54 protein-coding genes (1 of these 54 running past the window's edge) are annotated in these 56,996 nt (G+C 64.5%); 26 read left to right on the top strand and 28 right to left on the bottom strand.

Annotated elements, in window-relative coordinates:
* Positions 1-661: 661 nt before the first annotated feature.
* Both XI08_RS16980 and XI08_RS16985 read right to left on the bottom strand, forming a co-directional pair.
* A complete protein-coding gene (locus tag XI08_RS16980) occupies positions 662-2,458 on the bottom strand; it encodes a flavin-containing monooxygenase (protein WP_271575269.1) in 1,797 nt (598 codons plus the stop codon).
* A 312-nt stretch (positions 2,459-2,770) separates the two neighbouring features.
* On the bottom strand, positions 2,771-3,688 hold the full coding sequence (locus tag XI08_RS16985) for an intradiol ring-cleavage dioxygenase (protein WP_271575270.1): 918 nt from the start codon (positions 3,686-3,688) through the stop codon (positions 2,771-2,773).
* 162 nt (positions 3,689-3,850) lie between these two features.
* Here XI08_RS16985 and XI08_RS16990 point away from each other — a divergent pair, with 162 nt between their 5' ends.
* Positions 3,851-5,125, top strand: a complete 1,275-nt coding sequence (locus tag XI08_RS16990; RefSeq protein WP_271575271.1) for a serine hydrolase domain-containing protein — start codon at positions 3,851-3,853, stop codon at positions 5,123-5,125.
* A 42-nt stretch (positions 5,126-5,167) separates the two neighbouring features.
* Here XI08_RS16990 and XI08_RS16995 read toward each other — a convergent pair whose 3' ends face one another.
* The 4 genes from XI08_RS16995 to XI08_RS17010 all read right to left on the bottom strand — a co-directional run bounded on the left by XI08_RS16995 (position 5,168) and on the right by XI08_RS17010 (position 8,685).
* The gene (locus XI08_RS16995) at positions 5,168-6,487 is read right to left on the bottom strand and encodes a TRAP transporter large permease (RefSeq protein WP_271575272.1); all 1,320 of its coding nucleotides are present in this window, start codon (positions 6,485-6,487) and stop codon (positions 5,168-5,170) included.
* Positions 6,484-6,999 carry a TRAP transporter small permease gene (locus tag XI08_RS17000; RefSeq protein WP_135178491.1) on the bottom strand — a complete coding sequence of 172 codons (516 nt, stop codon included), beginning with the start codon at positions 6,997-6,999 and terminating at the stop codon, positions 6,484-6,486. Before XI08_RS17000 ends, XI08_RS16995 begins: the two co-directional genes overlap by 4 nt.
* 82 nt (positions 7,000-7,081) lie before the next feature.
* Complete coding sequence (locus XI08_RS17005) at positions 7,082-8,080, bottom strand: TRAP transporter substrate-binding protein (protein ID WP_135178492.1); 999 nt, start codon at positions 8,078-8,080, stop codon at positions 7,082-7,084.
* Positions 8,081-8,451: 371 nt separating this feature from the next.
* Positions 8,452-8,685, bottom strand: coding sequence for a hypothetical protein (locus tag XI08_RS17010; RefSeq protein WP_271575273.1), 234 nt, complete (start codon positions 8,683-8,685; stop codon positions 8,452-8,454).
* Between the two features lie 175 nt (positions 8,686-8,860).
* Between XI08_RS17010 and XI08_RS17015 the strand changes: the two genes are divergently transcribed.
* The 7 genes from XI08_RS17015 to XI08_RS17045 all read left to right on the top strand — a co-directional run bounded on the left by XI08_RS17015 (position 8,861) and on the right by XI08_RS17045 (position 15,749).
* Positions 8,861-9,169, top strand: a complete 309-nt coding sequence (locus tag XI08_RS17015) for a DUF1236 domain-containing protein (protein WP_271575274.1) — start codon at positions 8,861-8,863, stop codon at positions 9,167-9,169.
* Positions 9,170-9,516: 347 nt separating this feature from the next.
* Complete coding sequence (locus XI08_RS17020; protein ID WP_271575318.1) at positions 9,517-10,974, top strand: sensor histidine kinase; 1,458 nt, start codon at positions 9,517-9,519, stop codon at positions 10,972-10,974.
* Between the two features lie 316 nt (positions 10,975-11,290).
* The gene (locus tag XI08_RS17025; RefSeq protein ID WP_027546536.1) at positions 11,291-12,229 is read left to right on the top strand and encodes a helix-turn-helix transcriptional regulator; all 939 of its coding nucleotides are present in this window, start codon (positions 11,291-11,293) and stop codon (positions 12,227-12,229) included.
* A 100-nt stretch (positions 12,230-12,329) separates the two neighbouring features.
* Positions 12,330-12,620 (top strand): hypothetical protein, encoded by a 291-nt coding sequence (locus XI08_RS17030; RefSeq protein WP_271575275.1) that lies wholly within the window; start codon positions 12,330-12,332, stop codon positions 12,618-12,620.
* A 108-nt stretch (positions 12,621-12,728) separates the two neighbouring features.
* The gene (locus XI08_RS17035; protein WP_271575276.1) at positions 12,729-13,934 is read left to right on the top strand and encodes an NAD(P)/FAD-dependent oxidoreductase; all 1,206 of its coding nucleotides are present in this window, start codon (positions 12,729-12,731) and stop codon (positions 13,932-13,934) included.
* 92 nt (positions 13,935-14,026) lie between these two features.
* Positions 14,027-14,944: an MBL fold metallo-hydrolase gene (locus XI08_RS17040; RefSeq protein WP_271575277.1), complete on the top strand. Its 918-nt coding sequence runs from the start codon at positions 14,027-14,029 to the stop codon at positions 14,942-14,944.
* Positions 14,945-15,092: 148 nt separating this feature from the next.
* Positions 15,093-15,749 carry an HAD family hydrolase gene (locus XI08_RS17045; protein ID WP_271575278.1) on the top strand — a complete coding sequence of 219 codons (657 nt, stop codon included), beginning with the start codon at positions 15,093-15,095 and terminating at the stop codon, positions 15,747-15,749.
* 25 nt (positions 15,750-15,774) lie between these two features.
* On the opposite strand, the gene XI08_RS17050 is transcribed toward XI08_RS17045, so the two are convergent.
* On the bottom strand, positions 15,775-16,506 hold the full coding sequence (locus tag XI08_RS17050) for a cytochrome c biogenesis CcdA family protein (protein ID WP_027546541.1): 732 nt from the start codon (positions 16,504-16,506) through the stop codon (positions 15,775-15,777).
* Positions 16,507-16,709: 203 nt separating this feature from the next.
* Positions 16,710-16,976, bottom strand: coding sequence for a hypothetical protein (locus XI08_RS17055; RefSeq protein ID WP_271575279.1), 267 nt, complete (start codon positions 16,974-16,976; stop codon positions 16,710-16,712).
* Positions 16,977-17,457: 481 nt separating this feature from the next.
* Here XI08_RS17055 and XI08_RS17060 point away from each other — a divergent pair, with 481 nt between their 5' ends.
* The 5 genes from XI08_RS17060 to XI08_RS17080 all read left to right on the top strand — a co-directional run bounded on the left by XI08_RS17060 (position 17,458) and on the right by XI08_RS17080 (position 21,992).
* On the top strand, positions 17,458-18,504 hold the full coding sequence (locus XI08_RS17060; RefSeq protein WP_027546543.1) for a LysR family transcriptional regulator: 1,047 nt from the start codon (positions 17,458-17,460) through the stop codon (positions 18,502-18,504).
* Between the two features lie 29 nt (positions 18,505-18,533).
* Positions 18,534-18,905, top strand: a complete 372-nt coding sequence (locus tag XI08_RS17065; protein WP_027546544.1) for a helix-turn-helix domain-containing protein — start codon at positions 18,534-18,536, stop codon at positions 18,903-18,905.
* A 404-nt stretch (positions 18,906-19,309) separates the two neighbouring features.
* Positions 19,310-20,659 (top strand): L,D-transpeptidase family protein, encoded by a 1,350-nt coding sequence (locus XI08_RS17070; RefSeq protein WP_271575280.1) that lies wholly within the window; start codon positions 19,310-19,312, stop codon positions 20,657-20,659.
* A gap of 127 nt (positions 20,660-20,786) precedes the next feature.
* Positions 20,787-21,602: an enoyl-CoA hydratase gene (locus XI08_RS17075; RefSeq protein ID WP_271575281.1), complete on the top strand. Its 816-nt coding sequence runs from the start codon at positions 20,787-20,789 to the stop codon at positions 21,600-21,602.
* A gap of 105 nt (positions 21,603-21,707) precedes the next feature.
* Positions 21,708-21,992 carry a hypothetical protein gene (locus tag XI08_RS17080; RefSeq protein WP_271575282.1) on the top strand — a complete coding sequence of 95 codons (285 nt, stop codon included), beginning with the start codon at positions 21,708-21,710 and terminating at the stop codon, positions 21,990-21,992.
* A 42-nt stretch (positions 21,993-22,034) separates the two neighbouring features.
* On the opposite strand, the gene XI08_RS17085 is transcribed toward XI08_RS17080, so the two are convergent.
* From XI08_RS17085 to XI08_RS17095, 3 genes are all read right to left on the bottom strand, one after another.
* On the bottom strand, positions 22,035-23,114 hold the full coding sequence (locus XI08_RS17085; RefSeq protein ID WP_271575283.1) for an isocitrate/isopropylmalate dehydrogenase family protein: 1,080 nt from the start codon (positions 23,112-23,114) through the stop codon (positions 22,035-22,037).
* Positions 23,115-23,221: 107 nt separating this feature from the next.
* Positions 23,222-24,289, bottom strand: coding sequence for an alcohol dehydrogenase (locus tag XI08_RS17090; protein WP_027546549.1), 1,068 nt, complete (start codon positions 24,287-24,289; stop codon positions 23,222-23,224).
* A gap of 148 nt (positions 24,290-24,437) precedes the next feature.
* Entirely contained in the window at positions 24,438-25,634 is a 1,197-nt protein-coding gene (locus XI08_RS17095; protein ID WP_271575284.1) for a CaiB/BaiF CoA transferase family protein, read from the bottom strand.
* 195 nt (positions 25,635-25,829) lie between these two features.
* On the opposite strand from XI08_RS17095, the gene glgA reads away from it, so the two are divergent.
* Complete coding sequence (gene glgA, locus XI08_RS17100; RefSeq protein WP_049823687.1) at positions 25,830-27,245, top strand: glycogen synthase GlgA; 1,416 nt, start codon at positions 25,830-25,832, stop codon at positions 27,243-27,245.
* A 204-nt stretch (positions 27,246-27,449) separates the two neighbouring features.
* On the opposite strand, the gene XI08_RS17105 is transcribed toward glgA, so the two are convergent.
* Positions 27,450-28,394 (bottom strand): oxygenase MpaB family protein, encoded by a 945-nt coding sequence (locus XI08_RS17105; RefSeq protein ID WP_271575285.1) that lies wholly within the window; start codon positions 28,392-28,394, stop codon positions 27,450-27,452.
* A 92-nt stretch (positions 28,395-28,486) separates the two neighbouring features.
* Positions 28,487-29,635 (bottom strand): patatin-like phospholipase family protein, encoded by a 1,149-nt coding sequence (locus XI08_RS17110; RefSeq protein WP_271575286.1) that lies wholly within the window; start codon positions 29,633-29,635, stop codon positions 28,487-28,489.
* A 198-nt stretch (positions 29,636-29,833) separates the two neighbouring features.
* On the opposite strand from XI08_RS17110, the gene XI08_RS17115 reads away from it, so the two are divergent.
* Positions 29,834-30,721 (top strand): LysR family transcriptional regulator, encoded by an 888-nt coding sequence (locus XI08_RS17115; RefSeq protein WP_271575287.1) that lies wholly within the window; start codon positions 29,834-29,836, stop codon positions 30,719-30,721.
* A 22-nt stretch (positions 30,722-30,743) separates the two neighbouring features.
* The gene (locus XI08_RS17120; protein WP_271575288.1) at positions 30,744-31,469 is read left to right on the top strand and encodes a CPBP family intramembrane glutamic endopeptidase; all 726 of its coding nucleotides are present in this window, start codon (positions 30,744-30,746) and stop codon (positions 31,467-31,469) included.
* Positions 31,470-31,494: 25 nt separating this feature from the next.
* Here the strand turns inward: XI08_RS17120 and XI08_RS17125 are convergent, their stop codons facing one another.
* A complete protein-coding gene (locus XI08_RS17125; protein WP_271575289.1) occupies positions 31,495-32,244 on the bottom strand; it encodes a peroxiredoxin-like family protein in 750 nt (249 codons plus the stop codon).
* Between the two features lie 259 nt (positions 32,245-32,503).
* On the opposite strand from XI08_RS17125, the gene XI08_RS17130 reads away from it, so the two are divergent.
* From XI08_RS17130 to XI08_RS46340, 5 genes are all read left to right on the top strand, one after another.
* A complete protein-coding gene (locus XI08_RS17130; protein ID WP_027546555.1) occupies positions 32,504-32,986 on the top strand; it encodes a cupin domain-containing protein in 483 nt (160 codons plus the stop codon).
* Positions 32,987-33,100: 114 nt separating this feature from the next.
* Positions 33,101-34,303 carry an MFS transporter gene (locus tag XI08_RS17135; protein WP_271575290.1) on the top strand — a complete coding sequence of 401 codons (1,203 nt, stop codon included), beginning with the start codon at positions 33,101-33,103 and terminating at the stop codon, positions 34,301-34,303.
* A gap of 337 nt (positions 34,304-34,640) precedes the next feature.
* Entirely contained in the window at positions 34,641-35,891 is a 1,251-nt protein-coding gene (locus tag XI08_RS17140) for a glycosyltransferase (protein ID WP_271575291.1), read from the top strand.
* 12 nt (positions 35,892-35,903) lie between these two features.
* Entirely contained in the window at positions 35,904-36,950 is a 1,047-nt protein-coding gene (locus XI08_RS17145) for an HlyD family secretion protein (RefSeq protein ID WP_271575292.1), read from the top strand.
* Between the two features lie 35 nt (positions 36,951-36,985).
* Positions 36,986-37,246, top strand: coding sequence for a hypothetical protein (locus XI08_RS46340; RefSeq protein WP_442869834.1), 261 nt, complete (start codon positions 36,986-36,988; stop codon positions 37,244-37,246).
* A gap of 41 nt (positions 37,247-37,287) precedes the next feature.
* Here the strand turns inward: XI08_RS46340 and ccoS are convergent, their stop codons facing one another.
* From ccoS to XI08_RS17195, 10 genes are all read right to left on the bottom strand, one after another.
* Positions 37,288-37,449, bottom strand: a complete 162-nt coding sequence (ccoS, locus tag XI08_RS17150) for a cbb3-type cytochrome oxidase assembly protein CcoS (RefSeq protein ID WP_271575293.1) — start codon at positions 37,447-37,449, stop codon at positions 37,288-37,290.
* Positions 37,449-39,638, bottom strand: a complete 2,190-nt coding sequence (locus tag XI08_RS17155) for a cation-translocating P-type ATPase (RefSeq protein WP_271575294.1) — start codon at positions 39,636-39,638, stop codon at positions 37,449-37,451. Before XI08_RS17155 ends, ccoS begins: the two co-directional genes overlap by 1 nt.
* A gap of 11 nt (positions 39,639-39,649) precedes the next feature.
* Positions 39,650-40,135, bottom strand: coding sequence for a FixH family protein (locus XI08_RS17160; RefSeq protein WP_271575295.1), 486 nt, complete (start codon positions 40,133-40,135; stop codon positions 39,650-39,652).
* A gap of 15 nt (positions 40,136-40,150) precedes the next feature.
* Complete coding sequence (ccoG, locus tag XI08_RS17165) at positions 40,151-41,617, bottom strand: cytochrome c oxidase accessory protein CcoG (RefSeq protein WP_271575296.1); 1,467 nt, start codon at positions 41,615-41,617, stop codon at positions 40,151-40,153.
* Positions 41,618-41,728: 111 nt separating this feature from the next.
* Positions 41,729-42,601 carry a cytochrome-c oxidase, cbb3-type subunit III gene (ccoP, locus tag XI08_RS17170; RefSeq protein ID WP_271575297.1) on the bottom strand — a complete coding sequence of 291 codons (873 nt, stop codon included), beginning with the start codon at positions 42,599-42,601 and terminating at the stop codon, positions 41,729-41,731.
* Positions 42,602-42,607: 6 nt separating this feature from the next.
* Positions 42,608-42,772 (bottom strand): cbb3-type cytochrome oxidase subunit 3, encoded by a 165-nt coding sequence (locus XI08_RS17175; protein WP_271575298.1) that lies wholly within the window; start codon positions 42,770-42,772, stop codon positions 42,608-42,610.
* Between the two features lie 13 nt (positions 42,773-42,785).
* On the bottom strand, positions 42,786-43,520 hold the full coding sequence (gene ccoO / locus XI08_RS17180) for a cytochrome-c oxidase, cbb3-type subunit II (protein ID WP_092185855.1): 735 nt from the start codon (positions 43,518-43,520) through the stop codon (positions 42,786-42,788).
* Between the two features lie 12 nt (positions 43,521-43,532).
* The gene (gene ccoN / locus XI08_RS17185; RefSeq protein WP_271575299.1) at positions 43,533-45,182 is read right to left on the bottom strand and encodes a cytochrome-c oxidase, cbb3-type subunit I; all 1,650 of its coding nucleotides are present in this window, start codon (positions 45,180-45,182) and stop codon (positions 43,533-43,535) included.
* 211 nt (positions 45,183-45,393) lie between these two features.
* Positions 45,394-45,819, bottom strand: coding sequence for a CBS domain-containing protein (locus XI08_RS17190; RefSeq protein ID WP_271575300.1), 426 nt, complete (start codon positions 45,817-45,819; stop codon positions 45,394-45,396).
* Between the two features lie 38 nt (positions 45,820-45,857).
* Entirely contained in the window at positions 45,858-46,691 is an 834-nt protein-coding gene (locus XI08_RS17195) for a universal stress protein (RefSeq protein ID WP_271575301.1), read from the bottom strand.
* Between the two features lie 209 nt (positions 46,692-46,900).
* On the opposite strand from XI08_RS17195, the gene fixL reads away from it, so the two are divergent.
* The 4 genes from fixL (at position 46,901) to XI08_RS17215 (ending at position 50,303) form a co-directional block, all read left to right on the top strand.
* A complete protein-coding gene (fixL, locus tag XI08_RS17200; protein ID WP_271575302.1) occupies positions 46,901-48,424 on the top strand; it encodes a sensor protein FixL in 1,524 nt (507 codons plus the stop codon).
* Positions 48,421-49,038, top strand: coding sequence for a response regulator FixJ (gene fixJ / locus XI08_RS17205; RefSeq protein WP_271575303.1), 618 nt, complete (start codon positions 48,421-48,423; stop codon positions 49,036-49,038). Before fixL ends, fixJ begins: the two co-directional genes overlap by 4 nt.
* A gap of 43 nt (positions 49,039-49,081) precedes the next feature.
* Positions 49,082-49,498, top strand: a complete 417-nt coding sequence (locus XI08_RS17210) for a response regulator transcription factor (RefSeq protein ID WP_271575304.1) — start codon at positions 49,082-49,084, stop codon at positions 49,496-49,498.
* Between the two features lie 103 nt (positions 49,499-49,601).
* Positions 49,602-50,303 (top strand): helix-turn-helix domain-containing protein, encoded by a 702-nt coding sequence (locus tag XI08_RS17215; protein WP_271575305.1) that lies wholly within the window; start codon positions 49,602-49,604, stop codon positions 50,301-50,303.
* A gap of 63 nt (positions 50,304-50,366) precedes the next feature.
* On the opposite strand, the gene XI08_RS17220 is transcribed toward XI08_RS17215, so the two are convergent.
* The 4 genes from XI08_RS17220 to XI08_RS17235 are packed head-to-tail and all read right to left on the bottom strand — an operon-like array spanning position 50,367 to position 56,263.
* A complete protein-coding gene (locus XI08_RS17220; RefSeq protein WP_271575306.1) occupies positions 50,367-51,659 on the bottom strand; it encodes an MFS transporter in 1,293 nt (430 codons plus the stop codon).
* Between the two features lie 23 nt (positions 51,660-51,682).
* Positions 51,683-52,216: a PRC-barrel domain-containing protein gene (locus XI08_RS17225; protein WP_271575307.1), complete on the bottom strand. Its 534-nt coding sequence runs from the start codon at positions 52,214-52,216 to the stop codon at positions 51,683-51,685.
* A gap of 22 nt (positions 52,217-52,238) precedes the next feature.
* On the bottom strand, positions 52,239-54,443 hold the full coding sequence (locus tag XI08_RS17230) for an amylo-alpha-1,6-glucosidase (RefSeq protein ID WP_271575308.1): 2,205 nt from the start codon (positions 54,441-54,443) through the stop codon (positions 52,239-52,241).
* Positions 54,444-54,499: 56 nt separating this feature from the next.
* The gene (locus XI08_RS17235; protein ID WP_271575309.1) at positions 54,500-56,263 is read right to left on the bottom strand and encodes an ABC transporter ATP-binding protein; all 1,764 of its coding nucleotides are present in this window, start codon (positions 56,261-56,263) and stop codon (positions 54,500-54,502) included.
* Between the two features lie 278 nt (positions 56,264-56,541).
* Here XI08_RS17235 and XI08_RS17240 point away from each other — a divergent pair, with 278 nt between their 5' ends.
* Positions 56,542-56,996: the beginning of a glycosyltransferase family 4 protein gene (locus XI08_RS17240; RefSeq protein ID WP_271575310.1), read on the top strand. 616 nt of this gene lie beyond the right edge of the window; the window shows 455 of its 1,071 coding nt (coding positions 1-455); its start codon is at positions 56,542-56,544; the stop codon falls past the right edge of the window.

The following is a 56,996-nucleotide window of genomic DNA, read 5'->3' on the forward strand; positions in this document are numbered from 1 at the left end:
TGAGACAGGGCGCGGTCCCTAGCTTCCGGACCGACGCCCATTAAAGCCGTTTTTACACGGCCAAGACCCTTAGCGGAAATTAACGTTGTGCAGTGAAGATGCCGAACATGCAACCCGAATGGCTTCGTCACCTGCCCTATTTGGTTCACACCAACAGAGAACTCGGCCTAATGCTGAGGGGCACAAAGCCCCTCGCATATTTCATGGATATCGTTGGTGATGAGCCAGACTTCTGTATTCGATATTGGCGGCTGTTCGATAGGCATGTTGCTGTAGGCCGACTGATAAGACACGAAGTGATTGAACCATGCCCTGAACTGCCGCAGCTCAAATACCGGAGGCTATTCTACGCCTTACCGGGCCACGAGTGGCGGGTTGATGCAATGCTAACGCTTCTGAGCGAGCCCGGAGCTTGGTCCGATAACCGCGAAAGGCGCTTTGGCGAGTTGCTTGGCTACGAGGGGTGGCAGAATGACTATTGGCTGACCCACCGCCGTTCGCTTGCGGACGCTTAGTCTGCTCTTGGCCCTCTTCTGGCCTGGCGGATCAAGTCAGCGATGTCGGCTCAGCGAGACAAGGCGGACATTGCGTTGGCAAGTGCGGGGACCCGGAAATAGCATGGGACTCGCAATTCGCGAGCCCCGCTGTGCACTCCGCAATTTCAGGCCTTGTGATGGACAGTCTGCAGGCCGTAGACCGGCGTCGGGATGCTCTCGTAGCGCGCCTTCAACTGCAGGGAAAGGAATTGCGAGTAATGTCGCGACTGATGCAGATTGCCGCCGTGGAACCATAGGCCTTCCTGCTGCGTCGGCTTCCACATATTGCGCTGCTCACCTTCCCACGGGCCGGGGTCCTTTGTCGTATTCGAGCCAAGGCCCCAGACCTTGCCGACTTTGCCGGCCATCTCCGTACTCACGAGATCGGCGACAAAGCCGTTCATCGAGCTGTAGCCGGTGGCATAGACGATCACGTCCGCTGGCAATTCCTTGCCGTTGTCGAGCCTGACGCTGTTGGGCGTGATTTCCTCGACCTGTCCAGAGAACAGTTTGATTTTGCCGTCAATGATAAGCTGTGAGGCGCCGACATCGATGTAATAGCCCGAGCCGCGACGCAGATATTTCATGAATAGCCCGGAATCGTCGTCACCGAAGTCGAGCTTGAATCCGGCCTTCTCCAGCCCGGCATAGAAAGCGGCGTCATCCTGACGGATCTTGTCGTAGACCGGCTTCTGAAACTGATTCAATATCCGGTATGGCAGTGAAGCGAAGATCAGATCGGCCTTTGCCGTCGTCGTTCCGCCGCGGACGGCGCGTTCGGAATAAAGATCTCCGATACTTTCCATCAGCGAATCCGAGCGCACGATGTGGGTCGTCGAGCGCTGCACCATCGTTACGTCGATGCCGGCCTCGTACAGCGCAGCGCAGATGTCATGGGCCGAATTGTTCGAGCCGATCACCACCACCTTCTTGCCTTTGTAGCCGCCGGAGCCGGGATGGCGTGAGGAATGGTGTTGCTCGCCCTTGAACGTTTCCGCGCCTTTGATTTTCGGCATGTTCGGCTTGGCCGACATGCCGGTCGCGAACACAAGCTGCCTGGGCCGCAGAGTAATCTCCTTACCATCGCGTTCGACGATGACGGTCCATTCCTTCTTGGTGTCGTCCCAACTGGCGCGTTTGGCCGTGGTGTTCGTCCAGTAGTTCAGCTCCATGACCTTGGTGTACATTTCCAGCCAATCGCCGATCTTGTCCTTGGGCGAGAACACAGGCCAGTTCTTGGGGAAATCGATGTAGGGCAAGTGGTCGTACCAGACGGGGTCGTGCAGGCAGAGCGACTTGTAGCGGTTGCGCCAGGAATCGCCGGCGCGTGCGTTCTTTTCGACGATGATCGTTGGCACACCGAGCTGGCGCAGCCGCGCCCCGAGCGCAATGCCGCCCTGTCCGCCGCCGATGACAAGCACGTAGGGCTGGGACTTGAAGCCGAGCTGTTCGACTTCCTCGTCACGCAGTTCCTTCCAGGTCTTGGCGCCGGGATTGACGCCGTGCCTGGCGCCGAGCGGTCGGCTGAAGCCGGCCTTTTCCTCGTGGGCCTTGAGTTCGGCCATGGTCGTCAAGAGCGTCCAGATCTGGCCATTCTGCAGGCGGATGAGTCCATATCCGCGCGCGACCTCGGTCTCGAACGTGATCCAAGATTCGGTCACGCCGCCGGCCTCGGTTGGCGTTTCACCCTCGGCGGTTTTCCAGTCGCGCGGCTTCACATGCGCGAGACAATGCGCGAGCATGTCGCGGACCTGATCGCGGCCTTCCATGGTCTTGATGTTCCAGGTGAAGGCAACGAGGTCGCGCCAGTAGCATTCCGGAGCGAACATTCCTACAGCGGCGTCGAGATCGCCCGCCGCAAGTGCGGCTTCAAACTTGTCGAGGAAAACCTGGACGCGCGCGCTGAGCGTGGTGTCGAGCATCACTTCCTCCCGGATGTCGATTGCAATTTTTTTCTGCGCAGGTCGCGTAACCTTATCCCAACTAGCGCGGGAATCCAGACTCGCGCGGCAGGGTTCCCGGTCGGCTTCAGCGCCTCTCAGCGCTCGCTTGCAACAACGCCGCTTGCCCACCGACGAGGGGAAGAGTTTTGCTGCGGTGCATGCGTCCGGAATTGGGCCCAACTCAGACATCGGTGACGTCCGCTGTTGCGCCGCCATCAAAAGCACAGCGGACGTCGTACGCGCCCAGACTGCCTGCCGCACGGCTTGAATTTGCGCCCCAGCAGGAAGCCATCACGCCGGCTCCGTCGCCTTCACCCCGAGCGGTTTCGGCGCCACGCCGCCGCCGGGCTTGAGGTGGAATTCGTAGGTCATCAGGTGCCACGGCCCGCTCGCCTTGGAGCCGTCGGGCATCTCAAGGTCGTTGCGCGGCTCGACCTTGGCGACGAGGTCGTCCTTGACGCCGAACACCACGTCGGAATCGAGGTATTTGTCGCCGTCCATGAAAACATGCGTGATCAGCGGCTCGTAGCCCTTGGCATTGACGAGGAAGTGCACATGCGCCGGACGCATCGGATGGCGATTGGTCTGCACGATCATCTCGCCGACGGGACCATCGGTCGGGATCGGGTAGCTGCACGGCAGGATGGTGCGGAAGAAGAAGCGGCCGTCGCTATCCGTGATGAAGCGCGCCCGCGCCGAGGCGCCGACCTCGTCATAATTCGGCTTCTGTGAATCGTAGAAGCCGTCGTCGTCGGCATGCCAGACGTCGACGGGAACGCCCGCAAGCGGCTTGCCCTTCAGGTCGGTGACGCGGCTCTGCACGAACATCCGCTCGCCGGCTTGATTGTTCGGCGAGATGTCGGTGCCGTGCGCGGTCACCTTGTGCTCGCCGACATAGAACGGGCCGAGCACCGTGGTCTGGGTGGCGCCCTCGCGATCCCTGTGGTTGACCGCGTCCACCAGCATGGAGACGCCGAGCACGTCGGAGAGCAGGATGAATTCCTGCCGGGTGTCGGTGCATTTGTGGCCGGTGCGGGTCAGGAAATCGATGGCGTATTCCCATTCCTCGAAGGTGAGCCCGGTCTTGCTCACGTAATCGTGCAGCGACTTCACCAGTTCCTGGAGCAGGAATTTTGCCCGCGGGGTCGGCGTCTGGTCGAAGCTCCGGACGACGGCTTCGGTGAGCTCGGTCTCGTTGAACTGGGTCATGGTGCGTTTGCCCTGAGTTTTCTCGTTGGCCCGGATGGGCGCCTTGGAGGCGTTCCAGAGTACAGCCTACACCAGTCGGCGGGGCCGCGTTAAGCGCAACCGGCTTGGAATGGGGCCGGCATTTCGCTATCAACTTTCCGACAAAACGCCCCGGAGGAACTGATGCTCGCCCCCACCCCCGCCTCGCCCGAATCCGTCGGCATGTCCAAGGCTGCGCTCGACCGCGTCGATGCGCATCTGAAACGCCGCTACATCGATGCCGGCCGTTTCCCGGGCACGCATCTCTTGGTCTATCGCCGCGGCAAGGTCGCCCACAGCTCGGTCCAGGGCCTTGCCGATGTCGAGCGCAAGGTGCCGGTCAAGGACGACACCATCTACCGCATCTATTCCATGACCAAGCCGCTCACCAGCGTCGCCTTCATGATGCTGGTCGAGGAAGGCCTCGTCGCGATCGACGAGCCTGTCGCCAAATACATTCCGGAATGGAAGGATCTCGGCGTGTTCGTCGCCGGCACCGCGCCGGCCTTCCTGACCCGGCCGCCGTCCCGGCCGATGCTGATCGTCGATCTGTTGCGCCACACCTCCGGGCTGACTTACGGCTTCCAGCAGCGCTCCAATGTCGATGCCGCCTATCGCACCGAGAAGGTCGGCGAGGTCGAGAAGTCCGGCACGCTCCAGACCATGATCGAGGCGCTCGCGAAAATCCCGCTGGAGTTCTCGCCGGGCGAATCCTGGAACTACTCGGTCGCGACCGACGTGCTGGGCTACCTCGTCGGCAAGATTTCCGGCATGCCGTTCGAGCAGTTCCTGAAAGCACGCATTCTCGATCCGCTCGGCATGACCGACACCGATTTCCACGTGCCGGCCTCGAAGGCCCATCGCTTTGCCGCCTGCTATTCGGCGGACCCGGGCGGCGGCATGACCTTCCATGCCGGCCAGCGCCGCGAGGGCCTGACGCTCCAGGACGATCCGGCGACGAGCTCGTTCCTGTCACCGCCCTCGTTCATCTCGGGCGGCGGCGGCCTGTGCTCGACGGTTGCGGACTATCTCACCTTCTGCCGGGCGCTGCTCAACGGCGGCGAGCTCGGCGGCGTCAGGCTGATCGGGCCGAAGACGTTGGCATTGATGACGACCAACCATATTCCGGGCGGTCGCTTCCTCCCCGAGGTATCGCGCTCGCTGTTCTCCGAGGCGACCTACAACGGCATCGGATTCGGCCTCGGCTTTGCCGTGACGATGCGCCCGGCCGAAACGCTGATCGCCGGCAGCCCCGGCGAATACAATTGGGGCGGCGCGGCCACGACCTCGTTCTGGATCGACCCGGCCGAGGAGCTGATCGCCATCTTCATGACGCAGGTGCTGCCCTCGAGCGCCTACCCGCTCCGGCGCGAGCTGCGCAGCATGGTGTACGCCGCGATCACCGAGAGCAATCTGTAAGACAAACGAAATGATCCCGCGGCTCCGAGGCCGCGGGATCATTCACTTCAGCATCTCCGGCACGATCAGGCGCGGCAGGAACAGCGACACCTCCGGCCACACGATGAGGGCCGCCAGCACGACCAGCATCGGCACCAGCATGATCGCGGTGTCCTTTAGCGCATAGCGCAGCCGCACGCCCGCAACCGCGCAGGCGATCATCAGGCACAATCCGTAAGGCGGCGTCACCAGCCCGAACGCCAGCGACACGATCGAGACGATCGCGAACTGGACGGGGTGCAGATCGACGGACTTGGCCAACGGCTCCAGCACGGTGCCCACGATCACGATCGCCGGAATGGCGTCGAGAAAGCAGCCGACGACCAGGAAGCAGAATGCAATGAAGAAGCCGGCTGCAATCGGTCCCATGCCCCAGGTCGAGACGTTGGCCAAAAGCTCCTGCGGAATCTTGTAGTAGGCCAGCAACCAGCCGAACGCGCTCGCGGTGCCGACGCAGAACAACGCAACGCCGGCAAGGCGTCCCGTATCAAGCAGGGCCCCATACAGTTCGCGCCAACCGGTCTCGCGATAGAAGAACGCCGACAACGCCACGGAATAGAGCACCGCAACGCAGGCGGATTCGGTCGCGGTGAACCATCCGAGCAGGATGCCGCCGACGATGATGAACGGCGTCATCAGCGCCGGTATCGACCGCCAGATCGCGCAGCGCATGTCCCGCCAGCTATCCTTCGGATAGGTCGGATAGCCCCGGCGCACGGCGTAGACGTGCACGGTCGCCATCTGGGCGCCGGCAATCAGGAGGCCTGGGACGATGCCGGCCAGGTACATCGCGGCGATCGACGTCGAGATCAGCCCGCCCCACACGATCATCAGGATCGAGGGCGGGATGATGACTGCCAGCACCGCCGATACAGCCGTGATCGCGATGGAGAACGAGAGGTCGTAGCCCTCCTTGGTCTGGGCATCGATGAAGATCTTCGACTGGCTCGCCGCATCGGCAGTCGAGGAGCCGGAGATGCCGGCGAAGAACACCGAGAGCACGACGTTGATCTGCGCCAGCGATCCCGGCCAGTGTCCGACCATCGATCGCGACAGCGCGACCAGCCGGTCGGTGATGCCGCCGATACTCATCAGATTGGCGGTGAGCAGGAAGAACGGCACCGCCAGCAGGATGAACGAATTGTAGGCGTTGAAGGTTTCCTGCGCGAGCGTCATCAGCGACAGATGCGGCTCGATCAGCAGGATCGGCACGCAGGCAAGGCCAAGCGCGAAGGCGACCGGCACGCGAATGACGAGCAGGCCGATGAAAACCCCGAACAGAACCGCCGCGGCCTGTCCGGCAGAAAGAACATTCCCCGTCATTGCTTCGCCCCAACCAGAATCCGCATTTCATCAAGTATCTGCTCGCCCGCAAACACGATCCACGTCACGCCGGCCACCGGCCAGGCGACGTGGATCAGCCAGAGCGGCAGATCAGCCAACTCCGACGTCCTGTTCCAGGCGAACCGTGTGAATTCGAGACCGGCCCACACAAACACAAATGCAAGCGCCAGCACGCCGAGACGGGCGAGGATTCGCACCAGAGCCTCCGATCGCCGCGACAGATCGGGCCAGACGTCGACTTCGAAATGCTGCGACTCCCGGATGCCGACCATGGCGCCGATCATGATCGTCCAGACGAACAGGAAGCGCGCCATCTCCTCCGTCCAGATGTAGGAGGGAATGAGCGGGGTGTAGCGCGATATGATCTGCAGCGTCACCGGGATGACGAGAATGCCGACACAGGCCGCGAGCAGGATTTCGAGCAATTTCGCATAGGCCGCCGTCGCTCGGCGCCATAGCGACGGGGTCGCCGCAACAGGTATTTCGGTCATTGGGAGCTCCGCGGTGGCAATCATCACCAAAGGGGCAAGCCGCAAGGCTTGCCCCGATATTCCGTCGGTCGACATGGAGCGGTCAGGCGACGTTGATCTTCTCGAAAATGCCTTCCGCGCCGATTTCCTTGGCGTAGGTGGCCATCACGGGGTCGGCGAGTTTCTTCATGGCGTCCCGCTCCTCGAAGGGAACGCGCTTGAGCTTGCCGGCCTTCTCGAGCGTGTCGAGCTTGACCACCTCTTCGCTCGACTCGAGCTGACGGCCGTAGTCGCCGGCCTCCTTGCCGGCCTTCATGATCGCGTCCTGCAGATCCTTCGGCAACGTCTTCAGCGTCTTCACCGAGAAGCAGATCGGCCGGATCGACACGGCGTGCTGGGTCAAGTTGAGATGCGGCGCCACCTCGTAGAACTTCATCGCCTCGACGCCGGCGGCCTCGTTTTCGCCGGCCGAGATCACGCCGTTCTGGATCGCGTTGTAGATTTCGTTATAGGCGATCACCGTCGGGCTCATGCCGACGGCCGCAAAGGTCTTCGACCAGATCGGCGCGCCCTGCACGCGAACCTTGAGGCCCTTGAGATCGGCGAGATTCCTGAGCGGCTTGTTGGCGAAGATGTTGCGGATGCCGCCGCCGGAATAACCGATCAGAACGACCTCGGCTTTCGCCGCGACCTCGTCGGCGATCGGCGCCAGGATATTGGCTTCGACGACCTTGTTCATGTGCTCGATGCCCTTGAACACGAAGGGCGCGTCGATGAACGGAGCCGCCTTGGCGAAGGTCGACATGTGAGCCGGCGAGACGATGCCGTAATCGACCGCTTTGCCCTGCGACATGTACTCGAAATACTGCTTCTCGAGGCCGAGCGAGGAGTTCCTGTGCAGGGTGAAGTTGACGGGCTTGCCGTAGTACTTCTTGACCAGCTCTTCGAACCGGATCAGTGCCCGGTTGAAGGCGTGGTCGTCGTTGAACTGGACTGCGCCGTTCAGCGTGATCGGCGCTTGCGCCTTGAGGATCGACGGCATGCCAATCGTAGCCGCCGCAGTGGTCGCACCGATACCAGCGAGAAATGATCTTCGCTTCATCGTCTCCCTCCCTTGTTGCTCCGCCCCTGTAACCGGAGCGTGAGCGCGGCCGGCATACGGCCAGCGTTCGGGGAGGGTATGAAAAACGACGGCGGGACGGAAGCCAATTCGGATGAGCTGGAGGTACTCTTCGTCGCAGGGCCACTCCTGCGCGACCTGTTGCACTGCAACTCGCGCACGCGGCAGGTCGCATGGACGGCCCCCAATCCCCCAGGAGACGGAAGACTTGCGGACCCCGTGCGCTGCACGCAGAGATCCGCACGCCTTCCGCCGCAGACCTAGTGCATGTGACCAATCAAATAAATGCCGCCACCGATCACCAACACAGCCGGCACGGCCCACAAAATAAGGACTGGCATTTGTCGTCCTCCTCAGTTTGACGTGCAGACCTTGACGGTCTTCATCCCGCTCTCGGCTTCGGTGCGCGACTTGTAGACCATGCCCGACGGGCTGACGACGGTCACGGACGTGTCCATCGGCTTCTTGTCGACGATTGTGCACTTCTTCGTCTTGACGTCCTGGACGACATAGAACTCGTCGGCCGCGAACGCCGGCAGGGACAATGCAGCAAGCATCAGTGCTGCAGATGCGATCTTCAGCCTCATTTTATCCTCCTCCAATCGCCGGACGTTTCCAGCCCGGCAGGTTCACCAACGGGAAGAAACGGCAATTCGTTCCTAAGCAGGAGGAACGCCGTCCACAGTGAGGTGTTGACGCCGCACTTATTCCAGCGAGGAGGACAAGACGAAGAAGCTGTTTCTGCTTTCCGCCGCGGCGGTGATGATCTCGACTGGCGCGTTCGCGCAGTCCACCGTGGTGACGACCACCGGAACCGGGCACGCGGCCGTCGTTCAGATCGAGCCGGAGTACCGAACCAGGATCAAATCCTACGTCACCGAACATCGCGTTCGTCCGGTGACGACGAAAGAGAAGATCATCGTCGGCGCGACGGTGCCGAGCGACATCGAGCTCGAGGCAGTTCCTGCCGACTGGGGGCCCTCGCTCACCAAGTACCGCTACGTCTATTCCGGCGAGCGCGTGATGTTGGTGGATCCGGGCTCCCGAACGGTCGTTCAAGAAATCGACTGACAGGACGTGATGGAGGGGGGCCGCCTCAAGGACGGCCACCCGCCCGGAGTTGACGATGAAATCGCATCGAGAGGCCCGGATCGCCGGTGTCAGCCTGGCGGCCATCTACGCCATATGCCTGTTGCTGGCCGCAATCGGCATGACTTGAAGCGCGGACACCCGCGACCGCGTTACAACGATTCCCTTCTCTGGTCTGCTCGCTGAAGGCAAAAAACATGGCGCAGCGCAAGTCCTGACCGTATGGTCTGACAAAATCATAAACCGGCGCCGTCGCGCTGGAATCGGGACGTCCGCGTTTGTCAAAGTTCACCCTGCCGGTCCGGCTCGCCCTCCTGGTCACGGGAACGATGTTGCCGCTGATCGTCTTCGCCGTTGGCATCGCCGTCTACAACTACAAGCAGGACCGCAGCGACGCGACCCGCCGCGTGCTGGAGAACGTGCGCAGCATGCGCCTGGTGCTGGATTCCGAGGTGCAGCGGATGACCGGCGGCTTGCAGGTGCTCGCGCTGACGAACTCGCTGCGCAACGACGACTTCCCGAACTTTCGCCGCATCGCGCTCGGCTTCCTCGAGCAGTATGGCAAGGGCGGCCTGGTGCTGATCTCCGACCGCAAGGGCCGGCTGCTGTTCTCCTCGACGACGGAGGACACCGCGAACCTGCCGCCGCGCGGCAATCTGGAGATCGTCGAGAAGGTGTTTGCGACCCGGGCGCCGCAATATTCCGACCTGTTCACCGGCCCGCTCAATGGGCGACAGGTTCTCACCGTCGAGGTGCCGGTGCTTCGCAACGGCGAGGTGATCTACGACCTCTGCTTCAGCCCGCCGGTCAGCATCTTTCAGGATCTGGTGGAGAAGCAGCGCCCGGACCGGCAATGGACGGTATCCCTGCTCGATGCCAAGGGCATCGTGTTCGCGCGCGCGCCGAACCCCAGCGAGACATTCGGCAAGCGCGCTTCGCCGTCGCTTTACACCGAGATGTTCCGCAGCAACGAGGCGGCGCTTCCGACCGTGTCGCTCGACGGCGTCGCGCTCGCCGCCGCCTACACCCGTTCCGGGCTGACCGGCTGGACCGTGGCTGCCGGCGTCGCCGAGAGTTCGTTGATCGCCCCGCTCTGGCGCAACATCGCCATCACCAGCCTGATCGGCGGCATCCTGCTGCTGACCGGCCTCACCTTTGCGGTCCGCATGGCGACGACGATCGCGCGCGGCGAGATGCTGCACGATCTGCTGATCGAGGAGCTCAACCACCGCGTCAAGAACACGCTGGCCTTGATGCAGGCGATCGCGGTGCAGACCTTCCGCAGCGCGAGCCGCGAGGAGCGGGCCAAGTTCGAGGGCCGCCTCGGCGCGCTCGCCGAGGCGCACAATCTGCTCAGCCAGGAGAAATGGGCCGGCTCGGAACTAAGGGATGTGATCGCGCGCGCGGTCCAGCCGTTCCTGCCCAACGCGCCCGAGCGCATCCGGATGAACGGTCCCGCGGTGCCGCTGTCGCCGCGGCTTGCCGTGGTGCTGTCGATGATCGTGCACGAGATCGCCACCAATGCCGCGAAATACGGCGCGCTGTCCAACGAGACCGGCCGGGTGACGCTGGAGTGGGAGGTCATCGCCGACACACCGAAGCCGCGGCTGCGGCTGATCTGGACCGAGATCGGCGGACCGCCGGTGACGGAGCCGGTGCGGCGTGGCTTCGGCTCGCGCCTGATCGAGCGCAGCGCCCGCGACCAGCTCGGCGGCGAGGCAACCGTCGATTTCCTGCCGCGCGGCGTGGTCTGCACGGTGACCTGCACGCTGGACGAGGCGCGGTGAATCCAACCGGATGATCATCACCCATGCCGGACTTGCTCGTTAGAGCGATAGCCATGTGACAGCCTGCCGCATTTTTTGGCATAAAGCGTCTTTCACAAGATTTCCGTTCAAGACCTCGACAACCCGGCGCCGTCCGTCGTGCGTTTCCGAAAACGCGCGCCTACCCGGAGCAGGATCGGACAAAGCATGGCCGCTTCAGGAAAGACGCCATGCCCTCGCGCACATAGAACACGCGCCGACCCGTACAAATACGGGCCCTGATTTGAAGCCAGAGGCAATCAGGAGAACCCACACAATGACCGGGAACACTGCACTCATGCGCAATCCCTCGCACAGGAGCCCGCCACCCGTACCTGCCGAACAGCCCGACGATGGCGCGGCGCACGAGCGGCGCGCCGCGGATGCGGAGATGGCGCGGGTGCTCAGGACCGAACCGACACGCATGGCATTGGACTCATCCGGCGCCGGCATCGCCCACTGGAAACATGATCCATTGCACGACGTCGTGGAGCCCATGAGCCACCATGTGATCATGGCGTACAACGGCGTAATGCAGCGCATGGAGCGCCGGTCAGGAAAGTCGGTTGCGATCGGCACGTTTCGTCCCGGAGTCGTGATCATCATTCCGGAAGGATCGAGCTCCCGATGGGATATTCCGAAGCCTGTCGATGTGGTCCAGCTGTATCTTCCGAATGCAACGCTGAAGCGCGTTGCCGACGAAGCCGGGACCACCAAACAGGCCGACCTGCTGGAGCGGACGGCGCATCCCGATCCCATTACGTCCAGACTGCTCTTGAGCGCAGCGGAAGCGCTGGGGGGCAACGGAGCCCTGGATACGTTGTTCCGTCATCAGCTGACAGATCTTCTGGCCACCCGCCTGCTGGTCGCCCACACGGGTTCGCCAACCACGCTCCAACCGACCATGGGTGGGCTGTCGCCGAAGGTCCTGCTCCGTGCGATCGAACGGTTGCGCTCGGACAGCGATGCGGACGTCTCGCTCGATGCGCTGGCTTCCGATGCCGGCCTCTCGCGCTTTCACTTCTGCCGTGCCTTCAAGGAAAGCACCGGGCTCTCGCCGCATGCCTGGCTGCGCCAGCACCGGCTCGAGCAGGCCATGAACATGCTGCGAGACAGCGACGAATCGGTGGTCTCGATCGCCGCGGCGCTCGGCTATTCCTCGCAGACCGCCTTCGCCGCGGCGTTCAAGAAGCTGATGGGAGAAACGCCGAGCGATTGGCGCCGGCGCATGCGTTAGCAGCAATCTCTCGACAGGGACGGCAATCGCTCTGGGGCAGTCGGATATCTGGTTCGCTAAACATCTCAGCATCGCACCACGACGCGGACGGAGACCAACGATGGACTGGAAACACCTTGCAATCGCACCGCGACGGAAAGCCATCGCGACGGCGCTGATGTACGGACTCTCACTGAGCGTGCGTTTCACCTCGCCAACAGCCGAAGAAGCGCCGGTACATGCTGCCCAAAGCGCCAGTCCCGCGACGTCGATCCTGATCAATCAGACCTGGCTGAGGAAGCCCATGGTGCCCGTGGCTCTGCGCGGCTGGCCATCGGGCTCGAGAAGCTGCCAGGCGGCATGTGAAGGCCCCGCGCTGCTGTCCTCACTGCCGAACTGCGCCGCGCCGTAACGGTCCCGCGGCCCTCCGCTTCACCTCTTCGCGCACCAGGCCCTGCCGAACCAGGCGGCGGCGAAGGCGCGCGCGCCCCGAGCGAACCAAACCCAGGAGTTAAACCACATGCGACTGCTCATCATTGGCGCCGGCTTCGCCGGCATGTACGCCACCCTCTCCTCAGCCCGCCTGCGCGACATCCACGGCGCTTCGCCTGACGATCTCGAAATCGCCCTGATCGCACCGGAGCCGACGCTGGTGGTTCGCCCGCGGCTCTACGAGCCGAAGCCGGAAACCCTGACGGCACCGCTGCTCGATGTCCTCAAGGCGATCGACGTCGACTACATCCAGGGTACCGCCGAGACGATCGACACCAAGGCGCAGATGGTGCAGATCACGACTCCAAAGGGCCCGCGAAAGACTCTGTCCTACGACCGTCTCGTGGTGGCCACCGGCAGCCGCCTCTTCCGCCCGAACATTCCGGGCCTTGCCGAGCACGGCTTCAGCGTCGACTCGCTCGATGATGCCATCGCGCTCGACAGGCATCTGCACGGTCTCGCCGACCGGCCGGCCGTGAACGGACGCGACACGGTCGTCGTCGCCGGCGGCGGCTTCACCGGCATCGAGGCGGCAACCGAGCTGCCCGCGCGCCTGCGCGACATCTTCGGCAAGGATTCCAGGGCGCGCGTGATCATCGTCGAGCGCAACGGCGCGATCGCGCCCGACATGGGCGAAGGCGCCCGCCCGCTCATCGAGGACGCGCTGCGCAAGCTCGGCGTGGAGACCCGGCTCGGGGCCGGCGTCGCCTCGCTCGACAAAGCCGGCGTGACGCTGTCGACCGGCGAACACATCGAAACCGGGACGGTGGTCTGGGCGGCCGGCATCCGCGCCGCGCCATTGACCGCACAGATTCCCGCCGAGCGCGACAATTTCGGCCGGCTGCTGGTGGATCGCGATCTGCGCGTGCCTGCCGTCGCCGGCGTCTTCGCCACCGGTGATGCTGCGCGGGCCGCATGCGACGACGAAGGCAATTACGCGCTGATGTCGTGCCAGCACGCCACGCGGATGGGCGCCTTTGCCGGCAACAATGCCGCCGCCGAACTGCTGGGCGTTCCGACCAGGCCGTATCACCAGAAGGCTTACGTCACCTGCCTCGACCTCGGCGAAGCCGGCGCGCTGTTCACGCGCGGCTGGGAGCGCAAGGTCGAGATGGTCGGCGACGTCGCCAAGAAGACCAAGCAGGAGATCAATACCGTCTGGATCTACCCGCCCTGCGCCGAGCGCGCTGCGGCGCTCGCGTCGGCCGATCCGGAACGCGTGACCGACCTCTAGACGCACGAGGCGATGACGGCCGCGTTCTCCTGGCTACGCGGCACGCTCAACCAAGACCAGCCAGGAGCCTTATCAGGAAACAGGAGATCAACATGAACCTGCACAACACCTCATACCCCGTGTCATCGGGCCCCGAAGAACTCGTTCCGTCGCGCTACGCCCTGAAGGTCGGCGAGATCGACGTGCTGGTGGTCAGCGACGGCGTGCTGCCGCTGCCAACCACCATGCTGGCCCACAATGCCGCCCCGGCCGAACGTGAGGCCTGGCTGCACGACATGTTCCTGCCACAGGATGCTTTCGACTGGGCGCTGAACGCGGTCATGGTCCGCAGCGGCGGCAAGACCATCCTCATCGACGCTGGACTGGGGTCCGACCCGAACTTGAACCTGCCGCGGGCCGGACAGCTGATCAAGCGACTGGAGGCCGCCGGCATCGATCTGGCGTCCGTGACCGACCTGGTGCTGACCCATCTGCACATGGACCACATTGGCGGGCTGCTCATCGACGGCGTGAAGCAGCGACTGCGCAAGGATCTGCGCATCCACGTGGCGGCCGCTGAGGTCAAGTTCTGGGAGGCGCCCGATTTCTCGCACACCAACATGCCACAGGGCTTCCCGGACGCGCTCCGCGCGACCGCCAAGCGGTTCGTGAGCGAGTACGGCAGCCAGTTGCGGCAGTTCGATGAGACGCACGAGATTGCGCCCGGCGTCATCGCCCGTCGCACCGGCGGTCACACGCCTGGACACAGCGTGGTCCGCATAGCGTCCGGCGGCGACGCGTTGACCTTCGCCGGCGACGCCGTGTTCGCCGTCGGGTTCGAGCAACCCGAATGGTACAACGGCTTCGAGCACGATCCCGAGGAGGCGGCGCGCGTTCGTATCCGCCTCCTGCGACAGCTTGCCGAAACCGGCGAGATGCTGGTCGCCACTCATCTGCCGTTCCCGTCGGTCGGCCGCGTGGCGGTCGACGGCGATGCCTTCCGTTGGGTGCCGGTGTTCTGGGACTACTGACGGCTTATTGAGTTAGGCCGAACCGGGGCGCGTGCTCATGCTGTTGATGAGCGCGCGCCCTGATTCAATCAGCCCGGTATGGCCTCCGTCCACCGACCCGGATATAGCGAGAAGCTCCAATGAACCATGTGCCTGGAGCATCGCAAGGATGACCTGTGCAAGTCCCGAACTCATCATCTTCGATTCGGACGGCGTCCTGGTCGATAGTGAGATCATTGCGCTGACCGTCCTGGTCCGGACAGCATCCGAGGAAGGCGTAGCGATCAGCCTGGAAGACGCGATTCGTTCGTTCCGAGGGTTGAAGATGACGGAATGCGTGCGCGAAATAGAGCGCCGGTTAGGCCGCAGCGTCCGAGACACTTTCGTCGCCGACGTTCGGCGAGCAACCGCGCTGGCTTTTGATGCCGAACTGAAGCCTGTCGAAGGAATCCATGCAGCGTTGGCTGAAATCGCCGTTCCGGTTTGCGTGGCATCCAACGGACCTATGTCGAAACTCACGCATGCGCTCGGATTGACCAAACTGCTGGGGCACTTCGAGGGACGCATCTTCAGTGCGTATGAGGTTGGTTCGTGGAAGCCGGACCCCGGCCTGTTTCTGCACGCTGCGCAAACATTGGGCGCCCACCCCTCACGTTGCGTCGTTGTCGAGGACTCGTTGTCCGGGATTCACGCAGCAAAGGCCGCAGGAATGAGGGTCCTCGGCTTTACCGGAGGCGATCCGGAAATCGAGCGAGAGTTAGCAGCCGTCTGCGGCGACCTCTTTGATCGAATGAGCCACCTTCCGGCGTTGCTGCGCATGGAATGATTGCGGCACTCCCATTCCACACGACCTACCCGATCGTCTGCAACGCCGGAAACGTCTCGAGCAGCCAGATGCTGACATTCGAGACCGCGCCGGTGAGAAAGCCGATGCCGGTGATCACCATCAACACGCCCATGGCGCGCTCGACATTGACGAGTTGGCCCTTCATGCGCGCGAACAGCGCGGAGAACTGCTCGATCATCAGGGCAGCGATCAGGAAGGGAATGCCGAGGCCCGCGGAATAGACCGCGAGCAGCCCTGCGCCCTTGGTCACCGTGGCTTCGGCTGCCGCGATCGAGAGGATCGCAGCGAGGATCGGGCCGATGCAGGGCGTCCAGCCGAAGGCGAAGGCGAGGCCCATGATGTAGGCGCCCCACAGGCCGACCGGCTTCGGGATCGGCAACCGGCCCTCGCGCATCAAGAGGCCGATGCGCGTCAGGCCGAGGAAGTGCAGGCCCATGACGATGATGACGAGGCCGGCGAGGATCGACAGCTCCGCCGACCAGGCCCGGATCAGCCCGCCGATCAGCGAGGCGCTGGCGCCGAGCGCCACGAACACGGTGGAGAAGCCGAGCACGAACAGAAGCGCCGACATCATGATCGCGCGCTTGGAGGCCGATGCCGGCTCGTCGCTCTCGACATGCTCGATCGTCGCGCCCGTGAGATAGATCAGGTAGGGCGGGACCAGCGGCAGGACGCAAGGGGAGAGGAAGCTGACGAGGCCGGCAATCAGGGCCGCCGGGATCGAAACATTTTGCATGATGCAGTCGGAGCCATCTCAGGCGCCGGCGCGGCGCGCGGGAAATGCGCGCGGCCCGGGGCACCGGCTCTGGTGTAGCCGATGCCGGAAAATGCGCAACAGAGGCGCACAAAACCAGGGCTCCTCCCGATGCCGTCCGCATTCACAGATGCGGCATCGGGACGCGCACAAATCTCGCCAAAAAGCGAGACTCGGCGGCGCGGCTACTTCACCACGCGGAGCAGCGGACGCCGGGGCTGGTCCTGCGTCTGCTTGGAGGGGGGGTGCGGTTCGCTGGCAGCGCTCCGCAGCATTTCGTCGCACAATGCCTTGAGATCGGCACTGTCGATTCCTTTGAGTTTCATCCGCACGTCCAGGATGACGATGGACAGCAGCTCGGCCGACTCACGGCTATTGCAGGCGTTGAGCACCCTGCGGCACTCCTCGAGCGTTTCCAGCACCGACTGCAACTGTTCGTCTGAATGCGACACCGGCGTTCTTTCCGTTAATTCGGCCTGTGAGACGTGTTTGTGACGACCCCTTTGGCCCCCATGGAGAACCAAGGATAGCACGAGGCCGTTGCGCCTCTGAACATGATTTCAGTGTGTTTCTGCGTTGAAACTGCGGTTCCGGCGAACATCGCCCCGCTACGCCATTGGTCATTGTCGAAATAACGAAGGGTAGAACGCACGATGCGCTGTGACTGATCCGTCCCCGAGGGCGGCAGCGCCGCTCTCGCAAGGAGATCCATTGCGGACAGCGCCGACAATCCTGCAGCCATTTCGCGGCTCGCAACGGAACTCACGCGACACCCCTCACCCGGGCGAAATGTTGCCCGATTCCCAGATCTTGGCCGCACTCGGATACCACCCACGGGTAGTAAGGATGACGTTCAAAACTCGTCACCCCGCAACCCGCCGTGGTTGTGGTTTGCGCCAGATTCTGCCACTTTAACGACCTGAAGGGAATTGTATGCACTCCTTGGCGGAAAGGGGCGTTCCATTGGAAGAACGCCCAAAGACAAATCTCAGCGGCCTCTCGGATTGGGATGCCGCCCGCATTTTCCTTGAAGTCGTCCGGTGTGGAAGTTTTCGCTCGGCGGCCGAACGCCTGTCGCTGTCGATCAACGCCGTCCGCCGGCGGATCGACGATTTCGAGCGCCAGACCGGCACCACCCTTTTCACCCGCGACGTCCACGGCACCCACCTGACTGACGAGGGCACGGTGGTGGTCGCCGCCGTCGAACGAATGGAGGCGGCTGCGTTCGACGTGCTGCGCACCAGCGATTCGACGGCCAACGTCCTGTCCGGCGAGGTCCGCGTCGCCGTGACCGAGGGCCTCGGGACGTTCTGGCTCGCCCCGCGCCTGGTCGAATTCCAGCAGGCCTATCCGAAGATTCTGGTCGACCTGCACTGCGCGATGCGTTCCGCAGACGTCTCCCGCCACGAGGCTGACGTCGCGATTCACCTGTCGCGTCCCTCCGCGCTCGACGTCAAGCTGGTGCGGCTCGGCCGCATGCATCTGATGTTCTGGGCCTCCGAGAAATACATCGAAAAACATGGCGCACCGCGCTCGGCAATGGAATTGATCAAGCACCGCCTGGTGCTGCAATTCGCCGACCAGCTCGCCGCCAAGGAAACTTTCGAGAGCTTCTTCCCGGGCGTTTCGGAACGTGACCTTCTGGTCATGAAGACCAACGTCTCAAGCGCCAACTACTGGGCTGTCGCGAATGGCGCCGGAATCGGAGTATTCCCGAGCTACGCCGTTGCGCTTGGCGGGAAGTTGATTCCACTGGAGGTCGAGCTGAACAGACCGCTGGATATCTGGTTGTCCTACCATCCCGGTAGCGGCCGGATTCCGCGCGTACGGCACATGATTGACTGGCTGATCGAAGCCTTCAATCCGGCTCGCTTCCCGTGGTTTAAGGAAGAGTTCGTGCACCCGCATGAATTCAAGGACTCGTATATGGGCGAACCCCTGACCCAGCTCTTCGGGGGATTTTCAACCGAAGAACGGTGAGAACGAACATGAAAACAGCGGCGAAAAGAATGAAGCAGCGCAGTGCCGGCAAGCCGGACATCGAGCTTGGCAAGCGGATCCGTCTGCGCCGCGTCGAGATGAAGATCTCGCAGGCCGAGCTGGGCGAGAAGCTCGGCGTCAGCTTCCAGCAGGTTCAGAAGTACGAGAAGGGCGTCAATCGCGTCGGCGCGGCTCGGCTTCAGCAGATCGCCTCCGCCCTCGACGTGCCCGTGACCTTCTTCTACGACGGCGACAACAAGGCGCGCGAAGTCGAGAGCCTGCTCTTCCTCGATTCGGCTTTCAGCCTCCGCCTGCTGCGCGCCTACAGCAAGATCAAGGACCAGACGGTGCAGCGTCAGCTCGTTTCGCTGATGGAATCGATCGCGGCCAACGAAGCCTGATCTATCGACGGTCTGGCCCTTACGGCCGACGTTCAATCCACCGCGTCACGGGGCGCGGCCGGATTGAACGAGACCTGCCGGATCGGATCTCCTTGATCAGACTTGGCCTGCGCGCCGTGCGCGCGGCCTTCGTTTCTCGGGGCGGCCTGACCGCCCCTTTTTCTTGGGCTCTTTCCCTGCCCCAACCCGCGGTTTTTGCGAACCCATCCCCACCCTGCCGCGACCCAATCGGGAGGCTCCGCATTGGACGCGCGGGGTTTTCGACTGCCGTGCTTAATGGGACCTCAACATGGAGGCCCTAGCTTCCCGCCGATTTTGCCAATCGGCGCCCGCGGCACTGCGACCGGGAAATTGCCAATGCGAGCGCCCGTCCGGGCCTCGTCCTCAGGGGAAGAACAAGACAGATGTCGACGCGCCATGCCGTGATCATTGCCATGGGCCTCTTCGCCAGCGCTTCCGCGCTCGCGCAGACCGAGACCACGGGCCAGGCCGGCCCCAAGCCGGCAACATCGGGCGGCACCGTGCCGGCCGCCGCCAATCCGGCCCATGCGGCCGCGCCGAAAACCGCCGCGTCGACGTCGGCCTCAACGCCGGAAAGCCGCTCGGCCGCGGCGCTCGCGATGACGCACGAGCCGACCTATGACGAGGGCTCCGCCCAGCGCATCAGGGACGCGGCGCTCAGCTATTCCGATGTCGCGGTGCGCGGCGGCTGGCCGACGATCCCAACGGACGCCAAATTCGCACTCGGCGTCCAGGGTGCCAGCGACGAGCTGCTGCGCAAGCGGCTGATCATCTCCGGCGACCTTTCCGCCGACAAGGCGAGCGGCGCCTTCGACCAGGATCTCGCGGACGCGGTGAAGCGTTTCCAGGCCCGCCACGGGCTGGCGCCGACCGGCATGGTGACGCCGCGCACGCTCGCGGCGATGAACGTCTCCGTGCAGAAGCGCATCCGGCAGCTGGAGGCTTCGCTCCAGCGGCTCGAGAACATGAATTTCGGCTTCGGCCAGCGCTATGTCGTGGTCAACATCCCCGCGGCCTTCGCCGAAGCGGTCGAGAACGACGTCGTGGTGCGGCGCTATCGCGTCATCGTGGGCAAGACCGAAAAACCCTCGCCGACACTGACGGCCCAGATCACCAGCGTCGTCCTCAATCCGACCTGGACGGTGCCGTCCTCGATCGCCAAGACCGAAATCTCGGCGCATATGCGCAAGGACCCGACCTACCTGTCGCGCATGCACATGGAGGTGCTCGACGCCCACGACAATCCGATCGATCCGCATTCGGTCGACTGGTCGGGCACGCACACGCCGAACTTCACCGTGCGCCAGCACAACGGCACCTTCAACGCGCTCGGCGCGGTGAAGATCGACATGCCGAACGCCTATTCGGTCTACATGCACGACACCAACCAGCGCAATCTGTTCAGCGACGACTACCGTTTCGATTCCCACGGCTGCTCGCGCGTCGACAATGTGCGCGATCTCGCCGCCTGGCTGCTCAAGGACCAGCCGAAGTGGAGCCGCGCCGCGATCGACGCGGAGATCGCCAGCGGTCAGCACCTCGACGTCGCCATGGCCAGCAAGGTGCCGGTGGCCTGGATCTATCTCACGGGGTGGATGACCAAGGACCAGACCGTCCAGTTCCGCAACGACGTCTATAATCAGGACGAGCAGTTGCTGGAGGCGACCGCGGAAGAGGCGGCGTTCTTCAGCAATGCCGGCAGCCATCCGCTGACCGCGCACATGACGCGCTAGGACTGGCGCAGTAGCCGCGCCATGCAATCGCGGCACAGGCGGATGCGGAGCCCCTCGCCTCGCCGCGGTTGACCCGGACCTCGGCCCGGCAGCACATTGCGCCTCGCAAATGACAAGCGAGCGCGCGATGCCCGACATTTCCGATGAAACTCCTTTCGCCGACGGCAAGATCCTCAAGCACGCCGCTGACGGCGTCGGCGTGATCACCTTCAACAATCCCGACAAGCGCAATGCGATGTCGCTGGAGATGTGGGAGGGATTTGGCGAGGCACTGACGAGCCTGCGCGACGACGACGCGGTGCGCGTCGTGATCCTGCGCGGCGCCGGCGGCAAGGCGTTTGTATCCGGCGCCGACATCAGCCAGTTCGAGAAGACGCGCCACAACGCGGCGGCGTCCGAGGAATATGCCAAGCGCAGCGCCGCCCAGCGCGCGCTGCTCGCCGACTATCCCAAGCCGACGATCGCCTGCATCCAGGGCTTCTGTCTCGGCGGCGGCATGCAGGTGGCGATGCTCGCCGACATCCGCATCGCCGCGCATGACAGCCAGTTCGGCATTCCCGCAGCAAGGCTCGGCATCGCCTATGGCTACGACGGATTGCGGCAGCTGGTGTCGCTGGTCGGCCCGTCCTGGGCGCGGCTGCTGATGTACACGGGCATGCGCATCGATTCCGCGGAAGCGCTGCGCATTGGCCTCGTCGAACGCGTGATCCCGGATGATCAACTCTGGGGCGAGACCATGGCGATCGCCAAGACGATCTCGCAGAACGCCCCGCTCGCGATCAAGGCCGCCAAGATCACCATCGCGCAGGTTCTGAAGGACGAAAGCGGACGCGACATGGACGCGATCAAGGCGATCGGCCATGCCTGCATGGACTCTGCGGATTTTCGCGAGGGCCGGCAGGCCTTCATGGAGAAGCGCAAGCCGCAGTTTTCGGGGCGGTGAATCTGAACCGGCATTCAGGAAGATTAAATTCCTCTGTCTCCTGCACCGCGATAGCAACCAACTGATCCGTCGCAAGTTCTTCCGCCACCAACGAGGGAGATTGCGATGAAACTCAAGTTTGCTGTTTTTGGTCTGGCTGCCCTGGGCAGCGCCGCGCTCGCGTCAGGGCCAGCGCTCGCGGCGATGCCGAACGGCATTCCGCAGGCCGATCGCATCGCAAGCGGTCCGGCCGCTGACGTCGATCAGGTGCGCATGGTCTGTAATCAGTGGGGCCGCTGCTGGTGGCGTCCGAACTATTATGGCGCCTACGGCTATTATGGTGGCCCGCGCCGGTACTATGGCGGCCCGCGCCCATGGGGCTGGGGTCATCGCCACTGGCACCGCTGGTGAACGACGAAGGGGCCGCGAGGCCCCTTTTCTTTTGGCATCTGACTACAGCGCCCCCAGCACCGCTTTCGTGATGTCGGCCGTGCCGTTGCTGCCGCCGAACTCCATCGGCTTGATGCCGCCGGCATAGACCTGGTCCACCGCGCGTTCGATCGTCTCGCCGGCTTCTGCCGCGCTCTCGACGCCGTGCTTGTCGGCGAGCCAGTCCAGCATCATCGCGGCCGACAGGATCATGCCGGTCGGATTGGCCTTGCCCTGTCCCATGATGTCGGGCGCGGTGCCGTGGCAGGGCTGGAACACGGCGTATTTGTCGCCGATGTCGGCCGACGGCGCCATGCCGAGGCCGCCGATCAGGCTCGCGGTAATGTCGGAGACGATGTCGCCGAACATGTTCTCCATCACCATCACGTCGAAATCCCAGGGCCGCTTCACCAGCATCGCCGAGCAGGCATCGACATAGAGCCGGTCGGTCTTCACCTCCGGATGCTTCTTCTCGATCTCATCGAAGATGCCGCGGAAGAAAGCAAAGGCCTTGAACACGTTCGCCTTGTCGACGCAGGTGAGCATTCCCGGCTTGCCGCGCGCCTTGCGGCGTTCGGCGAGGCGAAACGAGAACTCGAACAGGCGCTCGGAGGTCCGGCGCGTGATCACCATGGTCTCGCGCGCGTCCTCATGGGTGACGATGCCCTTGCCCATCGAGGCGAACAGGCCCTCGGTGGATTCGCGGATCACGACGAGATCGATGCCGCGCGTGTCGGCGCCGACGATCGGGCTCGGCACGCCCGGAATGAGCCGCGCCGGCCGCACGCCGGCATAGAGATCGAAGATGAAGCGCAGTTCGATCTGCGGCGCGATCTCGGTGTTATCAGGATAGCGCACCGACGGCAGGCCGCAGGCCCCGAGCAGGATCGCATCCGCCTCCTCGCACAGCTTGATCGTGCTCTCGGGCATCGACTTGCCGGTGGCGAGATAATTGTTGGCACCGGCCGGCGCCTCGGTGAAGCGGAAGCGCAAATCCGATTTCTGTTCGATCTTGCGCAGCACTTCGATCGCCGGCGCCATGACTTCAGGGCCGATGCCGTCACCGGCGAGCACGGCAATGTGGAAGGCGTTGTTTGCGGACATGGGGGGTTCCTAAGGGATGAGTCATTCCGGGGCGGTCCGAAAGGACCGAACCCGGAAGTTCGAGATTCCGGGTTCGCCCTTCGGGCGCCCCGGAATGACGGAAGTCACTACGGCGTCAGCACGGTGCGCCCGACCACCGCGCCCTGCTGCAACTGCACCAGCGCGTCGTTGGCCTTGGCGAGCGGCTGACGCGTCACCGGGATCGGCGGCACGTTCTTCGTCCGCACGAGGTCGAGCAATTCCTGCGTCTCGCGCAAATTGCCGACATAGCTGCCCTGGATCGTCACCGCCTTGATCGGAATCAGCGGCAGCGCCCAGGTCGCGCCGCCGCCGAACAGGCCGACGATGACGAGCTTGCCGCCCTTGGTCAGGCAGTCGAAGCCGAGCTGCGTCGTCGCGGCATTGCCGACGAGGTCGATCACGGCGCGGATCGGTCCGCCCGCCTTCTTCGCTAGTTGCTCCAGCGCATCCGGCGCCTTGGGATCGACGGTTGCAAGCGCGCCGGCCTTTTCCGCGGCCTCGCGCTTCCTGGCGTCGATGTCGACCATGATCGCGCCCTTGCCGCCCATCGCCTTGAGCAGCGACAGCGCCATCAGGCCGAGGCCGCCGGCGCCGAACATCACGATCGGTGCATCGAAGTGCTGCTCGACCTTCTTCAGCGCGCTGTAGGTGGTGACGCCCGAGCAGGCATAGGGCGCGGCCGACGCGGGATCGAGGCCTTTGAGATTGAGAAGGTAGCGCGGATGCGGCACCAGCATGTGGTCGGAATAGCCACCGTCGCAATAGACGCCGAGCGAACGCGGCGTCAGGCACATGTTCTCGTCGCCGCCAAGGCAGGTCGCGCACTTGCCGCAGCCGATCCAGGGATAGACCAGGCCGACATCGCCGAGCTTGAGGTCGCCCTGATCGGTCGGCTTCACGTCAGGACCGAAAGCCAGGATTTCACCGACCGTCTCGTGGCCCATGGTCAGCGGCAGATTGATGCCGCGGTCCTTCAGCGACAGCGGCTTGCGGCCATGGCCGAGATCGTAACCGCCTTCCCAGATGTGCAGGTCGCTGTGGCAGACGCCGGCGGCCTTCACCTTGATCAGCACCTGCGTGCCCTGCGGCTGCGGCGTGGCCTCGTCGAACTCCTGCAACGGCGCCTTGAAATCGGCGACCTTGAAACTCTTCATCGGCGTCCTCCCGCATGCTTCTTGTTGTCGCGCCACCATGCCATGGCCGGCGAGGCGAGACAAACGCGCACCTGTCTAGTTTACGCCGGCCGATGGTGGCAAGCCGGCCGCGCGCAAGGCCGCATTGCTCGCCGCACCGAGCCCTGCGTCACCCTTGCACGGACGTTTTGCCTGACGGAATTGACGCATCATCGGCGAGGCCAATCTCCTCGCGCAGCGCATCCGTGTGCTCGCCGAGCGCGGCCATCGTCTTGGCCGGCGTCGTGTCGGCACCCGACATCCGGAACGGCAGGTTGAGAACCTGGAACGAACCGCCCTCATCTTCCACCGACGAGAGCGCCTGCCGATGCGCGAGCTGCGGATCGGCCAGCGCCTCTGACACGGTGCGATAGGCCGAGGCCGGCACGCCGGCCTCACCAAGCGCGACGAGGCATGCCTCCGTCGAGAGCTGGCGCGACCAGGCCTCGACGCCGTCCATCATGTCGGCCCAGTTCTCGCGGCGCGCGGCGTAGGTGGCGAAGCGCGGATCGGGGATCCAGTCGGGGCGGCCGATCACGCCCATCAAACCCTGAAACGTCTTTTCGCTCGCAACCGTGATCATGACATAGCCATTGGCCGTCTCGGTCGGCCCGAACATCGGGCGCGGCGGCGGCTTCACCGCGAATTGCGAGCTCTGCAACTCGATCACCGTCAGCGTCAGCATCGACTCCAGCATGGAGACGTCGATGTGCTGGCCGAGGCCGGTCACCGTGCGCTGATACAGGGCGGAAACTATCGCGCCAAAACCGTAGGTGCCGGTGACGACGTCGGCGTGGTAGATGCCGCAATAATCAGGACGGTTGCGGCCGGGCTGGTAGGCGAGATGGGCCATGTCGTAGCCGGAGGCCGCGTGGATCACCGGCGCATAGGCCGGCAGCTCGGCCGAGGGGCCGGTCTGGCCGTAGCCGGAGATCGAGCAGTAGATCAGCTTCGGATTGACCGGGCGTATTCTGTCGTAGTCGAGCCGCAGCCGGTGCATCACGCCGGGCCGGAAGTTCTCGACCAGAATGTCGGCGGTCGCGGCCAGCCGGCGGACCGCCTCCCTCCCGTCCTCGGACTTGAGGTCGAGCACGACGCTCTTCTTGCCGACATTGAGCTGGCCGAACACGGTGCTGCACCCCTTGCGCAGCGGCGGCCGGGTCCGCATCGTCTCGCCGCCGTCGGTCTCGATCTTAATGACCTCGGCGCCCATGTCGGCGAGCATCCGCGTGCAGTGGGGACCGGCGATGGTGGTCGAAAAATCCAGCACCCTGAGGCCGGCGAAGGCCTTTGTCGTCGCCCCCTCATGCTTATCTGCTAGCTGCATGCGTGCTGCGTCTCCTCGGCGTATCCTGGGAACAATCAATGTTCTCTGTTGTTGTGCGCTCGACCGTAGAGGGCGGCGGCTGAGTAGGAAAGGGTTTACCGAACGGAGGCGCTCCGCAGGCGTGCTTGGGAATTCCGGGGCAATTGGACCCGTTCTTGCATAGCAACAAACTGGATCGGCAAGGGGCAACTGTTCTTGAGGGTCTTGTTCGTCACGACAGAGATGGACGACTTCGTCCGCGTCGGCGGACTTGGAGCCGTTTCCGCTGCCCTGCCCAGAGCCCTTCGCCGCTTTGCCGATATCCGGATCATGTTGCCCGGCTATCGCGACATCATCGAGCAACTCACGCATATCCAGATCGTTGGCCGCTGCCCCTCGTTTGCGGATATGCCGGCCTGCTCGCTCGGCCGGGCCGCGACCAAGGACGGCCTGCCGGTCTATGTGCTGTTGTGCTCGCAACTGTACGACCGGCCCGGCAATCCCTATGGCGACGAGTCCGGGCGCGACTGGCCGGACAACGACATCCGCTTCGCGCGCTTTGCCTCGGCAGCCGCTGAGCTGGCCATGGGCAAGCTGGACAAGAATTGGGCAGCAGACCTGATCCATGCCAACGACTGGCAAGCCTCGCTCGTGCCGGCCTATCTCGCCTGGCGCGGCGCCAAGCTGCCGTCGATCCTGACCATTCACAACCTCGCCTATCAGGGGCTCTTCCCGAAGGACTCGCTGCGGCGGATCGGCGCACCGGAAAGCGCCTTCCACATCGACGGCCTCGAATTCTACGACCAGGTCTCGTTCCTCAAGGCCGGGCTGGTCTACGCCTCGCATCTCACCACCGTCAGCGGCACCTATGCGCGCGAGATCACCACGACCGAGTTCGGCTGTGGCCTTGAGGGTCTGCTCCGCCTGCGCTCGGACGCCGCCGAGCTGACCGGCATCCTCAACGGCATCGACGAGAGCTGGGACCCGCGCTCCTGCGCGCAGCTCGCCCAGCAATTCGGCGCCGGAGACTGGGTCGGCAAGAAGGCCAATGCCGACTACGTGCGCAAGCAGTTCGGGCTTGCGGTGTCGCGCGGCCCGATGTTCGGCATCGTCGCGCGCCTCGTGCACCAGAAGGGTATCGACCTCGTGTTGTCCGCGGCCGATGAGATCATCGATGCCGGCGGGCAGATCGTGGTCACCGGCTCCGGCGAGCCGGCGCTCGAGCAGGCGCTGATCGACGCGCATCGCCGCCGCCCCGACGCCATCGGCGTTGCAATCGGCTTCAACGACGCCCAGGCGCGGCGCATCTTCGCCGGCAGCGACTTCACCCTGATGCCATCGCGCTTCGAGCCGTGCGGCCTCAGCCAGATGTACGCGCAGCGCTTCGGCTCGCTGCCGATCGGACACCAGACCGGCGGCCTGGCCGAGACCATCACCGACGGCGAGACCGGCTTTTTGTTCTCAAGACCCTCGCACGAATCCTTCCTCGGCGGCGTCCGCCGGGCCTTCGAGGCCTTCATGGCGCAGGACCAGCTCGACACCATGCGCCGCAGCGCCATGGGACGGTCGTTCTCCTGGAGCATCTCCGCCGGCAGCTACAGCGCATTGTACCGGAAGCTGGCGGCGGTGTAGGGCGCGACAGCGCTTCCACATACTCCGTCATTGCGAGCGCAGCGAAGCAATCCAGAATCTTTCCGCGGAGACAGTCTGGATGGCTTCGCTGCGCTCGCAATGACGATGCGGGGAGAGCGCGCGCCTCACTCTTCTCTCGGGCCCCGGCTCTGCGCTGCAAGGCTCATGCGTTGCAGCGTGTCCGGGACACGCCGGGAGCGCTACTTAGCGGCGCACGTCCATCTGCGGCCGTCCGATCCAGGCGCGGTTGAGGCAGCGGGTTATCCAGTCCGGCTGCAACTCTCCTCGCAGCCGCGCCTGCGCTTCCTGGTAGGGACCGACATACCGCAGCCTGTCCGGCAATTTTGGATAGACGCGCCTGATCCATTTCATCGCATTGTCAGCAGCCCTGATATCGCGCTCGTCCAGTTCGAACCCGAAGCCTGCGCGCAACCGCTCCGGCAGCAGGCTTGCCGTGAGCGCGCGATACCATCGCGGCGGACGCAACCACGGACGCGCGCCGTTGAAGATTTGTGTCGCGATCTCGCGCGCGGCCGGACTGACAGTCAATGTCTCGGACTGCGCCATCGCTGCGGTGTAAGCGGCAAAGCCGGACCAGTCCGCCGGCAGGTCGTCCGCCCTCAATCCGAACAAGGAGCCGAACATCCGGCTCTCGGACCAGTAGCGCTCGCGCTCCGCCGCCGAGAGCTGCGGCAGAACGAGGTCATGCGCCATCAGCGCAGTCTCGACCAGCGTCGCATGCACCCAGCGCAACGACGGAATGTCGTTGGCGCAGTAGCGCGAGCCGGCCGCGAACGGGCCAACGGTCTCGGGCATCTCTCCGACGATCATGCTGTGGCGCCGGTGCAGCTGCCGGGACGACAGCAAGGCACGGTCGAGCGATCCGAACACCATGGCGAAGACGATGTCGAAGGTGCGATGGAAGCGGCCGATCGGATCGGCCAACGTCCGGGAGTGCTCGGCGATGGCAGCGGCGACCCAGGGATGCGCCAGTTGCAGCAGCAGCGCCCGGCCGGCGCCGAGGAAGATGACCGCCTCCCGGTCGAGTTGCCAGGTCACCGAGGACGGACCGAACACGCCAGCAACGGGTCCCGCCGCATCAGCGCGGACCTGATCGAGCGCCGCCTCCAGATCTTTCTCAACGACCAATTGCGAGCCTCGCGACGAAGATGCCGCGACAATAGCCCAGACGGCGCGCGCGTGATATCGTCACGGCCCAAAACAAACGACGGAGAAGGCCCCTACTCCGCCGCAATCGGCATCTCGTCCATATGCTCGTGCAGCACCACGCCGGCGAGCGGATCGAATTCGCCGATCCACGGCTTTCGTGCGAGCACGGACTTCGTGTGGGCGTAGCCCGCATGCCAGCGCCGCGTAATGCCTGACGGGCTGAAGTCGATGTCCTTGGTATGGGTCTCGCGGTCGAGCTGCGGCGCCAGCAGCCGCACGACGTGCATGCGGGTCGGACAACCATAGCTCATCAGCTCCCTCACCACGGGATCGCTGCGCTCGCTCTCGGGCAGACGCGCGGCGAGCTGGTTGATGACGTGGCGCAGGCGATGGGCCTGCTGCTGGCGGACGATCTGGCTCGCGATCCGACTGGAATACATCACATCCTTGTGCCGGTTCAGCACCTCCGCCATCGTGGTTGGCTCGGCGCCGACCGGATTCCACAGATGCACGGAGAAGATCAGCGAATCCCTGCGTGGATTGTCGTCGAACACCGCTTCCGTCGGCGTGTTCGAGAGGATGCCGCCGTCCCAATAGAGCTCGCCGTCGATGCGCACCGCCGGGAAGGCCGGCGGCAATGCGCCCGAGGCCATCACATGCTTCACCGTCAGTTCGCCGTCGCGGCTGTCGAAATAGCGCATTTCGCTGGTGCCGACATGGGCCGCACCGACCGTCAGGCGCGGCGCGCAGCGATTGGCGAGGTCGAAATCGACCAGCTCGCTCAGCGTCTTCTCCAGCGGCGCGGTCGAATAGAAACCGGCGTGATCGGCGCCCAGCGGATAGGAATCCCCGGCATGCGCCAGCGGGTTGGGCCGGAAGAAGCCAGGAATGCCGTGGGTCACGGTCGACCAATAGGCGAGCTTCTCGTTGAAGTCGGGAAACGCAGTGCGCCAGTTCCAGACCGGGTTCTGCTCCATCCGCTTCCAGAACTCCCTCAAGCGCGCGAGCCGGTGCTCCGGCGCGTTGCCCGCAATGAGGCTCGCATTGATGGCGCCGATCGAGGTGCCGATGATCCAGTCCGGCTCGATACCGGCCTCGTGCAGCGCCTGGTAGACGCCCGCCTGGTAGGAGCCGAGCGCGCCGCCGCCCTGAAGCACGAGGACGACCTGACCCGGCAGGTCCATGCTCTTTCGTTGCCCGTTGTCCTGCATGCCGTTCATGTCTTGCTCCTGTCGAGCCTATGGTTATCATTCGTCAGGTGTAAGGCCATTGTTACGTCCTGCCGTTCTCGGCGATTGTCGGTCGTTTTGGAAATGCCGGTTGGCTTCCGAAACCATACGCACGCGCTATCGCCGCCAGGATATCATTCCCTGTCCCGATCGGTTAGATTTCCGGCCGATCCTGCCGGGAGCCGATCCATGGAAATGCACCAGGTCCGCTATTTCCTCGCGGTGGCGCAGCTTTTGAACTTCACGCGCGCCGCCGAGGAATGCAACGTGACGCAGCCCTCGCTGACACGCGCGATCAAGCAGCTCGAGGCCGAACTCGGCGGCGACCTGTTCCGCCGCGAACGGCCGGCGGCGCAACTGACCGAGCTCGGCCAGCGCATGCATCCGCTGCTGAAGCAGTGCTATGACGCCGCCGCCGGTGCGCGCTCGCTCGCCTCCTCGTTTAGAAGTGGTGAGGTCGGCGCGCTCCGCGTTGCGCTGACGCATTCGGTCGACCTGGCGCTGCTCATCCCCCACCTCAACGAGATCAGGCGGCAGTTCAACAGGCTCGAATTCCGCTTCCTGCGCGGGACGAGCCGCGAGGTCGCAGAATTCCTGAAGAAGGGCGAGGCCGAGCTCGGCATCGCCGCCGAGATCGACGAGGCCTGGGAACGGCTCGACGTCTGGCCGCTGTTCACCGAGGCGTTCGATCTCATCGTCAGCAGGGAGCACCGGCTTGCCGAGCACGACACGATCGAGCCGGACGACCTGCGAGCGGAACAATTGCTCGGCCGCAGCTATTGCGAGCATTCCAAGCGCATCGCAGCGAGCCTGCGCGAGCACGGCATCGATGTCGATCACGGCCACGAGATTTCGAGCGAACGCGACCTGATCGAACTGGTGGAGGCCGATATCGGCATCGCCATGATGCCTCACACCTCGCCCGTGCCGGAGAGCCTGAAACGCGCCGCGGTCGCCGGCCTCGACGCCCGCCGCACCGTCAGCCTCTATGGCGTCGCCGGCCGCCAGCGCACGGCGGTAGCCAACGCCGTGATGCGCATGCTGCGCGGTGCGGACTGGCGGGAGATTACGGGGTAATATTGCGATCTGGATGCAGCCTATGCAGGCGCCAGCGGAAACGACGCCACCACCGGTCGGGCTCGTCGCGTCGACCTCGATGTTTGCAGTCTTCTCGATACTGCTGTGGCTGACAACAGAGGCCGTGATTCCCAGGCTGCGAGATGCGTTCGGCATTTCGCCGATCATTGGCTGGTACGTGAGCGGCTCGACGTTCGTACTTGTCCCCGTCCTGGTCTTTGGCTGCCTGATGGCCTGGCGAGAAATCCCAAAACGTGACCTCGGTTCCTTGAGAAGGCGCCTGAGGTTGAACGCGATGAATCGCGGCGACGTGATTTGGGCCATTGGCGGCCTCTTTGCCATTGCGACCACCACGGCCGCGATTTTGGCGCTGGCGCGCTATTTGGACCCGAGTTTTCATCCGTCACCCTGGTTCCTGCTGCAACCTCCCGGCTGGCACGCCTGGGTCTTCGCGGCATGGCTTCCATTGTTTGTCAGCAACATCTTGGGTGAGGAACTGTGTTGGCGCGGTTACCTTCTGCCTCGCCAGGAGGCAGGATTTGGCCCCATGGCATGGCTGCCAAATGGAATCTTGTGGTGCCTGTTTCACTGGAGTTTCGGCTGGCCGATCGTGGTGACGTTGCTGCCACTTACGCTGCTGTTGCCCTGGATCGTGCAGCGACGGCAAAACACGTCAGTGGGTATCGTCATTCACGGCGCGTTCAACGCGGCCGGCTTCATCGCCGTGACAAGCGGCGCCAGCTCTTAGGAGAACCCCTGCCGCGCCAACGACCTCAGCTCGCGCGGCTATGATCCAGACCGCTCGGACTCTGCTCCCTGCTCGCTTGCTCCAGCGCCGCGAGCAGATCATCGATCTCCATGCGCTTGCGGAAATCGGGATCGACGAAGCGGGCCTTGACGATGCCGTCGCGGCCGACCACGAACACCGCAGGGATCGGCAGCATCCAGCCGTCATTGCCGTGGAATTTCGCCATGTCCTGATAGGACAACAGTCTCTGGATCTCGGCGCCGAGCCAGATCGCGAGATTGAGCGACAGCGCATAGCCATTGTCGAGATCGGTCAGGATCGGAAATGGCGCACCGGAATCAGCCTTGAGCTGGCTAGTGTATTCCTGCGTCTCCGGCATGATCGCAACGATCTGCGCGCCCATCGCCTCGACGCGGTCCTGCGCCTGGACCACGGCGCGGACATTGAGCCGGCAATAGGGACACCAGTGGCCGCGGAAAAACATCACCGCGACGGGGCCTTGCGACAAAAGCGCCGGCAGCGTCACGAGACGCCCGCCCTCGTCAGGCAGCATGAATGGCGGCATCGCATCGCCCGGACGCGGCGCGTTCTCCCCGCCGCCGTTCCCGTTCAATCGCGCCACCAGGCGATCGACCGCCTCGCCATAGGCCGGAAACACCTGGCGGCTTGCGTCGGCATACGCGAGGAGCTGCTCGTTCAGCGTTCCCTCCATCTCGCGGCAGCGCTGGAAGGCAAGCTTGAGCTGCTCGGCGTCAGCTGGTGAGAGAGACGTCATCTTCCGCTCCGGCGTTCGAAGGACGAATATTAGGTTCCTGGTCCGGCCACCCGCAAGGGGCGGCCGCCGCCAATCGGGCGCCGGATCTCCCGAAAACGGAAATGCCGATGCCCAATCGGTTCGATAGCCGCCGCGCATTAACATAGCGCGGGGCTATCGCACCGAAAGCGAAAGGGCATTTCACGACGGGCTCGCTCTCGACGAAGCTCCTGCCATAGCCGGCGACCAGCGAGGTTGCGGCCAACACAGGAGATTTTCCATGTCCAAGCATCACATGTTGTCGCGCCTGGTCTGGTCGGGCGCTGTCGTTCTCGGCGCACTCACATTTGCGGCACGGCCGACCCTCGCGGGCGAATGCCCCGCCGACAAGATGAAGCCAAATGCGCATCAGATGGTCGATTACAAGCCGGTCGGCGTCACCGACGTCACGCTCGGCGCCATCGACCTCGGCAAGCAGCCGGCGCATATCGAGGGCCGCGAGCTGCGCTTCCGGAAGCTCACCATCGAACCCGGCGGCATCGTGCCCTGGCACAGCCACGACGATCGCCCTGCCCTGATCTTCGTGCAGCAGGGCGAGATCGTCGAATACGCCTCCAACTGCGTCGATCCGATCGTGCACAAGGCCGGCGACATCCGCCCCGAGGTATCAGGCACCTCGCATTGGTGGAAGAACCTCGGCAAGGAGACAGTCATTCTCTATGTCGGCGACGTCCGCAGGGATCCCAACGATCATCACATGTAACGGGCGCATGAACAGGGCCGTCGTTCCGGGGCGCGAAGCGAACCCGGAACCTCGAGATTCCGGGTCTGGTGCTTCCGCACCAGCCCGGAATGACCAGTCAGAGGGAGGCACGCCATGACCGATCTTTCCGCGTCGATCAAACCGACCGCGATGACGATGGACGCGCATTCCCCGGGCCTTGCGCTTCGTTCGCTCGTCATCGGCCTCACCGCCTTCCTGACCGTCGTCGATCTCTTCGCGACGCAGGCGATCCTGCCTTCGCTGACGCGCCATTACGGCGTCACGCCGGCGGCGATGGGCTTTGCCGTCAACGCCAGCACCTTCGGCATGGCGACGGCGAGCCTCGTCGTCGGCTTCTTCAGCCCGCGCATCAACCGGCGGACCGGCATTCTGCTCAGCCTCACGCTGCTGGCGGTCCCCACGGGCCTGCTGGCGACCGCGCCCAATCTTGCGGTCTTCACCGCCTTGCGGATCGCGCAGGGCCTGTGCATGGCATCCGCCTTCGCGCTCACCCTCGCCTATCTCGGCGAGCAATGCAGCGCGATGGACGCCGGCGGCGCGTTTGCCGCGTACATCACCGGCAATGTCGCCAGCAACCTTGTCGGCCGGCTGATCTCGGCGGCGGTCGCCGACGGCCTTGGCCTCGCCTGGAATTTCTATTTCTTCGCGACGCTCAACCTCGCCGGCGCGGCGCTGGTCTATTTCACCGTCAGACGGGCGCAGCCGATGCATGCCATGACGCCGGCGGGCCCGCCGCTGGCGGCCATGATCGCGCATTGGCGCAATCCGCGGCTGCGTGCCGCCTACGGCATCGGCTTCTGCATCCTGTTCGCCTTCATCGGCACCTTCACATTCGTCAATTTCGTGCTGGTCCGGCCGCCGCTGTCGCTTGGCATGATGGATCTGGGCCTCGTCTATTTCGTCTTCCTGCCGTCGGTCGTCACGACGTTGCTCGCCGGCAGGGTGGCATCGCGGCTCGGGACGAGGCCGACAATATGGGGCTCGCTCGCGGTCGCCGGACTAGGCCTGCCGCTGATGCTGGCACCGCATCTGGGCGAAGTGCTCATCGGCATGGTCCTGGCTGGTGTCGGCACATTCTTCGCGCAGGCGGCCGCGACCGGTTTCGTCGGGCAAGCCGCCACCGACAACCGCGGCGTCGCCAGCGGGACCTATCTTGCCTGTTACTTCTTTGGCGGGCTCGTCGGCACTGCCGTGCTCGGGCGACTGTTCGACAGTTTCGGCTGGCACGCCTGCGTCGCCGGTGTCGGCGTGGCCCTCGCGGCCGCAGCCATGCTCACATTCGCCCTCAAGCGCTAGCGCTTGACTGGGGCTTCCCGCGGCGGCTCGTCGTCGGCGATTGCGCGCCAGGCCGGCCGTCGAGATCGCCATAGTGCCGCCGCGGAGCGACCAGAGGAAGGCGACGAGCCCGGCGATGGTCTGCGATCCGAACACTGATCATAAAGATTGTCAAAATTTGCACGTCGCCCTAGCCGCTGCAACGCGATTGCAATCAGCTCCGCCATCGTCCATCCTGCGAGCAATCGCCGGTCGACTACACGGAGCCGCGCGTAACACGCCGATGAAGTGCTGAAAACTCGCTGAAGGCCGATCGGCGCGCATCTGATCCCGGGCTGCTGCCGCGGAGGTCGCCTGCATGTTCGAAACGGTGCAACTGCTGGCCGAAGCCAATTTGCTCCTGCTCGCATTCTCGGTCCTGATATTCGACATTCCGCGGTACACGTTATCGCTCGTGTCCCTCGCCCTGTTCGGGGTGATGAGACGAAAAGACGGAAGCGCCGCGAGCTACGCGTCGGTCAGCGTGATCATACCGGCCTTCAACGGTGCCGACGGACTGGACCGCTCGATCGCCTCGTTGCGCCGCCAGACCCTGCGGCCGGTCGAGATCATTGTGGTCGATGACGGCTCCACCGACGAAACACGGGTCGTCGCGGAGCGCGCGCGAGCGCGCGGCCTCGTGAATATGGTCATCTGCCATGGAACCCGTTGCGGGCGGAGTGCGGCAATCAACGCTGCGGCCCGATTTGCCGACGGCGATCTGCTTCTGACCGCGGATTCGGACACGATGTTCGAGCCCACAGCTATCGCGCGGCTCGCCGCCGTATTCAGCGATCCGCGAGTCGGCGGCGCGAGCTGCAACATTGCAATCAACAACGAGCGTGACTCGCTCTGGACCGGACTGCAGAGCGTCGAGTACCTGATGTCGATCAGTGCAGGACGATCCCTGCTCGACGTCGTCGATGCCATCGCGTGCCTCTCCGGCGCCTGTTCCATGTACCGTCGCGACGTATTCGTGCGGCAGGGCGGCCTGGACGTGGGTCCAGGGGAAGACCTCGAGTACAGCCTGCGGCTGCGTCGCCTCGGCTACCTCATCCGTTTTGTACCAGACGCCTGGGCGGAAACAGCGGGCCCGACGAGCGCGATAGGCCTCTTGCGTCAGCGCGCGCGATGGGACCGCGACGCCTTGCGGATACGCTTTATGACGTACGGCGAACTAAGCTTGTTCCATCGCCACGAGCGTCTGCCGGATACGCTGCAGAGACTGGACTTCATCATCTTTGACCTCGTTCCAACGCTCGCGCTCCCATTCTATCTCGCCTACATCTTGTTGTCGTTCGGTCCGAATGCCGCTTTATTCCTGTCCGCGATCTATTTCCTGCTGCTTTGGATTTCGGTCTTCAACATGTCGCTTGCATTCGTGCTATTCAATCGATCTGTCGGCCTGTTCGGGTTGGGGGCGACGTTGATCTTTCCCTTCTACCAGGGCGTCTATCTGAAATGCGCCCGCTTCGTTTCCTATTCGTCGGAAATCATCTTCGCCGCGTCGCGGCACGATGACTTCGTACCTCCGCGCGTCCGCCGCGCGATTTTCGGGGACCGAATTTGAGGAGGCGGCGCGATGAATGTCACTCTCAACCGCCTTGACCCAAATGTTCCTGATCCCGTCGAAAGCCGCCGGCGCGCGGCCGGTCGGCTCGTGCGCATCGCCTATGCGGCCATCGTGTTCGGCGTGCTCGGTTTCTTCGTCGTCTATTTCGGCGCGCCCTTCGTCTACCTCAACGGTCCCGGTACCGTCTCGTCCCCGCGGCATGTGGTTTCACTTCCCTATACCGTGCAGGTTAGCCGCATGAACCTGGTGCCTGGCGCCACGGTTAAGGCGGGCGAAGAGATCGGGGAAGTGCTATCACCAGAGCAGGACAGCATCGTCGCAACTTACATGCGCGCGCTCGCGGACATCTCGGGGCGGACTGCAGAACTGCGCATAAGGGCTCGGGCCGCTCGGGACTCCCTCGAAGCGGCGCGCTCATATAAGCGCGTAGCCGAGGAAGCAGCGGAACATGTCGCGACTATGTCGGCGGCCACTGTGACATTTCGCATGGAGGTCTTGCGCGAGCGTGCTGCAGCCAGCAAAGCGGTCGTGTCTCAGGAGGCAGAGGTCGCCGAGTCCGCCATTCAGCTTGCGTCCCTGGATGAATTCATCCAACAGCTTCGAGGTCGCCTCGATGAGGCAGAGAGCCATTTCGGCCGGGGACGGATATTTGCGCCGGTTGCCGGAATAATTTCGACAGGTCTCGCGCATGTCGGCCAATCGCTGGTGGCTGGTACTCCGATCGCCGAGATCCTCGATCCAACCAATATTTTTGTGGACTGGTACATTCCCAATGTGCGCCTGATCGATCCCATCATCGGGCAGGAAGTCCTCGTGCTATTCGGCAACCGGCGGATTCCAGGAAAAGTCGCCGAAATCCTGCCGGTTTCCGGCGTGTACGGCGGAAGGCAGCAGCTGTTAACGCGAGACCGTCCCGCGACGCAGATTGCGCGCATCCGCCTCGATCCCGATGCGTCACCCCCGCCGCTGAACTCTACGGTCGACATTCGCATGCACTACACAGAGCTTTCCGCCCGCATCGCCGATGCGCTTGTCCGCCTCTTGCGACTTTCCTGACGCGATGCTGCGGCTGACGCATGGAGTGCCGATCGATGCAGATTGAAGGGGATCATTCGCTGTGCCCCGCTTGCGGCTCTGCCAGGTTGGAGTTTTTTCCGGTCCTTCATCACATGATCTGCGCCTATGTCGGTCCGCAGTACGACTTCGCTTCGGGGGCCGCTGGACATAACTGCCCGAAATGCCGCCGTGACATTGTGTCGGGCGACCAAGCTTGCGAAATCGTCGGCACGAGTGCGCGCTGCATCGAATGTCAAACGGAGATGGTGGTGTCGCCACCGTCGGCTCCCGGCTGACCGCAGCCATATGCTGCATCGGAGGTCGGCGCGGCGATTTTTTAACCGCCCCTCGTGTGCGGCGGCTCGTCGTCTGCGATGGCGCGCCACGCCGCGCCGTCGAGATCGTCGTACTGGCCGCTTCTGAGCGACCAGAGGAAGGCGACGAGGCCGGCGCCTCCGAGCGCCAGCGCCAGCGGGACCAGGATGACCAGGATTTCCATCACGCGTTCTCCCGCGAGGCGCTGCGCGCGCGCAGCGAATTCAGCATGACCAGGATCGACGATCCGCTCATCGCGGCCGCGGCGATCAGCGGCGTCACGACGCCGCTGATCGCGACCGGCACCGCGAGGACGTTATAGCCGATGGCAAGCCAGAGGTTCTGCCGCATCAGATGCAGCGCCTTACGCGCGGAATCGATCGCGGCGACGACGGGCGCCAGCGGCCGGCCGAGGAAGACGAGATCGGCGGTGGCCTGGCTGAGATGCGCGGCCGAGATCGGCGACATCGAGACATGGGCCGCCGCCAGCGAGGGCGCATCGTTCATGCCGTCGCCGACCATCAGCACTCTTGCACCGCGCCGCTTCAACTCCTCGATCCGCGCGATCTTGTCGGCCGGCGTGACGCCGGCGCGCCATTCGGGAATGGAGAGCGCGTGGGCGGCGGCCTTCACCGCCGGCTCGCGGTCGCCGGAGAGGATCTCGATGCCGATGCCCCGCGCCTTCAGCGCCGCGATCACGGCTTGGGCGTCCGGACGCAGGCCCTGACGCACCGAGAGGATGAATTTTTCGGCTCCCTTGCTGAAAGCCACGACCGACGCTTCAGGATCGAGCGTGGCGCCGCCGACCAGCGCCTCGGCGCCGCAGAAGGACGGACGGCCAAGGCGGATCTCGACGCCGTCGGCGTCTGCGCGCACGCCCTGCCCGGCCTCCTCGACGGCACCGACGATCGGCGACCTGGCGCCGGCGGCCTGCGCCACCGCGGCGGCGACCGGATGATGGCTGGACAGCGCCAGCCGCCCGGCCAGTTTGAAGATGTCGGCGGGGATATCGGCCGCGTTCATCACTTCGAGATCCGGCAGCGTCAGGGTGCCGGTCTTGTCGAAGATGACGTGGTCGGCCTCCGCGAGCCGCTCGATCGCATCGCCCGAATTGAGCAGCACGCCGGACTTGAACATCGCGCCCGAGGCCACCGTCTGCACCGTCGGAATCGCAAGCCCGAGCGCGCAGGGACAGGTGATGATCAGCACGGCAACGCCGGTGACGATCGCATCATGCCAGGACGCACCCGCGATGACCCAGCCCAAAATGGTGATGAGCGCAGTCGCATGCACCACCGGCGCATAGAGCCGCGAGGCGCGGTCGGCGAGCCGCATGTAGCGCGAACGCGCCTGGAGCGCGTTGTCGAGCAGCCGCGTGATCTCGGCGAGCAGCGTTGCTTCGGAAGCCGCCGAAACGCGCACCCGCAGCGTGCCGGAGATGTTCATGGAGCCGGCATAGACCGGCGTGCCCTGCTCGGCCGTGACATAGAGCGTCTCGCCGGTGATCAGGCTCTGGTCGATCTCGGAACGCCCCTCGATCACGGTGCCGTCGACCGCACAACGCTCGCCGGGCCGCAGCAGCACGATGTCGCCAGGATTGATCACGGCGACGGGCACTTGTGAAATCTCGTCAGGCCCGACGAACTTGGCCGCCGTCTCCGCCTTCAGCGCGGCGAGATTGCCGGCGACCGCACGCGTCCGCCGCCGCATGTTCTGATCGAGGAAGCGGCCGACCAGCAGGAACGTCAGCAGCATGATCGCCGCGTCGAAATAGGCGTGCTCGGCATGGTGGATGGTTTCGACCACGGACATGCCGAGCGCGAGGATCACGCCGATCGAGATCGGCACGTCCATGTTGGTGGTCTTGGCCGACAGCGCGCGCCAGGCGGAGCGGAAGAACGGCTGGCCGGCATAGGCGGCCGCCGGCAGCGCGATCAGCGCCGACAGCCAGTGGAAGAAGTCGCGCTGCTCGGGCAGCATGTCCGAGACGTTGCCCGACCAGACCGGGATCGACAGCATCATCACGTTCATGGTGGCGAAGGCCGCAACCCCGAGGCAGCGCAGCAGGAAGCGCGATTCGGCGACCTCGGCCACTTCCGCGCTCTCGGTTTCGAACGGATAGGCCTTGTAGCCGAGCTCTTCGAGCCGATCGATGAAACGGCTCGGGTCGAGCGTGCCCGCTTTCCATTCCAGCGCGACGCGGCGGTCGGTGAGGTTCACGCGCGCCAGCGTGACGTCGGGGATGACGGACAATCCGCGCTCGATCTTGGCCATGCAGCCGGCGCAGTGAACGCCTTCGACCGCGAGGTCGATGTGCTTGATACCCTCGCCCGCGCTCCGAACGTAGTGCGAGAAATCCCGCGTGACGTGCATGACGAAGTCCTTCAGTTCAGGATCACGCGGTTGCGCGACAGGAACACGCGCGTGCCGCGCGCTTCGCCTTCGATCACGAGATCCCACTGGCCCGGTGCAACGGCAGCGGCACTGCCGCGATAGATGCCTATGCCGGCCTCGGAGAGTTCGACCGCGAGATCAGCGCGCTTGTCGGTCGGACGCTCCAGGCGCCCGCCGAATTTCAGGCCGCTCATCGGCTGGCCGCCGGCATCGCGTGCCTCGACCTGAAGCACGGCGCCACCATCGGTACTGCGCTCGATATGGGCGTTGACCTTCCATTTACGTGCGGCCTGGTCCTGCGCCGCCGAGATCTCGCGATCATAGGTGAGACCCGCGGCATAGGGGCTGTCGACATCGGTGCCTGGCAGCGTCGCGATCGCGAGCTTCATCATGGTCACGTTGACGCCGATCACGACGCCGAAGAAGGCGACCAGTATCAGGAAGACTTTTGTTCCGGTCAGCGGCTTGGAGGCCATGGCTGTCTCCCGATCCTAGGGCGCGACGAAATTGTCGGTGGCGGACGCGACCTCGCCGAGCCCGATATCGGTGACGTGGAAGTGAACCGGGATCGACTTCTCCGGATTGCTGTCCGCCGGCGCGGTGACGAGCAGGCGCAGCTCGCTGGTGGAGTCACGGGGGATCACGATCATCGGCCTATCCGGCGTCACCGCATCGATGCCGATGACGTGAACCGTCAAATTGGCCGGACCGTTCGCGTCGATCGCGATGACGCGGTCGTAGCCGCTCTTGTTGAGCAGCCGAACCGTGTAGGCGTTGCGGATCGAGCCGTCGCTGAGCTTGACCGCGACCGGATTGCGGTCATGCAGCACGTTGACGTCGAGCAGGCTGCGGGTCGCGAGCGTATAGATCATGAAGCCGCCGACGGCCGCGATGATCGCGCTGTAGACCACGGTGCGGGCCCGGATGATCCGGTAGATCGGCGCCTTGCCTTCCTGGCGGCGATGGATGTTGATGTCGTTGTCATAGCCGATCAGCCGCTTCGGCCGGCCGATCTTGGTCATCACGTTGTCGCAGGCGTCGATGCAGAGTCCGCACTGGATGCATTCCATCTGCGGTCCGTTGCGGATGTCGATGCCGGTCGGGCACACCGCGACGCACTGGTAGCAATCGACGCAATCGCCGACCTGCTCGCCGAGCGCGCGCAGCTCGGCCGCCTTCTTGACCGAGGTGCGCTTCTCGCCGCGGTCGTAGCGGTAGGTGACGTTGAGCGCCCATTCATCGGTGAGCGCGGCCTGGATCCTCGGCCACGGGCACATGTAAGTGCAGACCTGCTCGCGCATGTAGCCGGCGAGCAAATAGGTCGTCGCGGTGAGGATGCCGATCCAGATATAGGCGATCATCGGCCCCTGGAAGGTCACGAGCTCCTTCACCAGGGTCGGCGCGTCGTTGAAGTAGAGCACCCAGGCACCGCCGGTCCACCAGGCGATCAGCAGCCAGATCGAATGCTTGAGCACGATCTCGGAGATGCGCTCGAGCTTCATCGGGTCGGACGATTTGTCCTTCTTCATCCGCTCGCGCCGGTCGCCCTCGATCAGGCGTTCGACGGCATAGAACAGGTCGGTCCAGACGGTCTGCGGACAGAGATAGCCGCACCAGATCCGGCCGCCGATGGAGTTCATCAGGAACAGCGCGACCGCGGCGACGATCAACAGGCCGGTGAAGTAGTAGACCTCCTGCGGCCATAGCTCGATGAAGAAGAAATAGAAGCGGCTGTTGGGCAGGTCGATCAGCACCGCCTGGCTGGGGGCACCGAGGCCGCGATTCCAGCGCACGAAGGGCAGGAAGTAGTAAATGCCGAGGCAGAACGCCATCAGGCCCCATTTGATCTGGCGAAACGTGCCGGAGACGCTCTGGGGATAGACCTTCTTCCGGGCTGCGTAGAGGGGCCCGACGTCATCGTCCGATGTGAGGTCTTTCGGGTTCACGGTCTTGTTCATCACCTGAAACTTCTCGAGGGGGTGCGATTGAACCTAGACCCGACGTCGCTGCTTCAGTTGATCCAGCTCAAACGGGGGCACTTTTGTTCGCCCCCGTTCGCTGCTGATCAGTTATTTTCCACCGCCCAGCGAGTGGACGTAGACCGCCATCGCCTTGATGGTGGCGGGATCAAGCCGCCCTTCCCAGGCCGGCATGACGCCGCCGCGGCCCTGGCTGATGGTCTCGATCAGGACGGCCTCGTCCGAGCCATAGAGCCAGATCTTGTCGGTCAGATCAGGCGCGCCCATTTCCTGGTTGCCCTTGCCGCCGTCACCGTGGCAGGCGACACAATTCTCGACGAAGACCTTCTCGCCCTTGGCCTTGTCGTAGCCCGCCCGGGTCGGCAGTCCTGACAGCGACCGCACGTAATTGGCGACCGTGACGATCTCGTCGCCCTTCAGCACGCCGTCCTTGCCGAAGGCGAGCATCTGGCCCTCGTGCGTCTTGGCATGACCGGAGCGTACGCCGAACTGGATGGTCTGCATGATCTGGTCGAGCGTGCCGCCCCACAGCCAGTCGTCGTCGTTCAGGTTCGGGAAGCCCTTGGCGCCGGCGCCGCCGGAGCCGTGGCACGGCGCGCAATTGTCGCCGAACACGGTCCTGCCCTTGGCACGGGCGAGCGCCAGCAAGGCCGGGTCCTTCTCGATGTCGGCGAGCGGCGCCGCCGCCAACGCCGCCATCTTCTCACCGCGGAGCGCCTCGAGATTGGCGAGCTCTACTGCGAGGCTGGCGCGCGTCGAGTAGCCGAGCAGCCCGGTCGTATTGCTCGAAATCAGCGGCCAGGCCGGATAGACGATCCAGTAGCCGATCGACCAGATGATGGTGAGATAGAAGCTGATCACCCACCAGCGCGGCAGCGGCGTGTTGAGCTCCTTGATGCCGTCCCACTCATGTCCGGTCGTCGTCTTGCCGGAAACAGAATCGAATTCGCTATGATCGGTCATGGTCTCTCACTCCTCCCGCAACGGCAAGTGTGCTGCTTCGTCGAACGCAGCCTTGTTACGGGGCCAAAATGCGTAGGCGATGATCGCGAGAAAGATCGCGACGAACACCGGCGTCCAGATCGTGGTCACGAGATCGGACGCGAGATTGTCGAGGGTCAGGATGGCTTTCATCGTTGATGCCTTCTCAGCGAAGATTGGCTTTCTCGTTGTAGATCTTGAAGTCGACCAGCGTGCCGAGCATCTGCAGGTACGCGATCAACGCGTCCATCTCGGTCGGCGTACCGGTCTTGCCGTCGAAGTTGCGCACGACGGCCTTGGCGTAGCGCTTGTTGAAGGCGTCGGAGCCGGCATTGTCCGGATCGGCCTGGGCCTTCAGATCGGCGCCCGCGTTGGCGATCTGATCGTCCGTGTAGGGCACGCCGACGGTCCGCAGCGTGCGCATGTGGTCGGCGATCGTGTCCGGATCCACTTCGGTTGCGCTGAGGAACGGATAGCCCGGCATCACCGACTGCGGCACGATCGCGCGCGGGTTGGTCAGATGGGTGACGTGCCAGTCGTCGGAGTACTTGGCGCCGACGCGGGCAAGGTCCGGACCGGTGCGCTTCGAGCCCCACTGGAACGGATGGTCGAACATGCTCTCGGCGGCCAGCGAGAAGTGGCCGTAGCGCTCGACCTCGTCGCGCAGCGGCCGGATCATCTGCGAATGGCAGAGATAGCAGCCCTCGCGGACGTAGACGTTGCGGCCCGCGAGCTCCAGCGGAGTGTACGGCCTGACGCCGTCGACCGCCTCGATCGTGCTCTTGAGGTAGAACAGCGGGGTGATCTCGACGAGGCCGCCGATCGCGATCACCAGCAGGATGCCGACGATCAGGATGATCGAGTTCTTTTCGAAGACTTGGTGTCGTGTCCAGAATGACATTGCTTGAGCTCCTCATTCCGCCGGCTGAAGAGCGACGGGCATCTGGACTTCCGCTTCGCCGACGCGGACGGTCATCCAGAGATTGTAGGCCATGATCAGCGCGCCGATCAGGAACAGCCCGCCACCGGCAGCACGGATGACGTAGAAGGGATGCATCGCCTCGACGGTCTCGATGAAGGAGTATTCGAGGAAGCCGAGCGAGGTGTAGGCGCGCCACATCAGGCCCTGGAGGATGCCGGACACCCACATCGCCGAGATGTAGAGCACGATGCCGAGGGTCGCGACCCAGAAGTGCCAGTTGACGAGCTTCAGGCTGTAGAGGCCCTTGCGATTCCAGGCCCACGGCACCAGGCAGTAGAGCGCGCCGAAGGAGACGAAGCCGACCCAGCCGAGCGCACCGGAGTGCACGTGGCCGATGGTCCAGTCGGTGTAGTGACTGAGCGAGTTGACCACCTTGATCGACATCATCGGGCCTTCGAAGGTCGACATGCCGTAGAAGGCGACGGAGACCACGAGCATGCGCAGCACGGGATCGGTGCGCAGCTTGTCCCAGGCGCCCGACAGCGTCATCAGGCCGTTGATCATGCCGCCCCAGGAGGGCATCCACAGCATGATCGAGAAGGTCATGCCGAGCGTCTGCGTCCAGTCGGGCAGCGCCGTGTAGTGCAGATGGTGCGGACCTGCCCAGATGTAGAGGAAGATCAGCGCCCAGAAGTGGATGATCGACAGGCGGTAGGAATAGATCGGCCGCTCGGCGCGCTTGGGGATGAAGTAGTACATGATGGCGAGGAAGCCGGCGGTCAGGAAGAAGCCGACCGCGTTATGGCCGTACCACCACTGGAACATCGCATCCTGGATGCCGCCCCAGGCGACGTAGGACTTCGAGCCGAACACCGAGACGGGAAGCGCCGGGTTGTTGCCGAGATGCAGCACCGCGATGGTCACGATGAAGGCCAGATAGAACCAGTTCGCGACGAAGATGTGCGGTTCCTTGCGCTTGATGATGGTGGCGAGGAAGACGAGCAGATAGACCACCCAGACGATGGTCAGCCAGAGATCGGCGTACCATTCCGGCTCGGCATATTCCTTCGACTGGGTGACGCCGAGCAGATAGCCGGTGCCCGCGACCAGGATGAAGAAATTGTAGCCGACCACGACGAACCAGGGCGCGAGGTCGCCGGCAAGGCGCACGCGGCAGGACTTCTGCACGACGTAGAAGGATGTCGCGATCAGCACGTTGCCGCCGAAGGCGAAGATCACCGCGGAGGTGTGCAGCGGACGCAGGCGGCCGAAACTGATCCAGGGCAGATCGAAGTTCAGCGCAGGCCAGGCCAGCTGCGAGGCGATGATGAGGCCGACGAGGAAGCCGGCGATGCCCCAGAACATCGCCATGAAGGAGGAGAACTTGATCGGCCCCATGTTGTAGTTGGGACGGCCGTTGATCTCCGCCGGCGGCAGTGCCGCCGGGCGCTCGAAGTAGCGGTTGACGATGCAGAACACCGCAGCCACGCTCGCCGCCGCGCTGAGCGCGGCGTGGAAGGCGAAGGGTGCATCGAGCGCCTTGGCCGCGGCGATCACGCAGAGGAAGGCGGTGGCTGCGAACACGACAGCCAGGCCGCTTTCACCTGATGTCATGGATTTGGAGATGGAGGGCTGGCTCATCGCGGATTCTCTCTGAAAGAACACAGCGCCAGAAACCACATCCACCCTCGCGGGGAATTGATTGAAATCAAGATAGATGGATTTCTGTTAATGTGAGGCTGATCGCGGATCAGAGAGCCATATCAATCGCCTGCGGCCGGCGCCGCGCACGCGGTGGCCGATTGCTTCCGTGAAATCACGGAGTTTGAAATCGCGGGAACTGGAGGCGCTGTCAGTCGCGCGCCGTCGCCTTGAGCGCCGCGATGACGTCCTCGCGGGCGATGATGCCGACCAGCTTCTGTGCGCTGTCGAGCACGATGATGCTCCTGATACGGTGCTCGACCATGATCTGGAGCACGCGCGTCAGCCGCGTGTCGGGGCTGACATAGATGAACTCCGGCGTCATGACGTCGCCGGTCTTGCGGCTCATCAGGTCATGATAGCGCGGCAGCATCTGGCTCGGCGTGAAGGCGAAGCATTTCAGGATATCGAACTTGGTGACGATGCCGACCACCTGTCCGTCGTCCTCGACCGGATAGGAGTTGAAATCGTCGCGCTCGAACATCTCGCTGAGTTCGAGCATGTCGAGGTCGCGCCGCACCGTTTTGACGTTGCGCGTCATGTAGCCGTCGACGGTCTGCTCAATAAATCTGTACACGGCGCGTCCTCCTCGAATGGCTTTTGGCCGAACGGCCCTCAGTGCGACAGCAGCACGCAACGCGTGGATTGCGTGACCAGAGACTGGGTGACGCCTCCCAGGATCAGCTCACGAAACCTCGAATGACCATAGGCGCCCGCCACGATCAGGCCGGCTCCGACGTCGCCGGCGACTTTCTCCAATTGCGCGGCGGCGGGTTCGTTCCGCACGGCCTCCGAGATGCGCACGGTCGCGGTGACGCCGTGACGGGCGAGCCAGGCGGCAACGTCGGTGGCGCCGGCCATCACGACCGAGCGCTCGTCGTCGCGCTCCGGAATTGCCGCGATGGTGACGTCCCTCGCCTTGCGCAGCATCGGCAGCGCATCCGCCACCGCCCGCCGCGCCTCCGGCGTATCCTTCCAGGCCACCAGCACGCTGCGCAGGTCGAGCCAGTTGGCCCCGTCGGGGACAACGAGAAGCGGGCGGCCGGCCTGCATCACCAGATCCTTGGGGCTTGCGAGCGCGAAAGCGTCGGAGAAGGCCGGGCTCTGCCCGCCGCTGACGACGATGTCGGCGCAACGCGCCTGCGCCAGGACGAATCGCGCCGGAAAATCCATGGCGCTGCGCCACTCCGCGTGCCCGCCGCGATTCCTGGTGGCGGCGCGGAATTGCGCCTCCAGAGCCGCCAGGCGCCGCCTGACGGACGCTTCGCCCTCGTCGATCAGCCGCTGGGCCTCGGCGCCGTCGGTGAAATAGAGTGGCGGTGTGAACTGCGCCGCGGCAACCCCGACGATGGCTGCCTCGAACCGCTCGGCGAGTTCGCCCGCGACCTGAAGGCGCACCTCGTTGGACTGATCGAGCGCCAGGCTGACCATCACGGTCGCGTATGTCATCGGGATTCTCCGGGAGGCAATGAACTGTGCGGAATCTAGCGCTGCCGACGCGAAGCAGGATGAGATAGATCAAACCGCCTTCCACCCGGGACCACCGGAATTACGCCAATGGAATCAAACATCGGAACTTGCCTCCGGGCCGGGCTTGGGCGAAGTTGCCGCGGTGGTTGCGGCACCCGGGCCCGCGGCACGAGAATGGGAGTGACGACTTGGCGCCGACCCGCGTAACGCAACCGCCGGATGACGGCCGGGGCGAGCATTTCCGGGTCCGGATCGAGGGATTCGGCGTCGGCACCTGGGATCTCGACCTCCAGACCCGGGCGCTGGACTGGTCGGATACCGCGCGAACCCTGCTCGGGATCGCGCAGGATCAGCCGGCCAGCTACGACCTCTTCCTGTCACGCCTCAGGCCCGAGGACCGCGAGCGCGTGGAGAGCGCGGTCAAGCGCGTCTCCGAACGTGGCGGCGGCTTCGACGTGTCCTTCAGGGTCGCCCGCGCCTCCAACGGAGGGCAGTGGATTCGCGCCCGGGCGGGACTCATTCGGGACGAAGCCGGCACCGCCCGCCATCTCAGCGGCATCTTTCTCGATATCGACGAGGAGAAGCAGGTCGAGGAAGCGCTCCGTACCCGCGAGACCCACCTCCGCTCGATCCTCCACACAATTCCCGACGCCATGATCGTCATCGACGGCCACGGCATCATCCAGCTGTTCAGCACGGCCGCCGAGCGCCTGTTCGGCTGGTCCGAGCTGGAGGCGATCGGTCAGAACGTCAGCATCCTGATGCCGGAGCCCGACCGCTCCCGGCACGACAGCTACATTTCGCGCTACCGCACCACCAGCGATCCCCACATCATCGGCATCGGGCGCATCGTGACCGGCAAGCGCCGCGACGGCACCACCTTCCCGATGCACCTGTCGATCGGCGAGATGCAGTCCGGCGGCGAGCCCTATTTCACCGGCTTCGTCCGCGACCTCACCGAGCACCAGCAGACGCAGGCACGGCTCCAGGAACTGCAATCCGAGCTCGTCCATGTCTCGCGGCTGAGCGCCATGGGCGAAATGGCGTCCGCGCTCGCGCACGAGCTCAACCAGCCCCTGGCGGCGATCAGCAACTACATGAAGGGCTCGCGGCGGCTGCTTGCCGGCAGCGTTGATCCGAACATGCCGAAGGTCGAAAGCGCGCTGGACCGTGCCGCCGAGCAGGCGCTGCGCGCCGGCCAGATCATCCGGCGCTTGCGCGACTTCGTCGCCCGCGGCGAATCCGAGAAGCGGGTCGAGAGCCTGTCCAAGCTGATCGAGGAGGCCGGCGCGCTCGGGCTCGCCGGCGCGCGCGAGCAGAACGTGCAGCTCCGCTTCAGTCTCGATCCCGGGGCCGATCTCGTTCTCGCCGACCGGGTGCAGATCCAGCAGGTCCTGGTCAACCTGTTCCGCAACGCGCTGGAAGCGATGGCTCAGTCGCCGCGGCGCGAGCTCGTCGTCACCAACACCCCCGTCGCCGACGACATGATCGAGGTCGAAGTGTCCGACACCGGCACCGGTTTCCAGGACGACGTCATTCCGAACCTGTTTCAGACTTTCTTCACCACCAAGGACACCGGCATGGGCGTGGGACTGTCCATCAGCCGCTCGATCATCGAGGCTCACGGCGGGCGCATGTGGGCCGAGAGCAACGCATCGGGCGGGGCGACATTCCGCTTCACCCTACCGGCAGCCGATGAGAGTGATGCATGACGACCAAGGGACATATCTACGTCATCGACGACGATCCGGCGATGCGGGACTCGCTGAATTTCCTGCTGGATTCCGCCGGCTTCGGCGTCACGCTGTTTGACGACGCGCAAGCCTTTCTCGACGCCCTGCCCGGCCTCACCTTTGGCTGCGTCCTCTCCGACGTGCGCATGCCGGGAATCGACGGGATCGAGCTGTTGAAGCGGATGAAGGCGCAGCAGAGCCCGTTCCCGATCCTGATCATGACCGGTCACGGCGACGTGCCGCTCGCGGTCGAGGCGATGAAGTTAGGGGCAGTCGACTTCCTGGAAAAGCCGTTCGAGGACGACCGCCTCACCGTCATGATCGAAGCGGCGATCCGCCAGGCCGAGCCGGCCGCCAGAAGCGAGGCCGTCGCGCAGGATATCGCCGCCCGCGTCGCCTCCTTGAGCCCCAGGGAGCGTCAGGTCATGGAAGGGCTGATCGCCGGCCTTTCCAACAAGCTGATCGCCCGAGAATACGACATCAGCCCGCGCACCATCGAGGTGTACCGGGCCAACGTCATGACCAAGATGCAGGCCAACAGTCTTTCGGAGCTGGTTCGCCTCGCGATGCGCGCCGGCATGCTCAACGATTGAGGCAAGTCAAAGCCCTTGCCGGCTGCTGTGCTAGTCAAGCAGAATGATCGAGGTCAGTTCACATCACGAGCGGCTGCCGTCCCCCGCAAAACCCACCGTCTTTGTGGTCGATGACGATGCCGCCGTCCTGGGATCCCTGCGGTTCCTGCTGGAAACCGACGGCTTTGCCGTGCGGACCTTCAGGAGCGGCACGGCGCTGCTCAATGCCGGCGGCGCGCCCGGGGCCGACTGCTACGTGATCGACTACAAGATGCCGGACATCAACGGGATCGAGCTCGCCGGCCGTCTGCGCAAATCCGACAGCGACACGCCCGTGATCCTGATCACCGGCTATCCGGACGAGAACATCTCGACCCGGGCCGCCGCAGCAGGCGTAAAAGACGTGGTTTTGAAGCCGCTCCTCGACGAAAACCTGGTCAAGCGCATCCGCCGCGCCATCCAGGACCGGCCTCGGGCGTGACCTACGGGGTTCTACGTAGGTAGACCCCCTTAAGATATCGCTCGAAATTTTCGAACCTCCCGATACCGCGTACCAATGCGTCATCACAACGGAGATGGCGCAGATGCTGACCGAGACGCTCAACACGCAGACGATCAAGACCGAGATCAACGGCAGCAAGATTGCACCGCCCCATCACGTGTCCGACCAGTTCGGTGCGATCACGGGCCATGTCGGTCTCGTCGCCACCGAGTTCTCCTACCGCAAGGACGAGGAGATCTATGGCGAGGACGAGCCGGCCGAATATGTCTACCAGGTCGTGTCAGGCGCCGTGCGCAGCTACAAGCTTCTCTCCGACGGCCGCCGCCAGATCGGCGCCTTCCATCTTCCCGGCGACGTGTTCGGCCTCGAATCCGGTGCCACCCACCGTCTCGCCGCCGAGGCCATCATCGACACCAGCGTGCGCCTCGTGAAGCGCTCCAGCCTCGAGAAGGCTGCCGGCATCGACGTGCAGGTCGCCCGCAAGCTCTGGGCGATGACCGCCGGCGAGTTGCGCCACGCCGAGGACCACATGCTGCTGCTGGGCCGCAAGACCGCGATGGAGCGTGTCGCGACCTTCCTGCTCGAAATGGACCGCCGCCTCGCCGTCGCCGGCATGATGGCGTTGCCGATGTGCCGCCGCGATATCGGCGACTATCTCGGCCTCACCCTCGAAACCGTGTCGCGCGCACTGTCGCAGCTTCAGGCCCAGGGCATTCTCGGCTTCTCCGGCGCCCGCCAGATCGTCCTGCGCAACCGCCAGCGCCTGCACAATCTCGACGCCTGATCTTCTTCCTCCCCACCCACTTGGCCGGCCGAACCCGTTTCGGCCGGCCATTTCTTTTGTGGTTCAGAGCCTGCGCCGGGTCTCCGGCATCACGAGGAGGATCAGCAGGAGCCCCGTCGCAGCAACGCCGGACAGGCCGATGAAGGCGGTGGCGTTGCCGAACTTGTCGCTGACGTAACCGCCGAGCGCCGTGCTCAGCGACGCACCGATGCCGGTCGCGGTGCCGACGATGCCCTGCGCCAGATTGAAGTGACCGCTGCCGAAGGCGACGTCGGCGACGATCAGCGGAATCATCACCGCGAACACCGCCGCGGTGATGCCGTCGAACACCTGCACCGCGACCAGCAGATACGGATCGCGCACGGTCGCGAACAGCAGGCCGCGGATCACCAGCGCACCGAATCCGATCAGCAGCAGCGGCCTGCGGCCCCACGCTTGCGCCTTGCGCCCGACGGTTGGCGACAACAGCGCCACGATCGCCTGCGGGACCACGATGCAAAAGGCGACCAGCACCGTCGCCCACTGGCTCGACCGCGCCGTCACCGCGCTCGCCATCAGCGGCATCATCGCGGCGTTCGCCAGCTGCAACAGCAGCACACTGAGCGCGAAGACGATCAGCGGCCGCTGCCGAACCAGGTGCCAGACATTGGTGTCGCCGTGATCCTTCGCCTCGCGCGGCATCTCGCCGTGGCAGCGCGCGATGTCGACCTCCTCCTCGCGGATGCGCGACAGCGCGATCAGGGTGGGGATTGCGAGCAGGAACGTGACCAGGAAGACGGAGCGGCTCGACAGCAGATAGCCGGCCGTGCCCATCACGGCGGCAGCAACGCCATTGCCGAGGGAGGCAAACCGCGCGTTGCGGCCGAGCCGCTCGCCGATCGCGAGCGGGCCGACGAGGCCGAGGCTGATCGCGGCAATCGCCGGGCCCAGCACGCAGCTCGCGGCCGCATGCAGCGTCGCGGCGGCCACGACCACGGGGAAGATCGGCATGGCGGCATAGGCGAGCGCGCAAAAGCCGATGGTCGCGATGGCAAGGGCGGCGACCAGCCGCTCGGATTTTGCCGCGTCGATGATCGCCCCGCCCGGCATCTGCCCGATCAGGGCGACGATGCCGCCGATCGACAGCACGAGGCCGATCTGGCCCTGCGTCCATTTCTCCGTCGTCAGATAGACCGCGATGAAGGGGCCGAAGCCGGTCTGCACGTCGGCGAGGAAGAAGATGAACCAGTCGAGGCCGCGCAGGCTCCGGCGCGACGGCGCCGGAAGGCCTGCGGCCGACGGCGCGGCAAGGTAGTCCTGCTCAACGCGGCCGGCGCGATCCTCGGCTGCATGGTTCGGCTTTCTCGACAACAGCACCGGCGGCCATCCCTCCCCGCCCCTCACTGAATCGCTTGCAGCGGTTGCAGGCTCCCGGATGCGCCGAGCACCACCATCGGCGTGTCTTCCTTGTATTCCGGCGCGGCCGCGACCTGCGCCTTGGTCAATTCCAGCGTGATGCTATCCTTCTTGTTGGCGATCTTGCCGAACCGCATCGCGTTCCAGTCCACCACGATCTTGCGGCTGCCGACGCCGAGGAAGCCGCCGAAATCGATCACGGCGGCACGCACATGCCCGCTCCGGTCGACGATGACGTCGACGATGCGGCCCATGTCCTCGTTCGCCGCGCTGAGCACGTCGCGGCCGAGCACACCGTGCGCATCGCTCGCGCCGATGATGGTCACGGACGGCGGCGGCGCGGCATCCTTCGGCGTGACCTGCACCGCAGAGGCCGGCGGCTGTGCCGTCGCCGGCGCGTTCGCTTCGCTCGGGGGTGTACTCGGGGGCGCGGGCTGTTCCTCCGCGGCACGCGATACCGCGACCGTCCATCCCGCGACGATCGCGATGCTCAAGACCAACCATCCGGCGGTACGCATGAACCCTCCTCCCGGCGCGCCGTCAGCGCGCCAGCACGATCGACACCTGGATCTGGCCGCGCGTGCGCAACACCTCCAGCGCCACGTCGTCGCCGTGGCGGCTGACGCGCAGGTCCACGCTAGATTCGCGCAGGCGCAGATCGTGCAAGATGACCTCGTTCAAGAACGCCGGCAGGTGCGGATTGCGCAGGCGGATCTCGCAGCGCGCCACGTCGAACTCGATGCCCAGCGCCGCCTCCAGCAACGTGAACGGCGTCGCGCTGGCCCAGGCCTGCGGCGCGCAGGCGACCGGATAGAGCGTCGGGCCGCGCCGCTTCTCGCGCCGGAAGCCGCAGAACAATTCGGGCAGCCGCCGCAGATCCATGTAGGTCGCGGCGTCGAACAGCCCCTTGAAGACATGCGCCACCGAATGCTTGAGGCCGTAGCGCGCCAGCCCCAGCGCGATCAGCGCGTTGTCGTGCGGCCAGATCGAGCCGTCATGATAGGACATCGGGTTGTAGCGCACCTCGCCCTGCGCGACCGTGCGGATGCCCCAGCCCGAGAAGAAATGCGGCCGCATCAGATCGGCGGCGACGAGACGGGCGCGGTCCTCGCGGATCATGCCGCTGAACAGGATCTGCCCGGCATTCGAGGTCCGCACCTTGCAGGGCCGCTTGTTGCCGTCGAGGGCAAGCGCATAGGTGCCGAGCTCCTCGCACCAGAATGCCTGCTCGAAGCGCGCGGCCAGCGCCTTGGCCTCGGCCTCGAGCTTGCGCACGCGGTCCGGCTTGCCGAGCCGCAGCGCGCAACGCGCGGCAAGCTGCTTGGCCGCATAGACGTAGCCCTGGACTTCCGCGAGCGCGATATTGCCCTCGGCGAGCCGGCCGTCGGCATGGAAGATCGCGTCGTAGGAATCCTTCCAGCCCTGGTTGGCCAGCCCCTTCTCCGTCGCGCGCTGGTATTCGACGAACCCGTCCTGATCGGGATCGCCGGGGCCGTCGATCCAGGCAAGCCCCGCCTCGATCGCGGGCCACAGCTCGATCAACGTGGCCTCGTCGCCGGTGCGCTCGAAATAGCTTCCGGCGAGCAGCACGAACAAGGCGGTCGAATCCACGCTGCCGTAATATTGCGAGAACGGCACCTCGCGCAGCGCCGCCATCTCGCCGCCGCGCATCTCGTGCAGGATCTTTCCGGGCGCGGCATCGGCGAGTGGATCGATCGCCTTCGCCTGGAAATGCGCCAGCCGCCGCAGCACGCCCTTGGCGACCCGCGGGTCGATCCAGAGCATCTGGAGCGCGGTGATCAGCCCGTCGCGGCCGAAGGTCGTCGAGTACCAGGGAATGCCGGCATAGGGATAACGGCCCTGCGGCGTCTCCGTCATCAGCATGTTGAGGTCGGCCATGGCCTGGCATAGCACCTCGTTGAAGATGTTGTTGGATGTCTCGATGCTGGCCGCGCCCATGGTCGACTGGCGCATCTCGCGGCGGTGGGCCAATAGGCCCCTGAAAAAGCGCGCCGGCTTCTCCGCCACCGGCAGGTTGCAGGACGCGGCCACGAACAGCGATTTCGACTCGTGCGGATCCAGCTCGAGCTGCCAGTTGGCGGCGTTGACGGACAGCCGCGTCGGACGCGGGTCGAAATGCAGGCCGGTGGTGCGCTCGACATCGTCGAGGCCGCGATATTCGAACAGGACGTCGGTCGGCCCGAGCAGGCGGCTGGCGCCGGTCCCGCGGCGTGGGCGCCGCTCGCCGCGGACCTCGAACAGATCGGCAAAATCATTGTCGAACAGCAGGGTCAGCTCGAAGCTGGCGCGCCGGTCGCCATGGTTCTGCACGCCGATGCGCTGATAGGCGGTGCCGCGCCACAGGAAGATCGTGCGCACGATGTGCAGCAGGTCCTTTTGCAGCACGAGGCTACCCTGGCGGTAGATGTCGGGGTTGGTGAGGTCGACGGTCAGCGCCGAATTGTCGTCGCGCAGGTTGGAGCCGAGCAGCAGGGGCTGGAGATCGTCGAGCACGAGCTCCAGCCTGGCGAGGTAGCGCGTGTCATGGTGAAACAGGCCGTCCGGGCCACCGGCCGATGCGCCGATGTCGCCGTGGCTGTCGAGCACGATGAAGGTGTCGTCGTGCTTGAGCGAGCGCCGCGGCCGCGCCGACGGCCCCGTCATCGGGATGTAGAACGGCTGCTCCGCGACCTGCTCCACGGTCCGCGCCACGGAGACGAACTTGGTGACGACTTCGGCTGGCATAAGCTGCTCCCCTGCGCCTGTTTCGAAACGCAACCAACGCGAACGCGACTGTCGGGTTACGCGGCGAACTTCGCGAGCCGGCTCATCTCCTGCGTCACCAGTTCACGATAGGGTCCGTGACCCTGCATCAGGCGATCGGGCGCACCGTCCTCGATGATCTTGCCGGCCTTCAGCACCACCACGCGATCGAAATTGCGCAGCGTCGCGAGGCGATGCGCGATCGCGATCACGGTCCGGCCGCGCATCAGGCGCATCAGTGCCTCGCGGATCGCCTCCTCGGACTCGCTGTCGAGCGCCGCGGTGGCCTCGTCCAGCAGCAGGATCGGCGCGTCCTTCAGGAAGGCGCGTGCAATCGCGATGCGCTGGCGCTGGCCGCCGGACATCTTGACACCGCGGTCGCCGACCATGGTGTCGAGGCCGTCCGGCAGGCTATCGATGAAATCGCAGCGCGCCGCGATCGCCGCGCGCAGCACCTCGTCGTCGGTCGCGTTCGGCCGGCCGTATCGGATGTTCTCACGAATGGAGCGGTGGAACAAGGAAATGTCTTGCGGCACGACGGAGATCGCCTCACGCAGGCTGAGCTGGGTCACCATCGCGATGTCCTGGCCATCGACGGTGACGTTGCCTTCGTCGACGTCGTAGAAGCGCTGCAGCAGGGTGAACAGCGTCGATTTGCCGCCGCCGGACTGGCCAACCAGGCCGACGCGCTGGCCCGGCTGGAGCCGCAGGCTGAACCGCTCGAAGATCTTCTCGCCGCCGGGATAACCGAAGGTGACGTTGTTGAACGCGATCGCGGCGCCACTCTTGACCAGCGGCTCGGCCTCGGGGTGATCGCGCAAGTCGTGCGGCACCAGCAGCGTGGCGATCGCCTCGGTCAGGCGCGCGACGTGCTGGGTGACGTCGACCAGCGCCACCGCGAGATCGCGCGTGGCGTTGAGAATGGACAGGCCGAGGGTGCAGACCAGCACGACGTCGCCGGTGGTCGCCTGACCGTCCTGCCAGAGCGTGATCGCCCAGGCCATCAGCGCAATGGTGAGCACAACGGTCACGCCGGCATGCGTGAGCCGCAGCTTCTCCAGATAGCGCAGGCTGCGGCCGCGCGCGGTGAGTTCCCGGTTGACGGTCGCATCGAACCGCTCGTGCTCGTGGCTGATGCCGCAGAAGGCGCGGACCAACGGCATGTTGCTGATGACGTCGATCATCTCGCCGTCGACGACCGCCGCCTTGTCGGCGAAGTCGTCATGCAGCGGCTTGCCGGCCGCGGCCAGATGGAACATCGCAATCACCATGCCGCCCGCAACCACGATCAGGCCGAGCGCCATGTAGGGACTGACGGTTCCAATCAGCATGATTGCCGCAATTGTGGCAATGCATGGCGGCAGCACGTTCCAGACGAACATGTTCTCGACCGTGAACACCGCGTTCGATGTTGCCGTGATACGGCTGGTCAGCATGCCAGGCATACGGTCGGAGAAGTAGCTCGGCGCGTGTCCGGTCAGATGGCGAAAGATGTCGCGGCGCAAATCGCCGGTGACGCGGACGAACGTAAAGCTCGCCGTCCAGCTCGCGATCCGCCACAGGAAGTTGTCGGCGGCGATCAGCGACATGAGCAGAATGAATGCCAGCCATACGCTGCCGCCATGCGCGGTTCCCGCCGACAGACTGTCGACCAGGGATTTGACGCCATACTGCGTGCCCACGGAGCAGGCAACGGCTGCAACGACAGCGGTCAGGATCACCAGGTGGGAGGCAAGCCGTCGCCGAAGATAGCGCAAGACAAAGGCAAATGGTCTGCGCGCGTATCCAGAAAGATGATCCATGTGGCTGTCGCCCCGTAGTGATGATTACAGTTTTTTCTACCAGCCGACTGAACATCGACCGCTTCGTCCCGGTTCCGGGCCAGGCGATCACGACATGCGGATGCGGACGATCTGCGAAGAGGAGATGGCAGCATCGAGACAAGGCGCGCGATGTGTCGAATATGTAACGTTTGTTGAGAGGAACTTCGCAAGTGCGGGAACGTTCCCTTCCCTGGCATAGCCGGTGCCGCACAGGCTGGGGGTTTTTCAACGTTCATGATCGCAGAGGAGAAGGTGAGATGCGCATTGCGCAGGTAGCTCCGTTGACGGAGGCTGTTCCACCCAAGCTGTATGGCGGCACCGAGCGGGTGGTGCATTGGTTGACGGAAGAGCTGGTGGCCCTGGGACATGACGTAACGCTGTTCGCCAGTGGCGACTCGCAGACGTCGGCGAAGCTGGACGCCCTCTGGCCGCGGGCGCTTCGCCTCGACGGTTCCGTGCGCGACCCCAACGCCCTGCACATGGTGCTGCTGGAGCGCGTGCGGCAGAAATGTGACGACGAGGAGTTCGACTTCCTCCACTTCCATCTCGATTATTATCCGTGGTCGCTGTTCCACCGGCAGCCGACACCGTTCGTGACCACGCTGCACGGCCGGCTCGACCTGCCGGAGCATCAGCCGGTGTTCAACATCTTCTCCAAGATGCCGGTGATCTCGATCTCGAATGCCCAGCGGCGGCCGGTGCCGCAGGCGAA

This window comes from Bradyrhizobium sp. CCBAU 11361 (assembly GCF_028128935.1).
Taxonomy (GTDB): domain Bacteria; phylum Pseudomonadota; class Alphaproteobacteria; order Rhizobiales; family Xanthobacteraceae; genus Bradyrhizobium; species Bradyrhizobium niftali.

Bases quoted from the DNA above. Each gene is read 5' to 3' on its own strand.
- XI08_RS17115 (WP_271575287.1), top strand. From the start codon at position 29,834: ATGGAAATGCACCAGGTCCGCTATTTCCTCGCGGTGGCGCAGCTTTTG.
- XI08_RS16985 (WP_271575270.1), bottom strand. From the start codon at position 3,688: ATGACCCAGTTCAACGAGACCGAGCTCACCGAAGCCGTCGTCCGGAGC.
- XI08_RS17010 (WP_271575273.1), bottom strand. From the start codon at position 8,685: ATGAGGCTGAAGATCGCATCTGCAGCACTGATGCTTGCTGCATTGTCC.
- XI08_RS17030 (WP_271575275.1), top strand. From the start codon at position 12,330: ATGGACTGGAAACACCTTGCAATCGCACCGCGACGGAAAGCCATCGCG.
- XI08_RS17040 (WP_271575277.1), top strand. From the start codon at position 14,027: ATGAACCTGCACAACACCTCATACCCCGTGTCATCGGGCCCCGAAGAA.
- XI08_RS46340 (WP_442869834.1), top strand. From the start codon at position 36,986: ATGCAGATTGAAGGGGATCATTCGCTGTGCCCCGCTTGCGGCTCTGCC.
- XI08_RS17020 (WP_271575318.1), top strand. From the start codon at position 9,517: ATGTTGCCGCTGATCGTCTTCGCCGTTGGCATCGCCGTCTACAACTAC.
- XI08_RS17210 (WP_271575304.1), top strand. From the start codon at position 49,082: ATGATCGAGGTCAGTTCACATCACGAGCGGCTGCCGTCCCCCGCAAAA.
- XI08_RS16990 (WP_271575271.1), top strand. From the start codon at position 3,851: ATGCTCGCCCCCACCCCCGCCTCGCCCGAATCCGTCGGCATGTCCAAG.
- XI08_RS17135 (WP_271575290.1), top strand. From the start codon at position 33,101: ATGACCGATCTTTCCGCGTCGATCAAACCGACCGCGATGACGATGGAC.
- XI08_RS17225 (WP_271575307.1), bottom strand. From the start codon at position 52,216: ATGCGTACCGCCGGATGGTTGGTCTTGAGCATCGCGATCGTCGCGGGA.
- XI08_RS17065 (WP_027546544.1), top strand. From the start codon at position 18,534: ATGAAGCAGCGCAGTGCCGGCAAGCCGGACATCGAGCTTGGCAAGCGG.
- XI08_RS17075 (WP_271575281.1), top strand. From the start codon at position 20,787: ATGCCCGACATTTCCGATGAAACTCCTTTCGCCGACGGCAAGATCCTC.
- XI08_RS17175 (WP_271575298.1), bottom strand. From the start codon at position 42,772: ATGAAAGCCATCCTGACCCTCGACAATCTCGCGTCCGATCTCGTGACC.
- XI08_RS17235 (WP_271575309.1), bottom strand. From the start codon at position 56,263: ATGGATCATCTTTCTGGATACGCGCGCAGACCATTTGCCTTTGTCTTG.
- ccoG (WP_271575296.1), bottom strand. From the start codon at position 41,617: ATGAACAAGACCGTGAACCCGAAAGACCTCACATCGGACGATGACGTC.
- XI08_RS17060 (WP_027546543.1), top strand. From the start codon at position 17,458: ATGCACTCCTTGGCGGAAAGGGGCGTTCCATTGGAAGAACGCCCAAAG.
- XI08_RS17195 (WP_271575301.1), bottom strand. From the start codon at position 46,691: ATGACATACGCGACCGTGATGGTCAGCCTGGCGCTCGATCAGTCCAAC.
- XI08_RS17160 (WP_271575295.1), bottom strand. From the start codon at position 40,135: ATGGCCTCCAAGCCGCTGACCGGAACAAAAGTCTTCCTGATACTGGTC.
- XI08_RS17000 (WP_135178491.1), bottom strand. From the start codon at position 6,999: ATGACCGAAATACCTGTTGCGGCGACCCCGTCGCTATGGCGCCGAGCG.
- XI08_RS17130 (WP_027546555.1), top strand. From the start codon at position 32,504: ATGTCCAAGCATCACATGTTGTCGCGCCTGGTCTGGTCGGGCGCTGTC.
- XI08_RS17145 (WP_271575292.1), top strand. From the start codon at position 35,904: ATGAATGTCACTCTCAACCGCCTTGACCCAAATGTTCCTGATCCCGTC.
- ccoS (WP_271575293.1), bottom strand. From the start codon at position 37,449: ATGGAAATCCTGGTCATCCTGGTCCCGCTGGCGCTGGCGCTCGGAGGC.
- ccoP (WP_271575297.1), bottom strand. From the start codon at position 42,601: ATGACCGATCATAGCGAATTCGATTCTGTTTCCGGCAAGACGACGACC.
- XI08_RS17085 (WP_271575283.1), bottom strand. From the start codon at position 23,114: ATGTCCGCAAACAACGCCTTCCACATTGCCGTGCTCGCCGGTGACGGC.
- XI08_RS17070 (WP_271575280.1), top strand. From the start codon at position 19,310: ATGTCGACGCGCCATGCCGTGATCATTGCCATGGGCCTCTTCGCCAGC.
- XI08_RS17045 (WP_271575278.1), top strand. From the start codon at position 15,093: ATGACCTGTGCAAGTCCCGAACTCATCATCTTCGATTCGGACGGCGTC.
- XI08_RS17110 (WP_271575286.1), bottom strand. From the start codon at position 29,635: ATGAACGGCATGCAGGACAACGGGCAACGAAAGAGCATGGACCTGCCG.
- XI08_RS16980 (WP_271575269.1), bottom strand. From the start codon at position 2,458: ATGCTCGACACCACGCTCAGCGCGCGCGTCCAGGTTTTCCTCGACAAG.
- ccoN (WP_271575299.1), bottom strand. From the start codon at position 45,182: ATGAGCCAGCCCTCCATCTCCAAATCCATGACATCAGGTGAAAGCGGC.
- XI08_RS17215 (WP_271575305.1), top strand. From the start codon at position 49,602: ATGCTGACCGAGACGCTCAACACGCAGACGATCAAGACCGAGATCAAC.
- fixJ (WP_271575303.1), top strand. From the start codon at position 48,421: ATGACGACCAAGGGACATATCTACGTCATCGACGACGATCCGGCGATG.
- XI08_RS17035 (WP_271575276.1), top strand. From the start codon at position 12,729: ATGCGACTGCTCATCATTGGCGCCGGCTTCGCCGGCATGTACGCCACC.
- XI08_RS17155 (WP_271575294.1), bottom strand. From the start codon at position 39,638: ATGCACGTCACGCGGGATTTCTCGCACTACGTTCGGAGCGCGGGCGAG.
- XI08_RS17090 (WP_027546549.1), bottom strand. From the start codon at position 24,289: ATGAAGAGTTTCAAGGTCGCCGATTTCAAGGCGCCGTTGCAGGAGTTC.
- XI08_RS17025 (WP_027546536.1), top strand. From the start codon at position 11,291: ATGCGCAATCCCTCGCACAGGAGCCCGCCACCCGTACCTGCCGAACAG.
- XI08_RS16995 (WP_271575272.1), bottom strand. From the start codon at position 6,487: ATGACGGGGAATGTTCTTTCTGCCGGACAGGCCGCGGCGGTTCTGTTC.
- XI08_RS17125 (WP_271575289.1), bottom strand. From the start codon at position 32,244: ATGACGTCTCTCTCACCAGCTGACGCCGAGCAGCTCAAGCTTGCCTTC.
- XI08_RS17120 (WP_271575288.1), top strand. From the start codon at position 30,744: ATGCAGGCGCCAGCGGAAACGACGCCACCACCGGTCGGGCTCGTCGCG.
- XI08_RS17015 (WP_271575274.1), top strand. From the start codon at position 8,861: ATGATCTCGACTGGCGCGTTCGCGCAGTCCACCGTGGTGACGACCACC.
- XI08_RS17095 (WP_271575284.1), bottom strand. From the start codon at position 25,634: ATGCAGCTAGCAGATAAGCATGAGGGGGCGACGACAAAGGCCTTCGCC.
- XI08_RS17050 (WP_027546541.1), bottom strand. From the start codon at position 16,506: ATGCAAAATGTTTCGATCCCGGCGGCCCTGATTGCCGGCCTCGTCAGC.
- XI08_RS17005 (WP_135178492.1), bottom strand. From the start codon at position 8,080: ATGAAGCGAAGATCATTTCTCGCTGGTATCGGTGCGACCACTGCGGCG.
- XI08_RS17140 (WP_271575291.1), top strand. From the start codon at position 34,641: ATGTTCGAAACGGTGCAACTGCTGGCCGAAGCCAATTTGCTCCTGCTC.
- XI08_RS17230 (WP_271575308.1), bottom strand. From the start codon at position 54,443: ATGCCAGCCGAAGTCGTCACCAAGTTCGTCTCCGTGGCGCGGACCGTG.
- ccoO (WP_092185855.1), bottom strand. From the start codon at position 43,520: ATGTCATTCTGGACACGACACCAAGTCTTCGAAAAGAACTCGATCATC.
- XI08_RS17080 (WP_271575282.1), top strand. From the start codon at position 21,708: ATGAAACTCAAGTTTGCTGTTTTTGGTCTGGCTGCCCTGGGCAGCGCC.